The sequence below is a fragment of the Streptomyces sp. NPDC047028 genome (assembly GCF_040644095.1).
Classification (GTDB): domain Bacteria; phylum Actinomycetota; class Actinomycetes; order Streptomycetales; family Streptomycetaceae; genus Streptomyces.
Genome location: NZ_JBEYVS010000046.1, coordinates 1 through 52,115 on the forward strand (window position 1 = coordinate 1; position 52,115 = coordinate 52,115).

General features: G+C 71.8%; 45 protein-coding genes. 23 read left to right on the top strand and 22 right to left on the bottom strand.

The annotated features are described in order from the left end of the window. Positions 1-101 precede the first annotated feature (101 nt). Positions 102-2,990, bottom strand: coding sequence for a vitamin B12-dependent ribonucleotide reductase (locus tag ABZ854_RS30790; protein WP_361217318.1), 2,889 nt, complete (start codon positions 2,988-2,990; stop codon positions 102-104). A gap of 166 nt (positions 2,991-3,156) precedes the next feature. Next, positions 3,157-3,708 (bottom strand): transcriptional regulator NrdR, encoded by a 552-nt coding sequence (gene nrdR / locus ABZ854_RS30795; protein ID WP_361217321.1) that lies wholly within the window; start codon positions 3,706-3,708, stop codon positions 3,157-3,159. Positions 3,709-4,295: 587 nt separating this feature from the next. Between nrdR and lexA the strand changes: the two genes are divergently transcribed. Beyond that, a complete protein-coding gene (lexA, locus tag ABZ854_RS30800) occupies positions 4,296-5,075 on the top strand; it encodes a transcriptional repressor LexA (protein ID WP_129306173.1) in 780 nt (259 codons plus the stop codon). A gap of 174 nt (positions 5,076-5,249) precedes the next feature. On the opposite strand, the gene ABZ854_RS30805 is transcribed toward lexA, so the two are convergent. The 3 genes from ABZ854_RS30805 to ABZ854_RS30815 all read right to left on the bottom strand — a co-directional run bounded on the left by ABZ854_RS30805 (position 5,250) and on the right by ABZ854_RS30815 (position 10,165). Continuing rightward, positions 5,250-7,226, bottom strand: a complete 1,977-nt coding sequence (locus tag ABZ854_RS30805; protein WP_361217325.1) for an ATP-dependent DNA helicase — start codon at positions 7,224-7,226, stop codon at positions 5,250-5,252. A gap of 266 nt (positions 7,227-7,492) precedes the next feature. Continuing rightward, the gene (locus ABZ854_RS30810; protein WP_361217436.1) at positions 7,493-8,122 is read right to left on the bottom strand and encodes a GNAT family N-acetyltransferase; all 630 of its coding nucleotides are present in this window, start codon (positions 8,120-8,122) and stop codon (positions 7,493-7,495) included. A 186-nt stretch (positions 8,123-8,308) separates the two neighbouring features. After that, positions 8,309-10,165 carry an IucA/IucC family protein gene (locus ABZ854_RS30815; protein ID WP_361217439.1) on the bottom strand — a complete coding sequence of 619 codons (1,857 nt, stop codon included), beginning with the start codon at positions 10,163-10,165 and terminating at the stop codon, positions 8,309-8,311. 567 nt (positions 10,166-10,732) lie between these two features. On the opposite strand from ABZ854_RS30815, the gene ABZ854_RS30820 reads away from it, so the two are divergent. Together ABZ854_RS30820 and ABZ854_RS30825 are read left to right on the top strand one after the other, a co-directional pair. Further along, on the top strand, positions 10,733-11,968 hold the full coding sequence (locus ABZ854_RS30820; protein ID WP_361217328.1) for a hypothetical protein: 1,236 nt from the start codon (positions 10,733-10,735) through the stop codon (positions 11,966-11,968). Between the two features lie 138 nt (positions 11,969-12,106). Beyond that, positions 12,107-13,321: a hypothetical protein gene (locus tag ABZ854_RS30825; protein WP_361217331.1), complete on the top strand. Its 1,215-nt coding sequence runs from the start codon at positions 12,107-12,109 to the stop codon at positions 13,319-13,321. 162 nt (positions 13,322-13,483) lie between these two features. On the opposite strand, the gene hflX is transcribed toward ABZ854_RS30825, so the two are convergent. From hflX to miaA, 6 genes are all read right to left on the bottom strand, one after another. Then, the gene (gene hflX, locus ABZ854_RS30830; RefSeq protein WP_361217334.1) at positions 13,484-14,977 is read right to left on the bottom strand and encodes a GTPase HflX; all 1,494 of its coding nucleotides are present in this window, start codon (positions 14,975-14,977) and stop codon (positions 13,484-13,486) included. A 221-nt stretch (positions 14,978-15,198) separates the two neighbouring features. Further along, positions 15,199-16,716, bottom strand: a complete 1,518-nt coding sequence (locus ABZ854_RS30835) for a M1 family metallopeptidase (RefSeq protein WP_361217337.1) — start codon at positions 16,714-16,716, stop codon at positions 15,199-15,201. A 187-nt stretch (positions 16,717-16,903) separates the two neighbouring features. Next, positions 16,904-19,099, bottom strand: coding sequence for an HD domain-containing protein (locus ABZ854_RS30840; RefSeq protein ID WP_361217340.1), 2,196 nt, complete (start codon positions 19,097-19,099; stop codon positions 16,904-16,906). A gap of 218 nt (positions 19,100-19,317) precedes the next feature. Continuing rightward, complete coding sequence (gene dapF / locus ABZ854_RS30845) at positions 19,318-20,187, bottom strand: diaminopimelate epimerase (protein ID WP_361217343.1); 870 nt, start codon at positions 20,185-20,187, stop codon at positions 19,318-19,320. 185 nt (positions 20,188-20,372) lie between these two features. Then, the gene (locus ABZ854_RS30850) at positions 20,373-20,873 is read right to left on the bottom strand and encodes a hypothetical protein (protein WP_361217442.1); all 501 of its coding nucleotides are present in this window, start codon (positions 20,871-20,873) and stop codon (positions 20,373-20,375) included. A gap of 108 nt (positions 20,874-20,981) precedes the next feature. Then, positions 20,982-21,920 carry a tRNA (adenosine(37)-N6)-dimethylallyltransferase MiaA gene (miaA, locus tag ABZ854_RS30855; RefSeq protein ID WP_361217346.1) on the bottom strand — a complete coding sequence of 313 codons (939 nt, stop codon included), beginning with the start codon at positions 21,918-21,920 and terminating at the stop codon, positions 20,982-20,984. Between the two features lie 182 nt (positions 21,921-22,102). Here miaA and ABZ854_RS30860 point away from each other — a divergent pair, with 182 nt between their 5' ends. Then, a complete protein-coding gene (locus ABZ854_RS30860; RefSeq protein WP_361217349.1) occupies positions 22,103-22,387 on the top strand; it encodes a hypothetical protein in 285 nt (94 codons plus the stop codon). A 24-nt stretch (positions 22,388-22,411) separates the two neighbouring features. Next, positions 22,412-22,684: an antitoxin gene (locus ABZ854_RS30865; RefSeq protein ID WP_361217352.1), complete on the top strand. Its 273-nt coding sequence runs from the start codon at positions 22,412-22,414 to the stop codon at positions 22,682-22,684. 104 nt (positions 22,685-22,788) lie between these two features. Here ABZ854_RS30865 and ABZ854_RS30870 read toward each other — a convergent pair whose 3' ends face one another. Both ABZ854_RS30870 and miaB read right to left on the bottom strand, forming a co-directional pair. Then, a complete protein-coding gene (locus ABZ854_RS30870) occupies positions 22,789-23,502 on the bottom strand; it encodes a class III extradiol dioxygenase subunit B-like domain-containing protein (RefSeq protein WP_361217355.1) in 714 nt (237 codons plus the stop codon). Between the two features lie 134 nt (positions 23,503-23,636). Continuing rightward, positions 23,637-25,163: a tRNA (N6-isopentenyl adenosine(37)-C2)-methylthiotransferase MiaB gene (gene miaB / locus ABZ854_RS30875; RefSeq protein ID WP_361217358.1), complete on the bottom strand. Its 1,527-nt coding sequence runs from the start codon at positions 25,161-25,163 to the stop codon at positions 23,637-23,639. Between the two features lie 157 nt (positions 25,164-25,320). Between miaB and ABZ854_RS30880 the strand changes: the two genes are divergently transcribed. From ABZ854_RS30880 to ABZ854_RS30890, 3 genes are all read left to right on the top strand, one after another. Next, on the top strand, positions 25,321-25,680 hold the full coding sequence (locus ABZ854_RS30880; RefSeq protein WP_361217361.1) for a DUF6204 family protein: 360 nt from the start codon (positions 25,321-25,323) through the stop codon (positions 25,678-25,680). Between the two features lie 104 nt (positions 25,681-25,784). Then, positions 25,785-26,222: a MarR family transcriptional regulator gene (locus tag ABZ854_RS30885; RefSeq protein ID WP_361217364.1), complete on the top strand. Its 438-nt coding sequence runs from the start codon at positions 25,785-25,787 to the stop codon at positions 26,220-26,222. Between the two features lie 252 nt (positions 26,223-26,474). Then, the gene (locus ABZ854_RS30890; RefSeq protein WP_361217367.1) at positions 26,475-27,941 is read left to right on the top strand and encodes a hypothetical protein; all 1,467 of its coding nucleotides are present in this window, start codon (positions 26,475-26,477) and stop codon (positions 27,939-27,941) included. A gap of 137 nt (positions 27,942-28,078) precedes the next feature. Here ABZ854_RS30890 and ABZ854_RS30895 read toward each other — a convergent pair whose 3' ends face one another. After that, complete coding sequence (locus ABZ854_RS30895) at positions 28,079-28,486, bottom strand: MazG nucleotide pyrophosphohydrolase domain-containing protein (RefSeq protein WP_361217370.1); 408 nt, start codon at positions 28,484-28,486, stop codon at positions 28,079-28,081. Positions 28,487-28,629: 143 nt separating this feature from the next. On the opposite strand from ABZ854_RS30895, the gene ABZ854_RS30900 reads away from it, so the two are divergent. Then, positions 28,630-29,628 (top strand): TAXI family TRAP transporter solute-binding subunit, encoded by a 999-nt coding sequence (locus ABZ854_RS30900; protein ID WP_361217373.1) that lies wholly within the window; start codon positions 28,630-28,632, stop codon positions 29,626-29,628. A 39-nt stretch (positions 29,629-29,667) separates the two neighbouring features. Here the strand turns inward: ABZ854_RS30900 and ABZ854_RS30905 are convergent, their stop codons facing one another. Both ABZ854_RS30905 and ABZ854_RS30910 read right to left on the bottom strand, forming a co-directional pair. Beyond that, entirely contained in the window at positions 29,668-31,068 is a 1,401-nt protein-coding gene (locus ABZ854_RS30905; RefSeq protein ID WP_361217376.1) for a HAMP domain-containing sensor histidine kinase, read from the bottom strand. Between the two features lie 9 nt (positions 31,069-31,077). Beyond that, positions 31,078-31,767 carry a response regulator transcription factor gene (locus ABZ854_RS30910; RefSeq protein WP_361217379.1) on the bottom strand — a complete coding sequence of 230 codons (690 nt, stop codon included), beginning with the start codon at positions 31,765-31,767 and terminating at the stop codon, positions 31,078-31,080. A gap of 328 nt (positions 31,768-32,095) precedes the next feature. Between ABZ854_RS30910 and ABZ854_RS30915 the strand changes: the two genes are divergently transcribed. The 8 genes from ABZ854_RS30915 (at position 32,096) to ABZ854_RS30950 (ending at position 38,536) form a co-directional block, all read left to right on the top strand. Then, positions 32,096-32,872, top strand: coding sequence for an amino acid ABC transporter ATP-binding protein (locus ABZ854_RS30915; RefSeq protein ID WP_361217382.1), 777 nt, complete (start codon positions 32,096-32,098; stop codon positions 32,870-32,872). Positions 32,873-32,975: 103 nt separating this feature from the next. After that, positions 32,976-33,809, top strand: a complete 834-nt coding sequence (locus ABZ854_RS30920; protein ID WP_361217385.1) for a glutamate ABC transporter substrate-binding protein — start codon at positions 32,976-32,978, stop codon at positions 33,807-33,809. A gap of 125 nt (positions 33,810-33,934) precedes the next feature. Further along, a complete protein-coding gene (locus ABZ854_RS30925) occupies positions 33,935-34,600 on the top strand; it encodes an amino acid ABC transporter permease (RefSeq protein WP_361217388.1) in 666 nt (221 codons plus the stop codon). Beyond that, entirely contained in the window at positions 34,597-35,505 is a 909-nt protein-coding gene (locus ABZ854_RS30930; RefSeq protein WP_361217391.1) for an amino acid ABC transporter permease, read from the top strand. Before ABZ854_RS30925 ends, ABZ854_RS30930 begins: the two co-directional genes overlap by 4 nt. Before the next feature lie 178 nt (positions 35,506-35,683). Continuing rightward, positions 35,684-37,273 carry an FAD-dependent monooxygenase gene (locus tag ABZ854_RS30935; RefSeq protein WP_361217394.1) on the top strand — a complete coding sequence of 530 codons (1,590 nt, stop codon included), beginning with the start codon at positions 35,684-35,686 and terminating at the stop codon, positions 37,271-37,273. A 107-nt stretch (positions 37,274-37,380) separates the two neighbouring features. Beyond that, a complete protein-coding gene (locus ABZ854_RS30940) occupies positions 37,381-37,428 on the top strand; it encodes a hypothetical protein (RefSeq protein WP_309506048.1) in 48 nt (15 codons plus the stop codon). 89 nt (positions 37,429-37,517) lie between these two features. Next, positions 37,518-38,129 carry a cysteine dioxygenase gene (locus ABZ854_RS30945; protein WP_361217397.1) on the top strand — a complete coding sequence of 204 codons (612 nt, stop codon included), beginning with the start codon at positions 37,518-37,520 and terminating at the stop codon, positions 38,127-38,129. Further along, the gene (locus ABZ854_RS30950; RefSeq protein WP_361217400.1) at positions 38,126-38,536 is read left to right on the top strand and encodes a rhodanese-like domain-containing protein; all 411 of its coding nucleotides are present in this window, start codon (positions 38,126-38,128) and stop codon (positions 38,534-38,536) included. Before ABZ854_RS30945 ends, ABZ854_RS30950 begins: the two co-directional genes overlap by 4 nt. Positions 38,537-38,540: 4 nt before the next feature. Here ABZ854_RS30950 and recX read toward each other — a convergent pair whose 3' ends face one another. Further along, entirely contained in the window at positions 38,541-39,326 is a 786-nt protein-coding gene (recX, locus tag ABZ854_RS30955; RefSeq protein ID WP_361217403.1) for a recombination regulator RecX, read from the bottom strand. A gap of 2 nt (positions 39,327-39,328) precedes the next feature. Next, positions 39,329-40,453, bottom strand: a complete 1,125-nt coding sequence (gene recA / locus ABZ854_RS30960) for a recombinase RecA (RefSeq protein ID WP_361217406.1) — start codon at positions 40,451-40,453, stop codon at positions 39,329-39,331. 184 nt (positions 40,454-40,637) lie between these two features. Here recA and ABZ854_RS30965 point away from each other — a divergent pair, with 184 nt between their 5' ends. Next, a complete protein-coding gene (locus ABZ854_RS30965) occupies positions 40,638-40,778 on the top strand; it encodes a hypothetical protein (RefSeq protein ID WP_361217409.1) in 141 nt (46 codons plus the stop codon). 122 nt (positions 40,779-40,900) lie between these two features. Beyond that, positions 40,901-41,644, top strand: a complete 744-nt coding sequence (locus ABZ854_RS30970) for a hypothetical protein (RefSeq protein ID WP_361217412.1) — start codon at positions 40,901-40,903, stop codon at positions 41,642-41,644. A 22-nt stretch (positions 41,645-41,666) separates the two neighbouring features. On the opposite strand, the gene ABZ854_RS30975 is transcribed toward ABZ854_RS30970, so the two are convergent. Together ABZ854_RS30975 and ABZ854_RS30980 are read right to left on the bottom strand one after the other, a co-directional pair. Then, positions 41,667-42,911: an AI-2E family transporter gene (locus tag ABZ854_RS30975; protein WP_361217416.1), complete on the bottom strand. Its 1,245-nt coding sequence runs from the start codon at positions 42,909-42,911 to the stop codon at positions 41,667-41,669. 49 nt (positions 42,912-42,960) lie between these two features. Next, positions 42,961-43,155 carry a DUF3046 domain-containing protein gene (locus ABZ854_RS30980; RefSeq protein ID WP_129306204.1) on the bottom strand — a complete coding sequence of 65 codons (195 nt, stop codon included), beginning with the start codon at positions 43,153-43,155 and terminating at the stop codon, positions 42,961-42,963. A gap of 80 nt (positions 43,156-43,235) precedes the next feature. Here ABZ854_RS30980 and ABZ854_RS30985 point away from each other — a divergent pair, with 80 nt between their 5' ends. From ABZ854_RS30985 to ABZ854_RS31000, 4 genes are all read left to right on the top strand, one after another. Continuing rightward, on the top strand, positions 43,236-44,180 hold the full coding sequence (locus tag ABZ854_RS30985; RefSeq protein ID WP_361217419.1) for a hypothetical protein: 945 nt from the start codon (positions 43,236-43,238) through the stop codon (positions 44,178-44,180). A gap of 207 nt (positions 44,181-44,387) precedes the next feature. After that, positions 44,388-49,403 carry an ATP-dependent helicase gene (locus tag ABZ854_RS30990; protein ID WP_361217422.1) on the top strand — a complete coding sequence of 1,672 codons (5,016 nt, stop codon included), beginning with the start codon at positions 44,388-44,390 and terminating at the stop codon, positions 49,401-49,403. An 85-nt stretch (positions 49,404-49,488) separates the two neighbouring features. Continuing rightward, positions 49,489-50,334 (top strand): DNA-formamidopyrimidine glycosylase family protein, encoded by an 846-nt coding sequence (locus ABZ854_RS30995; RefSeq protein ID WP_361217425.1) that lies wholly within the window; start codon positions 49,489-49,491, stop codon positions 50,332-50,334. Positions 50,335-50,366: 32 nt separating this feature from the next. Then, positions 50,367-51,131, top strand: coding sequence for an SDR family NAD(P)-dependent oxidoreductase (locus ABZ854_RS31000; RefSeq protein ID WP_361217428.1), 765 nt, complete (start codon positions 50,367-50,369; stop codon positions 51,129-51,131). Here the strand turns inward: ABZ854_RS31000 and ABZ854_RS31005 are convergent. Next, positions 51,079-51,357, bottom strand: coding sequence for a hypothetical protein (locus ABZ854_RS31005; protein ID WP_361217431.1), 279 nt, complete (start codon positions 51,355-51,357; stop codon positions 51,079-51,081). The two genes, ABZ854_RS31000 and ABZ854_RS31005, sit on opposite strands and share 53 nt — an antisense overlap. 92 nt (positions 51,358-51,449) lie before the next feature. After that, on the bottom strand, positions 51,450-51,920 hold the full coding sequence (locus ABZ854_RS31010) for a DNA starvation/stationary phase protection protein (protein ID WP_361217433.1): 471 nt from the start codon (positions 51,918-51,920) through the stop codon (positions 51,450-51,452). Between the last annotated feature and the right edge of the window lie 195 nt (positions 51,921-52,115).

Genomic DNA, 52,115 nt, shown 5'->3' on the forward strand with positions numbered 1-52,115 from the left:
GCAGGGGCTTGTCGGTGAGGCCGTTCATCTTCTCGACCAGGTGCTCCAGACTGCCATAGGCCGGCGCCCCTCACTTCAACTACTTCAGCAGCGAAGTGTCATCAGCTGCAGCCGCTGGTCGAGCCGCAGCCCTCGCAGATGTAGCAGGAGCCGGCCCGCTGCATCTTCGTACCGCAGGAGAAGCACAGCGGGGCGTCGGCCTGGATCCCCAGCTGCATTTCCACCAGCTCGGCGCTGGTGTGGGCCTGCTGCGGCGCCGGCTTGGCCACCTCGGTCTCGGCCTTCGGCGCGGCGACCGCCTTCAGCTCCTGGGCGCGCGGCGCCGACTGGGCCAGACCCTCGACGTCGACCTCGTCCTCGGAGGGCTCGTAGGAACCGGTCTCCAGGTGGCGCTGACGCTCCTCGGCGGAGTGGATGCCGAGCGCGGAGCGCGTCTCGAAGGGCAGGAAGTCCAGCGCCAGGCGGCGGAAGATGTAGTCGACGATCGACTGCGCCATCCGCACGTCCGGGTCGTCCGTCATACCGGCCGGCTCGAAGCGCATGTTGGTGAACTTCGAGACGTACGTCTCGAGGGGGACGCCGTACTGGAGGCCCACCGAGACGGCGATGGAGAAGGCGTCCATCATGCCCGCGAGCGTGGAGCCCTGCTTGGACATCTTCAGGAAGACCTCGCCGAGGCCGTCGTCCGGGTAGGAGTTGGCCGTCATGTAGCCCTCGGCGCCGCCGACCGTGAAGGACGTGGTGATGCCGGGACGGCCCTTGGGCAGGCGCTTGCGGACCGGACGGTACTCGACGACCTTCTCCACCTTGCCCTCGACGGCGGCGGGCTGCTTGGCCTTCTCCTCCGCGGTGTCCTTCTTCTTGGCGGACAGCGGCTGGCCGACCTTGCAGTTGTCGCGGTAGATCGCGAGCGCCTTGACGCCGAGCTTCCAGGCCCCGTAGTAGATCTCCTCGACCTCCTCGACGGTCGCCGTCTCCGGCATGTTGACCGTCTTGGAGATGGCACCGGAGATCCAGGGCTGGATCGCGGCCATCATGCGGACGTGGCCCATCGGGGAGATGGCGCGCTCGCCCATGGCGCAGTCGAACACCTCGTAGTGCTCGTGCTTGAGACCGGGGGCGTCGATCACGTTGCCGTTCTCGGCGATGTGGGCGACGACCGCCTCGATCTGCTCCTCCTGGTAGCCCAGGCGGCGAAGGGCCTGCGGGACGGTGCCGTTGACGATCTGCATCGAGCCGCCGCCGACGAGCTTTTTGAACTTCACCAGGGCGAGGTCGGGCTCGACACCGGTGGTGTCGCAGGACATCGCCAGACCGATGGTGCCGGTCGGGGCGAGGACGGACGCCTGCGAGTTGCGGAAACCGTTCTTGTCGCCGAGGCGGACGACGTCCTGCCAGGCCTCCGTGGCAGCGGCCCACACCGGCGTGTCCAGGTCGTCCATGCGGACGGCCGTGCCGTTGGCGTCGGCGTGCTGCTTCATGACGCGGTTGTGGGCGTCGGCGTTGCGCGCGTAGCCGTCGTACGGGCCGACGACGGCGGCCAGTTCGGCGGAGCGGCGGTAGGCCGTACCCGTCATCAGGGAGGTGATGGCGCCGGCCAGGGCGCGTCCGCCGTCGGAGTCGTACGCGTGGCCCGTCGCCATCAGCAGGGCGCCGAGGTTGGCGTAGCCGATGCCGAGCTGGCGGAACGCGCGTGTGTTCTCGCCGATCTTCTGGGTCGGGAAGTCCGCGAAGCAGATGGAGATGTCCATCGCGGTGATGACGAGCTCGACGACCTTCTGGAAGCGCTCGGTCTCGAAGGACTGGTTGCCCTGACCGTCGTCCTTGAGGAACTTCATCAGGTTCAGCGAGGCCAGGTTGCAGGACGTGTTGTCCAGGTGCATGTACTCGCTGCACGGGTTCGACGCGGTGATCCGGCCGGACTCGGGGCAGGTGTGCCAGGTGTTGATCGTGTCGTCGTACTGGATGCCGGGGTCGGCGCAGGCCCAGGCGGCCTCGGCGATCTTGCGGAAGAGCGCCTTGGCGTCGACCTCCTCGATGACCTCGCCGGTCATGCGGGCGCGCAGGCCGAACCGGCCTCCGTCCTGGACCGCCGTCATGAACTCGTCGTTCACGCGGACCGAGTTGTTGGCGTTCTGGTACTGGACGGAGGCGATGTCGTCGCCGCCGAGGTCCATGTCGTAACCGGCGTCCCGCAGGACGCGGATCTTCTCCTCCTCCTTCACCTTGGTCTCGATGAAGTCCTCGATGTCGGGGTGGTCGACGTCGAGCACGACCATCTTGGCGGCGCGGCGGGTGGCACCACCGGACTTGATGGTGCCCGCGGAGGCGTCCGCCCCACGCATGAAGGAGACGGGACCGGAGGCGTTGCCGCCGGAGGAGAGCAGCTCCTTGGAGGAGCGGATGCGGGAGAGGTTCAGGCCGGCGCCGGAGCCGCCCTTGAAGATCATGCCCTCTTCCTTGTACCAGTCGAGGATCGACTCCATGGAGTCGTCGACGGACAGGATGAAGCAGGCGGAGACCTGCTGGGGCTGGGGCGTGCCGACGTTGAACCAGACGGGGCTGTTGAAGCTGAAGATCTGGTGCAGGAGGGCGTACGCCAGTTCGTGCTCGAAGATCTCGGCGTCGGCGGACGAGACGAAGTACTTGTGGTCCTCGCCGGCCTTCCGGTACGTCTTCACGATGCGGTCGATCAGCTGCTTGAGGCTGACCTCGCGCTGCGGGGTGCCGACGGCACCGCGGAAGTACTTGCTGGTGACGATGTTGACCGCGTTCACCGACCAGAAGTCGGGGAACTCGACGCCACGCTGCTCGAAGTTGACCGAGCCGTCGCGCCAGTTGGTCATGACGACGTCACGGCGCTCCCAGCTCACCTCGTCGTACGGGTGCACGCCCGGGGTGGTGTGGATGCGCTCGACCCGCAGCCCCTTGGTGGCCTTGGCGCCCTTGGCTCGGGAACCTCGTGCCGGACCGCTCGCCGTCTCTGTCATGCCGCCTCCCTGTACGGGCGAAAACGCCCTGAAGTGCCCCGTTGTTCCCGTGGCACGGTGTTTCTGTCTTGTGTCACGGGCATCCCACGCTGCCGCCCGCAACAGGTCTTCGGTCGCCGCCTCCGGCCGGAGCCCGGCCATGGAACGGCGGTCTCCGGGCCGCCGGTCAGTCGGCGGCGTGGGCGGGCGCGGGGACCTGCGTGGTCCCGCCGCGTCCGCGGTCGTCTTCCTGGCTTCCCGCTCCCGCGTCCTGGTCGTCCGCGGCGGGGTCCCGTGTCGCCCGCCTCAGCTCCGCGATGGCGGCCTCGAAGTCCTCGAGCGAGTCGAACGCCCGGTAGACCGAGGCGAATCGCAGATAGGCGACAAGGTCGAGTTCCTGCAACGGGCCGAGTATGGCCAGTCCCACGTCGTGGGTGGTCAGCTCGGCGCTCCCGGTGGCCCGCACCGCCTCCTCGACCCGCTGGCCGAGCTGGGCGAGTGCGTCCTCGGTGACAGGCCGCCCCTGGCATGCCTTGCGCACGCCGTTGATGACCTTGGTACGGCTGAACGGTTCGGTGACTCCGGACCGCTTCACCACCATGAGCGAGCACGTCTCCACGGTCGTGAAACGACGGGAGCAGTCGGGGCACTGGCGGCGCCTGCGGATCGACGTGCCGTCGTCGGTCGTACGGCTGTCGACCACGCGGCTGTCGGGGTGCCTGCAGAAGGGGCAGTGCATGATCTCCAACCCTCCTCACAGCAGACTCAACAGCCTCGCCAGACCTCAGGGGTCCCGCGAAGCAGGCCTAAGCATAGGCGATCGCGGCGGCCCGGGAGACCCGGGGGCACCTGAGAAAAACACAAGTTCTGGTGCGCGGTAGCCATCCAACCACTACATGTGGTGGATCGGGCCATAGGCGAAGGTGGGCTCGCGTGTCGCGGCCCGAGCACGGGCCCGGGCGGTGTCACGGGCCGCGCCCATGAGTACGTCCGAACACACGGACGCACGACCGTACCCCGGCGACACTTACGGAGATACCGTGGGCGCCGGACGGAGGACGCGTGCGACTCCGGCGCAGAAGGGACCCGGGGACCGGTTGACCGGATTCCGGATGGCAGACTGGGGCGGCGACCCACGAGGTCACCATCCTGGCGGTGAAGAGTACAACAATGGGCGCTTTCGTCCGCCAGGTGCCGCGTCAGCTATACACCCAGACACATCACCGCACCAGGCGAACCGCGGTTTTTCACTCGAACGTGTGTTTGGCGCAACCTTTCGAAAGCAACTACCGTTGTGCAGCAGGGAGACCATCGAGAGGGGCCGACGTGACCACCACCGCAGACAGTGCCACCATCACTGCCCAGGACCGCTCCCAGGGCCGGGTCGAGCCGGTGCATGCGATGAACGAAGCCACGAGTCCGGAGGGGCACAAGCGCTCCCTGCCGGGTCGACCTCCAGGCATCCGGGCGGACAGCTCCGGACTCACGGACCGGCAGCGCCGGGTGATCGAGGTCATCAGGGACTCCGTGCAGCGTCGGGGGTACCCGCCGTCGATGCGGGAGATCGGCCAGGCCGTCGGCTTGTCCAGCACGTCCTCCGTGGCGCACCAGCTGATGGCACTGGAGCGCAAGGGCTTCCTGCGCCGGGACCCGCACCGGCCGCGCGCATACGAGGTGCGCGGCTCCGACCAGAGCGTCTCCGTGCAGCCGACCGACACGGCCGGTAAGCCCGCCGCGTCCTATGTGCCGCTGGTCGGCCGGATCGCGGCCGGCGGCCCGATCCTGGCGGAGGAGTCGGTGGAGGACGTCTTCCCGCTCCCCCGTCAGCTCGTCGGTGACGGCGAACTCTTCGTCCTCAAGGTGGTCGGCGACTCGATGATCGAGGCCGCGATCTGCGACGGCGACTGGGTCACCGTCCGCCGTCAGCCCGTCGCCGAGAACGGCGACATCGTGGCGGCCATGCTGGAGGGCGAGGCCACCGTGAAGCGGTTCAAGCGCGAGGACGGCCACGTGTGGCTCCTCCCGCACAACGCGGCTTATGAGCCGATCCCTGGCGACGACGCGACCATCCTGGGCAAGGTCGTCGCCGTGCTGCGGCGCGTGTGACGGCTGCGGCGGGCGGGCCCCGAAGGCGGCCCGCCCCCTGACCGGGCCCCGGAACCCCTGCGCCGGTTCCGGGGTCCCGTGCTTTTCACCCCAGAGGATTTTCGCCCTGGAGACCGGCCACTTCTTCTCCTGGGCGGTCAGCCCGCCGCAGCGTGACCGCCCAGGAGTACCGCTCTATTCGGCTTCCGCCTGCTTCGCCAGCGCGTCGATCGCCGCCAGCGACTTGCGCACCTGGTTACGGTCCGTGGTGTACCAGAAGTCGGGCAGCGAGGCCTTCAGATAGGACCCGTACCGCGCCGTGGCCAGCCGCTGGTCCAGCACGGCTACGACACCGCGGTCACCCGAGGCGCGGACGAGCCGGCCGGCGCCCTGGGCCATGAGCAGCGCCGCGTGCGTGGCGGCCACAGCCATGAAGCCGTTGCCGCCCGCGTCCTCCACCGCCTTCTGCCGGGCGCTCATCAGCGGGTCGTCGGGCCGCGGGAACGGGATCTTGTCCATGACGACCAGCTGACAACTGGGGCCGGGGACGTCCACGCCCTGCCAGAGCGACAGCGTGCCGAAGAGACAGGTCCGGGGATCGGCGGCGAAGTTCTTGATCAGTTCACCGAGTGTCTCCTCGCCCTGGAGCAAAACGGGGAACTCCGGGATCCTCGTGCGCAACTCCTCGGCGGCGAGCTGAGCAGCCCGCATCGATGAGAACAGCCCGAGAGTACGGCCGCCTGCCGACTGGATCAGCTCGGTCAGCTCATCCAGCATGTCCGCTCGGTCGCCGTCCCGGGCGGGCCGCGCAAGATGCTTGGCGACGTACAGAATGCCCTGCTTCGGGTAGTCGAAGGGCGAACCGACGTCGACACCCGTCCACTGCGGCAAATCCTCGCCGGTCGCGCCTTCGGGACCGAGGCCGAGCGAGGCGCCCACGCCGTTGAAGTCGCCGCCCAGCTTGAGGGTCGCGGAGGTGAGGGCGACGGTCCGGTCCGCGAACAGTTTCTCCCTGAGCAGCCCGGAGACTGACATCGGGGCGACGCGCAGGGACGCCCCGAAGCGGTCGTGCCGCTCGTACCAGACGACGTCCCACTCCGAGCCGTTCAGGACCCGCTCGGCCACGTCGTGCACCGACTCGACCGAGGCCAGCGCCTGTTTGCGGACGGCGTCCTCGTCCTGGACCGATTTGTCGCGGGTCGCGCCGATCGCGGAGATGACCGTGCGAGCGGCGTCCCGCAGGGCCATCAGCGCGTAGCCGAGGTCCTCGGGGATCTCTTCCAGACGGCCCGGGAGGGCCAGTTCCATCACTCTCTCGAAGCCCTCGCTCGCGGTCTGCAGCTGATCCGCCGCCTTCTCGTTGACGAGCTTCGCCGCACGCCGCACCGCGCGGTTGACCTGGCCGGGCGTGAGTTCGCCGGTGGCGACGCCGGTGACGCGGGAGACCAGTTCGTGCGCCTCGTCCACGATCAGCACCTCGTGCTGCGGCAGCACCGGCGCGCCCTCGATGGCGTCGATGGCCAGCAGCGCGTGGTTGGTGACGACGACCTCGGCGAGCTTGGCCCGCTCCCGGGCCAGCTCGGCGAAGCACTCGGCGCCGTACGCGCACTTGGACGCGCCCAGGCACTCACGGGAGGACACCGACACCTGCGCCCAGGCGCGGTCGGAGACACCCGGCGTGAGGTCGTCCCGGTCGCCGGTCTCGGTGTCGTCCGACCAGTCACGCAGGCGGAGCAGGTCCTGGCCGAGCTTGCTGGTGGGAGCGGCGGCCTCGAACTGGTCGAAGAGGCCCTCCTCCTCGTCCTGCGGCATGCCCTCGTGCAGGCGGTGCAGGCACAGGTAGTTGGACCGGCCCTTGAGCATGGCGAACTCGGGGCGGCGGCGGAGCAGGGGGTGCAGGGCGTCGACCGTGCGCGGCAGGTCTCGCTCCACGAGCTGGCGCTGGAGGGCGAGGGTGGCGGTGGCGACGACCACCCGCTCTCCGTGCGCGAGCGCGGGCACGAGGTAGCCCAGCGACTTTCCGGTGCCGGTGCCGGCCTGGACCAGCAGGTGGGATCCGTCGTCGATGGCCTCGGCGACCGCTTCGGCCATGGTCACCTGGCCGGGGCGCTCCGTGCCGCCGACGGCTGCGACGGCGGCATGCAGGAGTTCGGAGAGGGAGGGCTTCGTCATAGCCCGACCACCCTACGGCCCTGGACTGACAAACGGATGGTCGAGCCGGCGTCGGGGGGTGGGATCACGGCCGGTGGCTCCTGCGGGTGGGAGGAGGGCGGACAGGGATGGACGGGGAGTGCGGGCGCCGGTGTGGGCGCCTGTGTGGGCGGACTCGAACCCGCGAGTCGGGGGGAATCCGAAGAATTTTCGTGCATCCGGGAACGGACGCCACCCGTCGCTCGTACTACATGTGACGACGCAATTGCGAAGCGTGACAATAAGTTTCACAGGGCATGGCGCAGGACGCGGTCTCTGACCATGAGGGCGGCCCGCTTGCCGGGCAGGTCGACCTCGGAGTCGAACCGGAATCCCGCGCTCAGGAACGCGGCCACGGAGGGGGTGTTGCGAAGATCGGGTTCCGCTACGACGCGTGCGCAGGCGGGGCGCCGGTCCAGGATCTGGTCGGCGACGGCTCGCAGAAGGGTGGATCCCAGTCGGCGGGCCCGGTGCTCGGCGTCCCCGATGAGGAGGTGGATGCCCGTGTCGTGCGGGCGGGCCGGGTAGTGGCGGGCGAGCGGATCCAGGTCGGCCCGGTAGATCTCCCAGTAGCTCAGGGGGGTGCCGTCCTGCACGCCGAGGCAGGGGACGCTGCGTCCGTCACCGTCGAGTTGCGCCCGCACATGCTTCTCCGTCTCGTTCGGGTGCCCGGCCAGCTCCCAGAACGCGGCGACGGCGGGGTCGTTCATCCAGCCATGGATGAGGGGCAGGTCGCGCTCGACGCGTACCGGCACGAGCTGGAAGGTGCCCATGGGCGTGGGGACGCTCCCCCAGGTGCCGATGTGGTCGAGCAGGTCATCGGTACGGGCGGGCCGGTCCGCTGAGAAGAGCGCGACGAACTCGTCGGGCAGACGCAGGTCCAGGGTGTCCTCGCTGTCCTGTCGGGGACCGAGGCGGTCGGCGTGGAGGGGGGCGACGGAGCCGGAACCGGTGCCGGCACTCGCGTCGGTGGGAAGCACGGTGCGCTCCTCTCGGGCGAAGGAGGAAGGTGAAGGCGAAACGGGCTGTGCGGTGTGGGCCTGTTCGGGTCGGCGGAGGTCGGTTCAGGAACGGAGGGGGTTGGTGAGGGTGACATAGACGGACTGGGTGTCGACCGGGCCGACGAGTTCGTCGAGGCCGTGCAGCCGGGTCAGCAGATTGGCCTTGCAGCGCAGGACAGGTGATTCGAGCAGGCGGCCGGGCAGGGTGGTCCGCAGAGCGGCGGGTCCCGTAGCGAGGTCAGTGAGGAAGCGGCGGAACGCGGCGAGGAGCAGTCGCTCGTCGGTGAGGTGCTGCGAGCCGAACGCGCCGATCAGACCGAACACGTTGTTGATGGCGAGGTAATAGGTGAACCGTTCGTCGGTGACCTCGTCGGAGACGAAGGTGTCGCTGCGGTCGCCGATGCCGGGAAGCCGGGCGTCGAGCGCGGCACGGTGGGACTCGCGGAAGTAATAGCCCTGGTTGTCGCGGTAGCGCCCACCTGCGGGCCAGCCGTCACGGTCCAGCAGGAGCAGCGTGTTCTGCTGGTGGGCCTCGAGGGCGATGCCGGCTTCGCTGTCCAGCCACAGCACGGGGCGGACGACGTTTTCGAGGTAGCGGAGGAACCACTCCGCGGCGACGGTTCCGACGGGACGGCCGGTGCGTGCGGCGAGCCGGGCGACAAGGCCGGCCATTCGGGACGCGTACGGCGAAGTGTGCCGGTGCGTGGACGGGTTGCCGTCCTCTCCAGCGAGGGGCCGGGGTGAGACGAGCCCGGCGACGCAGGTGACGTCGTCGGCTGCGGTGAACGGGTTGTGTCGGATCACTGTGTCGAGTCCGGATACGGGCCGGCCGTCCGGGTCGTCGACGGCGATCCAGGCGGGGTCGCGGACGATGTCGAAGCAGGGGTGGGCGGCCTGCCACTGCCGGCTGAGTCCGGCGCGGAGCAGGCGGTGCACCTCGACCCCGCGGTGGAGTTCCTTGCGCAGGTTCTCCCGGCGGGAGTTGGTGATCCGCAGGCCGAGCGACAGCTTCAGCATCGCGGGGGCGCCGGTTCGGTGGACGGTGCGTACGGAGGAGGTGGGGTGCCAGTGCGGGCCGAAGGGTCCGAGGTCGCGGAGCAGTCCCGAGTCGAGGAGGGAGGCGGTCACCTCCCGGTGCCGGACCTCGCGGGCCTGCCAGGGGTGCAGGGGCAGCGCGGCGCAGCCGTCCGGGAGGGGCAGTCCCGGTCCGGCGAGCCGCTGGGTGAGGTCGGCCGCGGTGACGGGTCGGCCGCGCTCGGTCCAGGCCGAGTCGGTCGCGAGCAGAGAGGGGGCGACAGCCATCCAGTGCAGGGGGAAGGAGCCGTGTGATTCCGGTGAGTAGAGCCGGGCCTCGGTCTCGGTCAGGCCTTCACGGCTCTTGGGGGCCGGGTGCAGCGGGTGACCGAGGAGGAGTGCCTGTTCGGCGCTGAGGAAGAGGTCGGGGCCGTCGGCAGGGTCGGCGCGCCGGTCGCGGATGAAGGTGGTGGTGCGGCGAACGGAGTCGGCCACAGCGGAGACGAGGTCGGCGGCGGGGGCTGACGGGAAGGAGGTGCTGCCTGGCGTCTCCCTACCTGGCGTTTCCCTGCCGAGCAGCGCGGCGAGGGTGACCGCGTCGACGGGCGGGGCCGACTCGGGCGTGCCGGCGAGACGCGGTGACCCGAAGCGGTGCCAGCCGGCGGGGGACCAGTGGTGCACCGGCACGGTCAGGGACGTGCCGGTGGCAGGCAGCGGAATGCGCAGGACGCCGGCGTCCGGCGCGGGGGTGCCGGTCTCCCGTGTCCAGCAGCGGAGGAGGTTCTCGACAGCGGCGGCCTGGGCGGCCCGGTGCGGATCGGGATCGTCGAGGGGGTCGGTGACGAGGCCGGCGGTGACGCCGGTGAGGTGGCCGGCGGTGAGGCGCCCCCGCTGCCCCCGCCCCATCGCTTCCGGCGACCCCTTCTTCTGCTGGGGGACCGACTCGGCGACCGGCGCAGGAGCGGCCTCGTCGGCGGTGATCACCCCTTCCGCGGAGGCGAGGGGATGGCCGTCGGGTGTCGGGGCGGCGGGCAAGACGGCTCCTCGGGGGCTCGGCTGGGGCGGTGTGCGGGGGCGGGTACGGGGGCGCGGTCGCCGCGTCGTGAGTCGGTGGCGGCACCGGACGCCGCGGAGGAGGTGTGGGGGAGGCAGGTAGGAACGGCCCGGCTGTCCCCCTCGCTTTCTCCCCGTCGTCCAGAGGCGAGTTGATGCCTGCTGATGCTTGGGGTCCGCGCGCACGGGCAGCAGGCTCCCCACCCCTACCAACCGCGCGCCGCCCGCCCGGTTACGGGTTGCCTCAAGATCCTTGCCGTGACGGAACCGTTGCCGTTCCGTCGGAAGTCCCCCACAGCGAGCGCATAGTGTGTGAGGCCGTTCCCAGATGGTCGTGGACCGGCGTGAACTCCTCATGAGTTCCCCGCCGATGTCATGACTTCAGCACCGAGTTCCTTTATTCCAGGGGGAGTCACCAGCATGCGATCCATACGTCCGCCGTTCACCGTTCGCCGGGAGAGGGGTGCTTCCCGCAGAACCTCCCCCGTGCTGGCGGCAGTCGCCCTCGCCTCGACCCTGGCGCTGACCGCCACCGCCTGCAACGGCGACGGTGGCAATGACAACGCCGGCGGCGAACCGACCGCCACCGCGACCGCGGCCGGCACCGGTGACGGAAAGATCAAGATCCCGGACGACATCCGGCAGAAGCTCAAAGAGCACGGGATCGACATCGACAAGTGGAAGCACGGGGCCTGGAAGAACTGGGACAAGGACGACTGGCTGCGTGAGGCCAACGACTTCATCAACCCGATCATCAAGGGGCTGTGGGACCCGGACCGGATGCGGCACGCCAACGACCCGGACAAGAAGGTCGACGACAACGACATCTCCGGCGACCAGGGCGTGACGGACCCGACGCCGGCTCCGGTGCAGGCCCAGGCGGTCCGGCCGCCATACCACACCAACGCGGCCGCGTCGGGCAAGGTGTTCTTCGACTCCCCCGAGGGCACGATGGTCTGCTCGGCGACGGTCGTGGAGGACCCGGCGCACCCGGGCAAGTCCAACCTCATCTGGACGGCGGGGCATTGCGTGCACGCGGGCAAGAAGGGCGGCTGGTACCGCAACATCGCCTTCGTGCCCTCCTACAACAACGCGGGCAAGTCGGCGGCGCAGCTGCAGGGTGCCACCAAGTCCGAGGTCGCGCCGTACGGCGTGTGGTGGGCGGACGGGGCGATGACGTCCCAGCAGTGGATCGACCAGGGCGGTGAGACCGGCGGCCAGGGTGCCCCGTACGACTTCGCCGTCATCCATGTGACGCCGGAGCAGGGCAGTGGCGGCAAGTCGCTGGAGGAGACGGTCGGCGGTGCGCTGCCGGTGAACTTCAACGCACCGGCGGTGCCGAAGGTGCGGAAGATGACGGCGTCGGGATACCCGGCGGCGCCGCCGTACGACGGGCAGCTGCTGTACCAGTGCCAGGACAAGCCGGGCCGGCTGTCGCTCAAGAAGTCCGACCCGACGATGTACCGCATCGGCTGCACGATGACCGGCGGCTCCTCCGGCGGCGGCTGGGTGGAGACGGGCCCGGACGGCAAGCCGGCGCTGGTGTCCAACACGTCGATCGGTCCGGTGACTTCGGGCTGGTTGGCGGGTCCCCGCCTGGGTGACGTGGCCAAGGGCGTGTACCAGACGGTCAGCAAGAAGTTCGCCGGGCGCTAGGGTCCGGCCGCGGATCAGCGGGGTCATGGGCGGCGGCGGGGCGTCTGACAGGAACCTTCACCGGCTCGCCGCCGTTCGTCCCCGATCCCACGGGCATAGTGGGGTCTCATCACACGCATCAACGGGGGTCATCGCACCATGCGTTCCACACGTATGTCCTCGGCACGCCGGTCCCGGCGCGGCCGCGCCGTCCTCACCGCGACCGGCCTGGTCGCCGCCCTGGCACTCACCGCGACCGCCTGCGGCGGCTCGGGCGGCGACAAGGCGAGCGACCAGGCGGGAGCCGGAGCGGGAGCCTCCCGGGCCGCCGACGCCGGCGGCAAGGCCCGGATTCCGGCGGGCATCACGGACAAGCTGAAGAAGCACGGCATCGACGTCGACCAGTGGCAGCACGGCGGCTGGAAGAACTGGGACAAGGACAAGTGGCTGAGCGCGGCCCAGGACTTCGTCAACCCGGTGATCGACGGGCTGTGGAAGCCGGAGCGGATGAAGTCCGCGCAGGAAGCGAACAAGACGGTCTCGGCGAAGGACGCCTCCGCCGATCAGGGCGTCAGTGATCCGGAACCACGGCCCGTGCCGGCCGCGGCGGAGAAGACGCCGTACCACCGGCACGCGGCTCCGGTGGGGAAGGTGTTCTTCGACTCCCCGAAGGGGCCGATGGTCTGTTCCGGGACCGTGATCAAGGACGTCAACCATCCGGGCAAGTCCAACCTGGTGTGGACGGCGGGGCACTGCGTGCACGCCGGTGGGAGCGGCGGGTGGTACCGCAACATCGCGTTCGTGCCGTCGTACAACGACCTCGGCGAGTCCGCCTCCCAGCTGGCCCATGCGACGGCCTCGCAGGTCGCCCCCTACGGCACCTGGTGGGCGGACTGGGCCTCCACCTCGAACCAGTGGATCCGGGGTGGCTCGGAATCGGGCGGCGCGGGTGCGGCGTACGACTACGCGGTACTGCACGTGAAGCCGGAGTCGGGTTCGAAGTCGCTGGAGGAGACGGTCGGCGCGGCCCTCGACGTCGACTTCTCGGCTCCGTCCGCGACCGAGGTCGGCAGCATGGGTGCCTGGGGCTACCCGGCGGCGCCGCCGTACAGCGGGCTGAAGATGTTCAAGTGCCTGGACCGGCCCGGCCGGCTCTCGCTGAGCCCGTCCCTGCCGACGATGTACCGGATCGGCTGCACGATGACCGGCGGCTCCTCCGGCGGCGGCTGGTTCCGGGTGCTGAACGGCAAGACGGTCCTGGTGTCGAACACGTCGATCGGCCCGCTGGACAACACCTGGCTGGCGGGCCCGCAGCTGGGCACGGAGGCCGAGGGGCTCTACCAGAACATGAGCAGGACGTACGGAGGCCGCTGAACAGCGGCGCCCACGCGCCCCGGGACCGGCGACCGGCGACCGGCGACCGGCGACCGGCGACCGGGGCAACGTGAGAGCGAAGGCCCGCCGTCCTCCAGGGGACAGCGGGCCTTCGCCCTGCGTTCGTTCGGCCGGGCCGTTCAGCCGCCGGCCGGGCCGGTGTCAGGCCGCGGGCGCCGGCGCGTACGGCGCCAGGTCCGAGGCGAGTTCCGCGTGCACCCGGACCTTGAGCAGGGTGCCCTCCGCGGTGTGCTCCTCGGAGATCACCTCGCCCTCGGCGTGGGCGCGCGCGACCAGCTTGCCCTGGGTGTACGGCACGAGCGCCTCGATCTCGACGGCCGGCCGGGGCAGCTCGTCGTCGATCAGCGCGCGCAGCTCGTCGAGGCCCCGGCCGGTGCGGGCCGAGACGGCGATGGAACGCTTCTCGATCCGCATCAGCCGCTGCAGGACCAGCGGGTCGGCGGCGTCCGCCTTGTTGATCACGACGATCTCGGGCACGTCGGTCGCGCCGACGTCCCGGATCACCTCGCGCACAGCGGCGAGCTGCTCCTCCGGGTTCGGGTGCGAACCGTCCACCACGTGCAGGATGAGGTCGGAGCCGCCGACCTCCTCCATGGTGGAGCGGAACGCCTCGACCAGGTGGTGCGGCAGGTGCCGGACGAAGCCGACGGTGTCGGCCAGTGTGTAGGCCCGGCCCGTCGGGGTCTCCGCCCGGCGGACGGTCGGGTCCAGGGTCGCGAACAGCGCGTTCTCGACGAGGACGCCGGCGCCCGTGAGCCGGTTCAGCAGGGAGGACTTGCCGGCGTTGGTGTAGCCCGCGATGGCGACGGACGGCACCTTGTTGCGCCGTCGCTCCTGGCGCTTGAGGTCACGGCCGGTCTTCATCTCCGCGATCTCCCGGCGCATCTTCGCCATCTTCTCGCGGATCCGCCGCCGGTCGGTCTCGATCTTGGTCTCACCGGGACCACGGGTGGCGAGGCCGCCGCCCTTGCCGCCGCCCATCTGCCGGGACAGCGACTGACCCCAGCCGCGCAGCCGCGGCAGCATGTACTGCATCTGCGCGAGCGCGACCTGCGCCTTGCCCTCTCGGGACTTGGCGTGCTGGGCGAAGATGTCGAGGATCAGAGCCGTACGGTCGATGACCTTGACCTTGACGACGTCTTCGAGGTGGATGAGCTGGCCGGGGCTCAGTTCACCGTCGCAGATGACGGTGTCCGCGCCCGTTTCGAGGACGACGCCGCGCAGTTCCTCGGCCTTGCCGGAGCCGATGTAGGTGGCCGCGTCGGGCTTGTCGCGGCGCTGGATGACGCCGTCGAGGACGAGCGCGCCCGCGGTCTCCGCGAGGGCGGCCAGCTCCGCGAGGGAGTTCTCGGCGTCCTGCGCGGTGCCGGTGGTCCACACGCCGACGAGCACGACCCGCTCCAGGCGGAGCTGCCGGTACTCGACCTCGGTGACGTCCTCCAGCTCGGTGGAGAGCCCCGCCACGCGGCGCAGGGCCGCGCGCTCGGAGCGGTCGAACTGGTCGCCGTCCCGCTCGCCGTCGATCTCGTAGCTCCAGGCGACGTCCTCTTCCATCAGGGCATCGGCCCGGAGACCCTCGGGGTGGCTGTGCGCGAGGCGCTTGGTGTCCTGGGAAGGGGAAGAAGAGGAGGTCATTGGATCCTTACGTCGATGGGAATACCGGTGCGCGTGGGGCCGTCGGCATACGTCGCGGCGCGTCACCGCGCCGGTCCTGAGAGCCCCCGCTCAGGAGGGACAACGCACGGGTACCCAGGAAGATTCCCGCATCCCGTGCCGCCCAACCCGACGATGGTCGCACGGCACGTCCCGTCCCGTCATCGTGTTATCGCGCTGTCCCACGGGCCCGCGTCACCGTGTTATCGCGCGGTCCGGCGCTTCGCCGCCTTGGTCGGCGGGTCCGACTTCCAGTCCGGGTGGCCGGGCATCGGCGGGGTCTTCGCTCCGTACAGCCAGGCCTGGAAGAAGCCGGTCAGGTCGCGGCCGGCGATGGCCGAGGCGAGGCGGACGTAGTCCGCGGTGCCTGCGGTGGAGTCCCGGTACTGCTGGACCCAGGCCCTCTCCAGGCGCTCGAAGGCGGGCCGGCCGATCTCCTGCCGCAGCGCGTAGAGGGCGAGCGCCGCGCCGTCGTAGACGTTCGACCGGAAGATGCCGATCTTCTGGCCGGGCGCGGGCGGCTTGGGCCGGGCGGGCGGACCGCCGGCGGCGCGCCAGCCGTCGGAGGCGCTGTAGGCGGCCTTCATACGGGCCTCCATCGGGTGGTGCGACTTCTCCTCGGCGTACAGGGCCTCGTACCAGGTCGCGTGCCCCTCGTTGAGCCACACGTCGGACCAGGTGCGGGGGCTGACGCTGTCGCCGAACCACTGGTGGGACAGCTCGTGCACCATGATCGACTCGACGTACCACTTGGGGTAGGCGGGGTCGGTGAACAGGTCCTTCTCGAACAGGGACAGCGTCTGCGTCTCCAGTTCGAACCCGGTGGACGCCTGGGCCATGATCAGGCCGTACGTCTCGAACGGGAAGGGGCCGACCTTGCTCTCCATCCAGGCGATCTGGTCGGGCGTCTTGGCCAGCCAGGGTTCCAGGGCCTTGCGGTCGGCGCTGGGGACGACGTCCCGTACGGGCAGCCCGTGGGGTCCCTCGCGGTGCGGTACGGCCGAGTGGCCGATGGACACCTGGGCCAGTTCGGTCGCCATGGGGTGCCGGCTGCGATAGGTCCAGGTGGTGGAGCCGCCGGCCCGGTCGGCGCCGGCCGGGAGTCCGTTCGCGACGACGGTGTAGCCGTTGGGGGCGGTGATGTGGAAGGTGAACATCGCCTTGTCGGACGGGTGGTCGTTGCACGGGAAGACCAGGTGGGCGGCGTCGGCCTGGTTGGCCATGGCGAGGCCGTCGGAGGTGCGCACCCAGCCGCCGTCCTCGCCCTTGGCGGGCCGGGGGTCGCTGGTGTGCTTCACGGTGATCGTGGTCCAGCTGCCGAGCGGCAGCGGGTCCTCCGGCGTGACGACGAGGTCCTCGCCCGCGCTGGTGAAGTCCGCCGGGTGTCCGTCGACGTCGACGGACTCGACGGTGCCGTGCGCGAAGTCGAGGTTGAGGCGGTCCAGCTCGGTGGTCGTCCGGGCGTTGATGGTGGTGACGGCCTGGAGCGGCTTGTCGTTGGTGCCGGGATAGGTGAAGGAGAGGTCGTACGACGCCACGTCGTATCCCGGGTTGCCCAGGTACGGGAAGAGCCGGTCGCCGATGCCGAGGGGCGCGGCGGGGGCGCCGGCGGCGAGGAGGCAGACGGAGACGGCGGAGGCGAGCAGGGCCGTCTTGCGGTGCCGGGTGGTCCGGTGCCGGAAGGACGCGAGGCTCGTGCGCAGGCGGGGGGTGAGCGGCATGGACCACCGCTACCAGCGCGCGCGGCCGCCACGTGGGCGACGCGCGCTCGTCCCACCCGAACGGGTAGCTCCGGGACGCCGTCTTCCGCAGGGCCCGTCGGCCGGCACCCCTCGGGCCGGTGCGGGGCGCTGACGTGCGGCGGGCCGGCCGTTGCTCAGGAGGCCGGTGCCCGGTGCCGGGCGCCGCTCAGGAGGCCGGTGCCTGGTGCTGGGCGCGGCTCACGTCGTACACGCCGGGGACGTCGCGCATCGCGCGCATGAGGGCGGGCAGGTGGGCCGCGTCGGGGAGCTGAAGCGTGTAGGTGTGGCGGACCCGCTGCTCGGTCGGCGGCTCGACCGTGGCGGAGACGATCTCAGCGCCTTCCAGGGCCATCGCCTCGGTGAGGTCGGCGAGCAGATGGGGGCGGCCGAACGATTCAGCGACGAGGGTGACCCGGCATGCGGCCGTCTCCCCCCAGCGCACGCCGACGTGTGCGCGCCCCCGGCTCGTCATGTGCTCCACTGCCGTGCACCGCAGGCGGTGCACGGTCACCACTCCCCCGCGGACGGCGAAGCCGGTGATCTCGTCGGGCGGTACGGGCGTACAGCACCCGGCGAGCCGTACGACGGCGCCGGGAGGGTCGACGAGGACATCGGCGCCGCGGGGGCGGCCCGCGGGAACACCGGCGGGTGGGCGTACCGACGGGGCGCTCGTACCGTCGTGGACCCCGGCGTGCGCGCCGGCGCGACGGGTCGCGGTCGCGGTGTCGGTGTCCGTGGGGGTCTCCGGTTCCTCCGCTCCCGCCGGATGCGCGGCGATCCAGCGCTGGATGGCGATGCGGGCGGCCGGGGTGTGGGCGTGCTCCAGCCACTCGCGGGAGGGTTCCGAGGCCGGGTCCTGGCCCATGATGAGCTGGACGGTGTCGCCGTCCCGCAGGACGGTGCTGAGGGTGGCAAGGCGGCCGTTGACGCCGGCTCCGATGCACGCGTGCGCGTCCTCGCCGTACTGCGCGTACGCGGCGTCCACGCAGGTGGCGCCCTCGGGCAGGCCGAGGGTGCCGCCGTCGGGCCGGAAGACGGTGATCTCGCGGTCCTGGGCCAGGTCCTCGCGCAGGGTGGACCAGAAGGTGTCGGGATCGGGCGCCGCCTGCTGCCAGTCGAGGAGGCGGGAGAGCCAGCCGGGGCGGGTGGGGTCGGCACGCTCGCCGTCGGTGGGGTCGTCGGCCCCGGGGGCGTACGGGTTGCCGAGGGCGACGACGCCCGCCTCGGCGACCTTGTGCATCTGGTGGGTGCGGATGAGGACTTCGGCGACCTGTCCGTCCGCGCGGGCGACGGCGGTGTGCAGCGACTGGTACAGGTTGAACTTGGGTACGGCGATGAAGTCCTTGAACTCCGAGACGACCGGCGTCATGCAGGTGTGCAGCTCGCCCAGCACGCCGTAGCAGTCGGCGTCCTCGTTCACGAGCACCAGCAGGCGGCCGAGGTCGGCGCCGCGCAACTGGCCCCGTTTGCGGGCCACGCGGTGGACGGAGACGAAGTGGCGGGGGCGGATGAGCACCTCGGCCTGGATGCCGGCGTCCCTGAGCACTCCGCGCACGTCGTCTGCGATCTCCGCGAGGGGGTCGTCGGGCCGGGCGGTGTTCTCGGCGATCAGTTCTCTCGTGTGCGCGTACTCCTCGGGGTGCAGGATGGCGAAGACCAGGTCTTCCAGTTCGGTCTTCAGGGCCTGCACGCCCAGGCGTTCGGCGAGCGGGATGAGGACGTCCCGGGTGACCTTGGCGATCCGCGCCTGCTTCTCCGGGCGCATCACGCCGAGGGTGCGCATGTTGTGGAGGCGGTCGGCGAGCTTGATCGACATCACGCGCACGTCGTTGCCGGTGGCGACGAGCATCTTGCGGAAGGTCTCCGGTTCGGCGGCGGCTCCGTAGTCGACCTTCTCGAGTTTCGTCACACCGTCGACTAGATAACGGACCTCCTCGCCGAATTGTTCCCGCACCTGATCCAGGGTCACGTCGGTGTCCTCGACGGTGTCGTGGAGCAGGGAGGCCGTCAAGGTGGTGGTCTCGGCGCCCAGTTCGGCGAGGATCAGGGTCACGGCGAGCGGGTGCGTGATGTACGGCTCACCGCTCTTGCGCATCTGGCCGCGGTGCGAGGACTCGGCCAGGACGTAGGCGCGGCGCAGGGGTTCGAGTTCGGCGTCGGGGTGGTGCGCGCGGTGGGCCTCGACGACATGGCTGATGGCGTCGGGCAGTCTGGTGCGGGCGGTGGGCCCGAGCAGCGCGGCCCGGCCGAGCCGGCGCAGGTCGATCCGGGGCCGGGACTTCCTGCGGGCCGCGGTAGGCACCGCGGACGGCGAGGGCGCCACCGGGCCGGGATTCGCAGGGTTCGTGGCCTCCGCACTCATGGGCACCTCCGGCTCGTGGACCGGCGGACGGGGCCCCGAGGGCGTGCGCGGCTCAGGGATGGCGACGTCTCCCCCGTCCGTGCCGGTGCTTGATGCTACCGAGCTCACCACGCCCGACCGACCGCCTCTCGCCGAGCGTGAAACGGATCACCCATTCGAGCGACGGTCAGGAGGTTTGGGATGTGCGCCATGTGCCCTGCGATCGGCAGGACTTTCGGTCAGCGCAGTACGCCCGCGAGCCACTCGGCGTCGATCTCGCCCTCGGCGACGATCACGGCGGGGCCGGTCATCTCGACCTCGCCGTCCGGGCGTTCGGTGATGACGAGCCGTCCGCCGGGCACGTCCACGGTGTACGTCGCCGGGGTGCCGGTCGTCGCGGGATCGGCGCCGTCACGCCGGGCCGCTGCCACGGCGACGGCGCACGCGCCCGTGCCGCACGAGCGGGTCTCGCCGGAACCGCGCTCGTGCACGCGCAGGGCGACGTGGCGGGGGCCGCGGTCCACGACGAACTCGACGTTCACCCCGTCCGGGTAGGCGTCGGCCGGGCTGAAGGGGGGCGGGGAGAGCAGGTCGCCGGCGTGCGCGAGATCCTCGACGAAGGCGACCGCGTGCGGGTTGCCCATGTTCACGTTGCGGGCGGGCCAGCTGCGCTCTCCGACACGCACCGTGACGCCCCCTTGGGGGAGGCGGGCGCGGCCCATGCCGACGGTGATGTCACCGTCCTTGGCGATGTGCACGGTCTTCACGCCCCCGCGCGTGGCGATCGCGAGGTCTCCCTCGGTGGCGTGCCCCGCGTGCTGGAGGTAGCGCGCGAACACGCGTACGCCGTTGCCGCACATCTCCGCGACCGAGCCGTCGCCGTTGCGGTAGTCCATGAACCACTCCGCCTCGGCCGCCATCCCCGCGGCCTCCGGGTGGGCGGCGGACCGCACGACGTGCAGCACCCCGTCGCCGCCGATACCGGCGCGGCGGTCGCACAGGGCGGCGACGGCGGCCGGGGTCAGGTCGAGGGCGTTCTCGGGGTCCGGAACGATCACGAAATCGTTCTCGGTGCCGTGCCCCTTCAGGAACGGGATGCGGGTGCTCATGCCTCGATCGTACGGGGTCGCTCCGCTCGGGTCGGCCGAGGGACGGGGACGCCGGAGGGGGTATTTGGGGGGGCTGAGGCCCGGAGGTTTCGGTGCGCGTCCGTCGTCGCTTGTCGCGCCCACGCGGCGGAGCCGCATATCAGACACAGCCCCGCGCCCCTTTGGGGCGCTTCGCGTGCGCTGGGTCAGCGGAGGCGGGCCACTCGCCAGACCGCGAGGGTGGCTGCGAGGGCCACGAGGAGGACGTAGGCGAGGATGACGCGCCAGTCGGGGCGACGGCCTGAGCCTCGGGCGGGCAGGCCGGGGAGGCTGTAGCCGACGCGGCGGGCCGCCATCATGCCCCAGCCCGCGGCGCAGGAGCAGATCAGCAGGCCCAGCATGGCGATCACCGCACCGCTGTCGCCGTCGAAGGCGAGCGGGAAGGCGAACATCAGGGAGCCGACCGCCGCCAGGCCCACGATCGGCGCGAGCTGCCAGATGCGCAGTCGGCGCTGGGGACGCAGCTCGACCTCGACCTCCGGTCCGCCCGCGTACATCTCCTCGGGCTCGGGACCGTCGTCGGTCACGCCGTCGGGCGTCTCCTCGGGCCCGTCGTCGACCAGACGGTCACCGCTGTGTTCCGGTTCGCCGTCGCCGGTGCCGATGTCTTCGGCACTTGGTGCGGTGTCACGAGGGCCGGCCTCCATCGCCACGCGCCCTCCCAACTAGGACTCCACTTGGTCGATCGAAGCTCGATGATGGCACGGCACCGAAGGCGGCGATGACCGGCGGCGCATCCCGATGCCATGACGTGATCAGGCTGTGACCGGTCGTTCGAGCAACGACAATGCCAGCCGCGGAAGTTCCCCTCGGTGGGCGGCCGCCCCACTCAGCCAGTGCACCCGGGGGTCGCGCCTGAACCATGAATCCTGACGGCGCGCGAAGCGCTTGGTGGCGCGTACGGTCTCGGCCCGCGCTTCCTCCTCGGTGCACTCCCCGGCGAGCGCCGCGAGCACCTGCTGGTAGCCCAGGGCGCGCGACGCCGTACGGCCCTCCCGCAGCCCGCGCGCCTCCAGGGCGCGCACCTCGTCCACGAGCCCCGCCTCCCACATCCGGTCGACCCGCAGCGCGATGCGCTCGTCGAGTTCCGGCCGGGCCACGTCGACGCCGATCTGGACGGTGTCGTACACGGAGTCGTGGCCGGGGAGGTTGGCGGTGAAGGGGCGGCCGGTGATCTCGATCACTTCGAGCGCCCGGACGATACGGCGGCCGTTGCTGGGCAGGATCGCGCGCGCGGCGTCGGGGTCGGCGGCGGCCAGCCGGGCGTGCAGCGCGCCGGAGCCGCGCAGCGCCAGCTCCTCCTCCAGGCGGGCCCTGACCTCGGGGTCGGTGCCGGGGAACTCCAGGTTGTCGACCGCGCCGCGGACGTACAGTCCGGAGCCGCCGACCAGGATCGGCCAGCGGCCCTCGGCGAGCAGTGCGTCGATCCTGGCGCGGGCGAGCCTCTGGTACTCGGCGACCGAGGCGGTGACCGTCACGTCCCAGATGTCCAGCAGGTGGTGCGGGATGCCTCCGCGTTCCTGCGGCGTCAGCTTGGCGGTGCCGATGTCCATCTCCCGGTAGAGCTGCATGGAGTCGGCGTTGACGACCTCGCCGCCGAGCCGCTGGGCCAGGAAAACGCCCAGATCGGACTTTCCGGCCGCGGTGGGTCCGACGACGGCGATGACGCGGGGGGCGGGGGGTGCACTGCTCACCGCACCAGTCTCGCAAACCTCCCGACCCCACCTCGAACGAGTTACGTGACGTGACGCGTTCCTGGTCGTTGCCCGTGGCGAGGTGCCGTCTGCGGGTTTCGCCAGGCGGTGACCCGGGCGGCGCAACCGGACGCACCGCGTAACGCGGGATTTCGCCCGCACGAGTACCGTATGGAGTTGATATGGGCGTTTTTGCACGGCTCTTCGGCAGGTCGAAGGCACCGGAGGAGGGACCGGAGGAGGCCCCGGCCGCCGAGGCGGAGACCGTCGCGGAGTCGGCGGCCGCCGGGGCGGAGGACGTGGTTCAGGCGGCGGAGACGGAGAAACCGGCCGAGGACGCGCGTGAGGACGGGGCGGCGAGGACGGAGGCCGTCGAGCCCGGCGCGGCCGATGCCGCCGAGATCCCCAAGCAGCAGTCCGCCGAGGAGGCCGCCGACAACGAGACCGGCGAGGGCGCCCGCACGTAACTGTCCCGCGAGGGAAGGTGGACCATGGGTCTCTTGGACAACATGAAGGCCAGGCTCGTCCCGGCCAAGGACAAGGTGTCGGACCTCGCGCGCCAGCACGGCGACAAGGTCCAGCACGGGCTCGACAAGGCCGCCAAGGCGGTCGACGAGCGGACCAAGGGCAAGTACAGCGACAGGATCCAGGCCGGCACGGGCAAGGCCAAGGACGCGATGGACCGGCTCGCCCACAAGGACGAAACCGGGCCGGGCGACCCCATGACCCCCACCCCGCCGGAGGGCCCGCCGCCCACCTCCTGAGCAGCGCGCGGCATGCGGAACGGCGGACGGCCACGGAGCAGTAGAGCTCCGCGGCCGTCCGCCGTTCCGTGCCTCCCGCGCGTGGGGCCTGCGGGGCCGGACCGTCAGGACCAGCCGGCGACCAGGTATCCCACTCCGTAGGGCGCGTCGTCGTACAGCAGCGCGCCGCCGAGGCCCGCGCCCTCGGCCGCTCCGGCCAGGACCTGCCAGGGCGCGCGTCCGGAGGCCTTCAGCTCGTACGCCAGCTCCGCGTCCAGTGCCCGTACGGCCGCCAGGTCCGCCGCCCCCAGCGCCCGCGCGGCGTCGGCGTCGAAGGGGGCCGCCCGCTCGTCGAGGTAGCCCGGCGCCTTCACGGTGCGGCACGCGCTGCCGTCGCCCATCACCAGCAGCGCGACCCGTGCGGCCCTGGTGGCGAGAGACCGGCCGGCCTCGACGCACCGCTCCGGCGCGAGCGGTTCCCCCACGCCGAGTCCCTCGATCGGGGCGTCCGCCCAGCCGGTCCGCTCCAGCAGCCATGCGGCGACGGCCAGCGAGGGCGGCAGCTCACGCTCCGGAACGACGTCCGTGGCCGCGCCAAGCCGTACGTCGAGGTCGACGCCGAAGCCCCGGAAGGAGCCCGGCGTGCCCTGCGGATGGGGCCCGCGCGCGGGCTGCTCCGCCGGGCCGACGACCACGAGCAGGTCGGGACGGGCCGCGGCGAGCACGCCGAGCGCGTCCGAGCACGCCGCGCGCGCGGCGTCCAGTTCGGGTGCGGCGCCCGCGGCGACCTCGGGCACGAGCAGCGGCGGGCAGGGGCAGACAGCGGCGGCGACAAGCATGATCCGCAGGGTAGCTCCGGTCTACGACGGAGTGTTACTCCCTGTGGGCAACTCCGGACGGGCAACTCCGGACGCGACGGAGTGTCACCCCCCTGGAGCGAGCCCGGGTGCGGACCTCGCCGGAAGCCCAAGGCTCAGTCGCAGCCGCAGCCGGTCGTCACGGCCGGCAGGGGCACGGGGACGCCGATCTTCGGCAGGCCGAGCAGGACGCCCGCGGGCTTGGCCGCCGCTTCGGCGGTGCGCTTCTCCCACGCGTCCCCCGCGCGCGTGCGGCGCACGTCGAGGACGGCGCCCTCGGCGAGGAGGTGGTGCGGGGCGGCGTACGTCACCTCGACCGTGACCACGTCGCCGGGGCGCACCTCCCGCTCCGGCTTGGTGAAGTGGACGAGCCGGTTGTCCGCCGCGCGGCCGGACAGCCGGTGGGTGGCTCCGTCCTTGCGCCCCTCGCCCTCCGCGACCATCAGTTCCAGGGTGCGGCCGACCTGCTTCTTGTTCTCCTCCCAGGAGATCTCCTCCTGGAGGGCGACGAGACGCTCGTACCGCGCCTGGACGACCTCCTTGGGGATCTGGTTCTCCATGGTCGCGGCCGGAGTGCCGGGCCGCTTGGAGTACTGGAACGTGAACGCCTGGGCGAACCGTGCCTCACGCACCACATGAAGCGTCTGTTCGAAGTCCTCCTCGGTCTCACCGGGGAAGCCGACGATGATGTCGGTGGTGATCGCGGCGTGCGGGATGGCGGCCCGCACCTTTTCGATGATCCCGAGGTAACGGTCCTGCCGGTAGGAGCGGCGCATCGCCTTCAGGACGGTGTCGGAGCCGGACTGCAGCGGCATGTGCAGCTGGGGCATCACGTTCGGGGTCTCGGCCATGGCGGCGATGACGTCGTCCGTGAAGTCGCGCGGGTGCGGGGAGGTGAAGCGGACGCGCTCCAGGCCGTCGATCTGCCCGCAGGCGCGCAGCAGCTTGCTGAAGGCCTCGCGGTCGCCCATGTCGGAGCCGTAGGCGTTCACGTTCTGGCCGAGCAGGGTGATCTCCGAGACCCCCTCGGCGACCAGGGCCTCGACCTCGGCGAGGATGTCGCCGGGCCGCCGGTCCTTCTCCTTGCCGCGCAGTGCGGGCACGATGCAGAAGGTGCAGGTGTTGTTGCAGCCGACGGAGATCGACACCCAGGCCGCGTAGGCGCTCTCGCGCCGGGTCGGGAGGGTGGACGGGAAGGCCTCCAGCGACTCGGCGATCTCGACCTGCGCCTCCTCCTGCACGCGCGCGCGTTCCAGCAGGACGGGGAGCTTGCCGATGTTGTGCGTGCCGAAGACGACGTCCACCCAGGGCGCCTTCTTCACGATGGTGTCCCGGTCCTTCTGCGCGAGGCAGCCACCGACCGCGATCTGCATCCCGGGCCGCGAGGCCTTCTTCGGCGCGAGTCGGCCGAGGTTGCCGTAGAGCCGGTTGTCGGCGTTCTCACGCACGGCGCAGGTGTTGAAGACGACGACGTCGGCGTCCCCGTCCGAGCCCTCCGGGGCGCGCACGTATCCGGCGTCTTCGAGCAGCCCGGCCAACCGCTCCGAGTCGTGGACGTTCATCTGGCACCCGTAGGTGCGCACTTCGTACGTCTTGGATGAGGAAACGTCCACCGCGGGGCTCCGGTCGCTGCTGCTGGTCATGCGTTCCAGGGTAGGCGGTCCGCGGAGGGCCCCGGTCCCGCGCTGTCCGCGGGAGACCGGACCTCCTCCGCCTCGTCCTCCGCGTCGCCCCGTGGGTCCCGGCGCCCGCCGGAAACCCGGTGGAGTGGCGGGCGCACGCTGTGGTTGGGTTCGCGGAATGAGTACCCGAACCTTTCGTATCACCGTCCGCGGCGTCTTCGACGGGCTCAGCGACGCGCAGCGGGCCGAGCTGCTGGCCGGTGCCGCCGAGCACGACGTGCTGCGCGCCGCCTACACGCCCGAGGGGCACCTGAGCTACGACATCGCCGCCCGGCCGGCCTTCACCTTCCGCTTCTCGGACTCGGGAGAGGAAGAGGAGGACATCCTGGAGGCGGCCGAGCGGGCCGAGGAGGCTGCGCGAGCCTGGCTGACCGGGCGCGGCTACGGCTTCAAGAACCTGCGGTCCAGTGCGGAGGACCTGTCCCAGGCGCCGCTGGGCAAGCGGCAGCGCCGGGCCGCACGCTCCTCGGGCCGATGAAGCCGGTCTGCGCACGTCATAAACTTGACTACTCAAGGACTACTCCAGCGACTACTCCAGGAGAACGCGATGAGTGTCGTCCGCGAGGGCGGTAGGGGTTGGCGATGAGTGACGGCGCCTTGGACGCCGCACTGCGGCTCATGCGCGCGCAGGCGGCTCTGGTGCGGCGGTTCGACGCGCGGCTCGGTGGTCTGCACGGGGTGAGCCTGTCGGACTTCACGCTGCTGCTCCGGCTCGGTCAGGCGCCCGGTGGGCGGATGCGCCGGGTCGACCTCGCGGAGGCGCTGGGCCTGACCGCCTCGGGAGTGACGCGCGGGCTCGTGCCGCTGGAGCGCATCGGGCTGGTGAGCCGGGAGACGGACGCGCGGGACGCGCGCGTGGCGTACGCGGCGCTGACCGGCACCGGGCGGGAGCGGTTGCGGGAGATGCGGGCCACCGCGGAGGAGACGGCCGCCGAGGTATTCGGCGCCGCCGCGTGGACCGAGTCCGACCTCGGGACGCTCGCCGGGCTGCTGGGCCGGCTGGGCGGGACGGGGTTGTGAGCCGCTGACACCACGGGCCGGCGCCTGCACGGCGGAAGGGGCGGGATCGCGCCGCCCGTGACCTGAACAAGCCGTGTTTCAGGTCACGTTGGGATGTGGCCGGAATGTGCGGGAGCTGTAAGCGCGGGCGTGGCATGCTCATGGTTCACCACTGAGTTACCGGCTGGTTCTACTGACAAGTAGGGCCGGTCCCCGGTGTGTCATTCCTCTTTGCCACCCCCCATTCCCACAGGACCGACCTTGCGCAGACGCATGAGGCACGGGCGCGCCCTCCTGCCCGCCTTCGCCGTGACCGCCCTCCTCCTCGCCGCCGGCTGTTCCTCGTCCGCCCCGCACGCCGAGGGGCCTACCACCGGCCGGGGCGGGCGGGCCGACGTGACCGCGGACCCCGCCGCCGCCCCGGACCAGACGCTCACGGTGGCGCCGGCCGGCACCAACGCTCCGACCGCCACCGCCGGACCGGCCGGCTCGGCCAGGCGCGCGCGCAGGACCACGCTCGCCGTCAGCTCGTACGACAGCCGGACCCGACGGGCCGTCATATCCGGGCGCCCGCACGTAAGCACCCCCGCGCCCGGCGGTCACACCCTGCGGCCCACTCCCGCCCCGGCCTCCCCGACCGCCTCACCATCCGTCTCTCCTCCCCCCGCCTCTTCCTCGGGTGTGCCGCACCGGGCCGCCGTCGGGGACGTCATCGCCAGCGCGCCCGCTCCGGGAGCACCACACGGGCTCCTGGCCCGGGTCACCAAGGTGCTCCGCGACACCGGCCGGGGCACCGAGGTGCAGACCGGGCCGGCGACGCTCAACGCCGTGCTCGGTGACGACAGCGCCAAGGGCACCGTGCCGGTCGCCCCGTCCGCCTTCACCGTCGACAAGTTGCTGCCCGACGTGAAGGTGTCCTGGTCCACGTCCGGGGAGGTGCACATCGGTCCCGAGGGGGCGAAGGTGCCGCTGGGCAGCCTCCGGCTCGACGTCGGCGCCAAGGTACCGGCGGGCAAGGGCGCACCGGTCTCGGCCGGGGCCTCGGTGTCCGGGTTCGTGCAGGTCGCCCCCGAGGTCGACTTCTCCTACGGCGGGTCGGGGACCTCGGCGTCCCCCGGTTCGGCCTATCTGGGCGTCTCCGGTGACTGGGCTTCCGGTTGGCACGTCGAGGGCCGCGCCGCCGCGGCCACCGGCACGCCACTGCGGATCCCGTTCGCCAGGCTGCACGCCGACCCGGTCCTCCAGGTCGGCCCCGTCCCCGTCGTGGTCAACCTCGACCTCACCTGCTATCTGCAGATCAGCGGCGACGGCCACATCAGCGTCGACGTCGCGCAGCACCTCAAGGGCGACTTCACGGCGGGCGGCACCTTCAGCCCGGCCAAGGGCTGGACGCCGGTCAGCTCCTCGCACATGACGGGCACGCCGGTACAGGCCTCGGTCACCACCGCCGGGCACCTGAAGAGCGCCCTGGGCGCCGAGGCCTCGGTCGGCCTCTACGGCGCCGTCGGAGTCACCGCCGACCTGGCGCCGTACCTGCGCGGCGAGGCCTCCGGAACGGTCACCGCTTCCTCGGACCGGCCCGGCGCCGGGACGGACGGCGCCTGGGGCGTGTACGGCGGGGTGGACCTGTCCGGGACGCTGCGGATCCAGTTGTCGGTCTTCGGCACACCGGTCTTCCAGCGGAGCCTCCCCCTGGGCACCCTGCACCGGGAGTGGAAGCTGGCGGGCGGCACCCTCTAGGCGCCGCCGGGCCGGACACCCGGACGGGAGCCGGACGGGGCGGCCCGCACGGCCCCTGGACCGGACGCCCGGACAGGCCGCCCGGAGTGCCCCCCGAAGGGGCCGCTGGGACAGGCCGTCGTACGGGCCGCAGCCCGTCAGCCCGCGCCGCCGGGTACCCAGCCCTGGCGGCGCAGGACGGCGGCCACGTCCGGCGCCTCGTAGTGCTCACCCTTGAGGACCTTGCCGTCGGCCCTGCGAGCGACCTGGCCGTGGGGCCCCAGCTTGCTCATGTTGGCGCGGTGGATCTCGGCGATCACCTCGTCCAGGTCGATCCCGTGGACCAGGGCGGTGCCGTACGCCACGTAGACCACGTCGGCCAGCTCGTGCGCCAGCCGGTCGAGCGGGCCGTCGACCGGGACCTCGGCGACCTCCGCGGCCTCCTCGGCGAGCAGCTCTCCCCGGTGCGCGGCCAGCTCCGGGGACACCTCGGCGGGCCGGGTACGGGCGTCGAGGCCGAAGGCATGGTGGAAGGCGCGGACGAGACGGGCGGGCGACGAGCTCATGCGACGACTGTATCCACGCCCACTGACAACGCCCCGGGATTCACGCCGTCGGGCCGCCCCCGGAGCCGGGCAGCGCCGGTTCCGCGTGGGCCACGGCGGCCTCCCCTGGTCAGAGCCGGGGGCGGGCTGGCAGGATCGCCCGCATGTCCACCGTGTTCTCCCGTCTCGGCAGGCGCCGGGTGCTGCAGGGCGCCGTCGCCGGCGCCGTGGCGCTCGGCCTGCTGCTGTGGTGGCTGCTGCCGCTCGGTGAGAAGCCGCCGAGCGGGACGATCGTCTTCAGCACCGGGACGCCCCGTGGGGTCTACCAGGAGTACGCCGAGCGGCTGCGCACCGAGCTGGGCAAGGACATGCCGAACCTGAAGGTGAAGCTGGTAAGCAGCGCCGGCTCGCAGGAGAACGTCCAGCGGGTGGCGACCGGGAAGGCCGACTTCACCATCGCGGCGGCGGACGCGGTGGAGACGTACATGCTGCGGCACGGCACCGGCGCGGGCAGGCTGCGCGGGGTGGCCCGGCTCTACGACGACTACGTCCAGCTGATCGTGCCGCGCGACTCGGACGTCCACAGCGTGGCGGACCTGCGGGGCAAGCGGGTCGCCACCGGGCTGCCCGACTCGGGGGTACGGCTGATAGCGAACCGCGTGCTCGCGGCCGCGGGCATCGACCCGCAGAAGGACATCACGCCGCTGTCCGACGGCATCGACACCGGTCCCGGCAGGCTGGCCCAGGGCAAGATCGACGCTTTCTTCTGGTCGGGCGGGCTGCCCACGCGCGGGCTGGTCGGGCAGGCCGAGAAGGACACCTTCAAGTTCGTGCCCATCGACGGCGCCCTCATCGGCAAGCTGCACACCAAGGGCGACGCCGCGCGGTACTACCGGGCGACCAACATGCCCGAGTCGGCGTACCCGACCGTCCAGCGGGGCGACACGGTGCCGACGATCGCGGTGTCCAACGTGCTGATCACCCGCGCCGACATGGATCCGCGGCTGACCGAATGGGTGACCCGCACCGTGATCAAGAGCCGGGACGGCATCGGTGCCCACGTCCACTCCGCCCAGCTGGTCGACCTGCGCACCGCCATCTACACGGACCCGCTGACGCTGCACGAGGGCGCACGCCGGTACTACCGCTCCGTGAAACCCTGATTCACGAGAGCCCCGAGAGTCACGAGATTCACGCGCCTCTCACGGGTGGTGTCTCGGCACCCTCACCGTGACCCGCAACCCGCGCGGCTCGTGGTGGGCGTAGTCGATCGTGCCGCCGGCCGCGGTGAGCAGGGCCCGGGTGATGGACAGGCCCAGGCCGGAGCCCTTGACGTTCTGGTGACGGCCGCTGCGCCAGAAACGGTCGCCCACGCGCACGAGTTCCTCGTCGGTGAGACCGGGTCCGGTGTCGGTGACCACGACCGTGGCGGTGTCGCCGTCACAGGCGACGGTGACCTCGACGGTGCCGCCCTCGGGGGTGAACTTCACCGCGTTGTCGATCACCGCGTCCAGGGCGCTGGACAGGGCGATCGGGTCGGCCCAGCCGGTGGTGGGCGGGCATTCGCCGGCCAGCCGGACCTTCTGGGCGTCGGCGGCGGGTGACCAGGCGGCCACCCGTTCCTCCGTCAGCGCGCCGATGTCGGTCAGGGCGAGGTCCGCCTCGGCGTGCTCGGCCAGCGCCAGGTCGAGCAGGTCGTCCAGGACCTGCGCGAGGCGCTTGCCCTCGGTTCGGACCGAGGCGATCTCCTCGTTGCCCTCGGGGAGTTCCAGAGCGAGCAGTTCGATGCGCAGCAGCAGCGCCGAGAGCGGGTTGCGCAACTGGTGCGAGGCGTCGGCGACGAAGGCGCGCTGCTGCTCCAGCACGTCCTCGACGTTGTCCGCCATCTCGTTGAACGACCGGGCGAGCCGTCTGAGTTCCGGGGGGCCGCCGGCCGCCGCGACGCGGGACTTCAGGCGGCCGGTGGCGATGTCGTGGGTGGTGGCGTCCAGGACGCGTACCGGCCTGAGCACCCAGCCGGTGAGCCGCAGCGCGGCGCCCACGGCCAGCAGCATCGCCGCGATCTCGCCGGCACCGATGAGCAGCCAGCCCCGCAGGATGCGCGAGCGCAGCGCGCCGGTGGGCGAGTCGGTGACCACGACGGCGACGACGTCCCCGTCCCGGATCACCGGCGAGGCGACGACCAGGCGCCTCTCGTCCCAGGGCCAGGCCTGCCGGGGGTCGTGGCTGCGGCGGCTGAGCAGCGCCTCGTCGAACGCCTCCCGGACCTCTCCGGTGCGCGGCACGGACCAGTCGGCCGGGGCGTTGGCCATCGCGGAGCCGTTGCGGAAGAAGACGCCCGCGCGGATGCCGTAGACGCCGTAGTAGCTGACCAGCTCGCGGCGTAGGGTCTCCCTGCGCTCGCCCGGGACGGTGGGGCGGGTGCCGCCGGGTCCGTCGGCGACGAACTGGGCGAGGGCCGCGAAGCGCGCGGTGTCGTCGATGCGGTCGACGACGACCTTCTGCTGCTGGGCGGCGGCCACGCTGACGGCCAGCGGGACGCCGAGGGCCAGGAGTACGGCCGCCAGCAGGACGATGAGCAGCGGCAGCAGGCGTGCGCGCACGCGGCCCCGCTAGGCGGCCGGGGCGACGAGCCGGTACCCGACGCCGCGTACGGTCTCGATCAGCGCGGGCATGCGCAGTTTTGCGCGCAGGGAGGCCACGTGCACCTCCAGGGTGCGTCCGGTGCCCTCCCAGCTGGTGCGCCACACCTCGCTGATGATCTGTTCCCGCCGGAAGACCACGCCGGGACGCTGGGCGAGCAGCGCGAGGAGGTCGAACTCCTTGCGGGTCAGCTGGATGACGGACCCGTCCACGCTGACCTGCCGGGTGGGCAGTTCGATGCGTACGGGGCCCAGGTGCAGGGCGCTGTCGCCGCCGCCCGCCGGGTCCTCCTCGTGGACGGTGCGCCGGCTGACGGCATGGATCCGGGCCAGCAGCTCGCCGGTGTCGTACGGCTTCACCACGTAGTCGTCGGCGCCCAGGTTGAGCCCGTGGATGCGGGAGCGGACGTCGGAGCGGGCGGTGACCATGATCACCGGAATGCTGGTGCGCTTGCGGATCTTGCCGCACACCTCGTAGCCGTCCTGGTCGGGCAGGCCGAGGTCGAGCAGGACCACGCCGAATCCGGCGCCCTCGGGGACGAGCGCCTGCAGGGCCTCCTCGCCGCTGCGCGCGTGGGTGACGTCGAAGCCGTGCCGCGCGAGCACCGCGGAGAGGGCGGCGGCGACGTGGTTGTCGTCCTCGACGAGCAGCAGTCTCATCCTGGCCCCCTCCGGTTCAGTGGTCGTACGGTCGTGGTTCCGGTCCGCCGTGCGGCGCGCCCGTGCGCGTGGGCGGCACGCCCGCCGAGACAGTCTGCACGCGCGCGTGCATCATGGCAGTCACGCCGATGGACAAGGACGGCGTCAAGTGGGTTCGGGTTGCGTCCCGCTACCGTTACCCGCCCGATACGCACACCTGTCGCAATTGCTACGGCACGTGTCCGATTGCTATCGGATCGTGATGCTCAGATCTCCCTCAGATGTAATGACGCTGGTCAATCCGCTCGTTACTGTCCTGCGAAACCGAGGAGGACGGAGCCCGATAGCGATGACCGACGTATCGGTGGCCAAGGACGACATGGCCACGACCGGTGAACTGGTCGTCCTGAAGAGTGTCAACAAGCACTTCGGCGCGTTGCACGTTCTCCAGGACATCGACCTGACGATCGCCCGCGGCGAGGTCGTCGTGGTCATCGGGCCCTCCGGGTCCGGGAAGTCGACGCTGTGCCGCACCATCAACCGCCTGGAGACCATCGACTCCGGCACCATCGCCATCGACGGCAAGCCGCTGCCCCAGGAGGGCAAGGCGCTGGCCCGGCTGCGCGCCGACGTCGGGATGGTCTTCCAGTCCTTCAACCTCTTCGCGCACAAGACCGTGCTCGAGAACGTGATGCTGGGGCAGCTCAAGGTCCGCAGGACGGACAAGAAGCAGGCCGAGGAGAAGGCCCGTGCCCTGCTCGACCGGGTGGGCGTGGGCACGCAGGCCGACAAGTACCCCGCGCAGCTGTCCGGCGGCCAGCAGCAGCGTGTCGCCATCGCCCGGGCGCTGGCCATGGGCCCGAAGGTCATGCTCTTCGACGAGCCGACCTCGGCCCTCGACCCCGAGATGATCAACGAGGTCCTGGAGGTCATGCAGCAGCTCGCCCGCGAGGGCATGACGATGATCGTCGTCACCCATGAGATGGGTTTCGCGCGTTCGGCTGCAAACCGCGTGGTCTTCATGGCGGACGGCCGCATCGTCGAAGAGGCTGCGCCCGACCAGTTCTTCAGCAATCCGCGCAGCGACCGGGCGAAGGACTTCCTGTCGAAGATCCTGCACCACTGAGGCGGGCCGTTCCCGCACCGCCGGGGCGCGCCGGGCGCCTCTGCAGGACCGGTTCCACGGTCCCCACAGCCTTCGTTTCTTCACCACGCAAAGGAATGTTCAGATGAAGCTCCGCAAGGTCACCGCCGCCTCGGCCGCCGTGCTCGCCCTCACCGTCGGCGCCACCGCGTGCGGTGGCGGCAACTCGGACAGCGGTTCGAGCGGCGGCAAGAAGATCAAGATCGGCATCAAGTTCGACCAGCCCGGTCTCGGCCTGAAGCAGCCCAACGGGTCCTACGCCGGCTTCGACGTGGACGTGGCCACGTACGTCGCCAAGCAGCTCGGCTACACGCCGGACCAGATCCAGTTCGTGGAGACCCAGAGCGCCGACCGTGAGAACGCGCTCCAGCGGGGCGACGTGAAGTTCATCGCGGCCACCTACTCGATCACGCCCGAGCGCCAGCAGAAGGTGGACTTCGCCGGCCCGTACCTCCTGGCCCACCAGGACCTGCTGGTCAAGAAGGACTCGAAGATCAGCAAGGGCACGGACCTCAACGGCAAGAACCTCTGCTCCGTGACCGGTTCGACCTCGGCGCAGAACGTCCAGAAGACGATCGCCCCGAAGGCCAACCTGAAGCAGAACAGCACCTACTCCGAGTGCATCGCCAGCCTTCAGAGTGGCGCTGTGGACGCGGTCACCACCGACGACTCGATCCTCGCGGGCTACGCGTCGCAGTCCCAGTACAAGGGCCAGTTCAAGCTCCTCGGCCTGAAGCTCAGCAACGAGAACTACGGCATCGGCGTCAAGAAGGGCGACAAGGCGCTGGCCGACAAGATCAACAAGGCGCTGCAGAAGATGGAGAGCGACGGCTCTTGGCAGAAGGCGGTCGACAAGAACTTCGGCCCGGCCGACTACAAGAACGAGAAGGCGCCGCAGATCGGCAACATCGTCAAGTAACGCGGAACTCCGCCGGCGCTCACTCCGGCGGGTGACGCAGGGTCACCGAGGCGCGCCGCCAGCCGCTTTCCCGGCGGCGCGCCCTGCCCTCCACGTACGCCACACACCCGGAAGCGCGGGAGATCGTGTTCGACTTTCTTCAAGGTTATGACGTCCTGGGGGCGTTCTGGATGACGGTGAAGCTCACCGTCTTCTCCGCGGTCGGCTCCCTGGTCTGGGGCACCCTGCTGGCCGGGATGCGGGTCAGCCCGGTCCCGCTCATGCGCTGGTTCGGCACCGTCTACGTGAACATCGTCCGGAACATCCCGCTGACGGTCATCATCGTGTTCGCTTCGCTCGGTCTGGCCGACATCTTCGGGGTGACGCTGGGCGCCTCCGACTTCAAGATCCAGGGCTTCCGGCTGGCCGTCCTGGGCCTGACCGGCTACACGGCCGCCTTCGTGTGCGAGTCGATCCGGGCCGGCATCAACACCGTTCCGGTCGGGCAGGCCGAGGCCGCCCGGGCGATCGGGCTGAACTTCGCCCAGACCTTGCGTCTGATCGTGCTGCCCCAGGCGTTCCGCGCGGTCATCAGCCCGCTGGCCAACGTGCTGATCGCCCTGACGAAGAACACCACCGTCGCGGCCGCCATCGGTGTCGCCGAGGCCGCGGCCCTGATGAAGACCATGATCGAGAACGAGGCCCAGACGCTGGCCATCGGCGCCGTCTTCGCCTTCGGATTCGTGGTCCTGACCCTGCCCACCGGCCTCCTGCTGGGCTGGCTGAGCAAGCGCATGGCGGTGAAGCGATGACGTCCGTCCTCTACGACACTCCGGGCCCCCGCGCCAAGCGGCGCAATGTGCTCCTGTCCGTCGTCTTCCTGGTCCTGCTCGCCGCCCTGGCGTGGTGGATCTGGTCGGTGCTGGACGACAAGAACCAGCTGCAGTGGTCCCTGTGGCAGCCGTTCACGACGTCCCAGGCCTGGACGACCTACCTGCTGCCCGGCCTCGCCAACACTCTGAAGGCGGCCGCGCTGGCGATGGTCATCGCGCTGCCGCTCGGCGCCGTCTTCGGCATCGCACGCCTGTCCGACCACCGCTCGGTGCGCATGGTGGCCGGTGTGGTCGTCGAGTTCTTCCGGTCCATCCCCGTGCTGCTGCTGATGCTCTTCGCCAACGAGCTGTACAGCCGCTACACACAGGTCACCAGCGACGACCGGCCCATGTACGCGGTGATCACCGGCCTCGTGCTCTACAACGCCTCGGTGCTCGCCGAGGTCGTCCGGGCGGGCATCCTGGCCCTGCCGAAGGGGCAGAGCGAGGCGGCGTACGCGATCGGTCTGCGCAAGGGCCAGACGATGTCGAGCATCCTGCTCCCGCAGGCGGTGACCGCCATGCTGCCGGCGATCGTCAGCCAGCTCGTCGTCATCGTGAAGGACACCGCGCTGGGTGGTGTGATGATCGGCTACGCCGAACTGCTGAGCGAGCGCGGCACGCTGGCCGCCAACTACGCCAACGTCTTCGCCAGCTTCGTCGTGGTGGCAGCGATCTACGTCGTCCTCAACTTCGCCCTGACGTCCTTCGCCGGCTGGCTGGAGGGCCGGCTGCGGCGCAGCAAGCGCAGCACGGGTGCGGTGCTGGGCGCGGAGGACATGGAGGAGATGAACCCGGCGGGAATCGGCGGCACCGCCGGTACTGGAGCAGGCGGCACGATCTGACAAACGGTCAATTCGATCGCACGGTGACCCGGGGCAGTGGCATGATCGCCACTGCCTCGGGTCACTTGACGCAAACTCCGCCAATGGGTTGCATACGTTCTGTGATCGTGCACCCCGCTTCACCTTCCTGTTCATCTGCGTCCGTCAGGGCACCGCTGCGGGCAGGGGGCGCCGCGCCGTGGATCCGGTGATCATCGTCGGAGCGGGGCCCGTCGGGCTCACGCTCGCCCTGGCCCTGGCCCGCCAGGAGGTGCCTTCGGTCGTCCTCGACGAGGGGTCAGGCAAAGACGAGCCGCGCCCCGCCCGCACCGCCGTCCTGCGCGAGGAGACCGCCGCCCTGCTGGAGCGGCTGACCGGGGCGGCGCTGGGCGAGCAGGGCGCGCGTTGGGCCGGATGGCGGTCGTTGCGGCGCAGACAGGTGATGAACGAGGTCACTTTCGACGCCGCCGATCCCGCCCCGCTGCACATCGCCCAGCATTTCCTCACCGACGCCCTGCGCGCGGCCGTCGTCGGCGAGCCGCTGGTCGAGGTCGCCGTGGACAGCCGGCTGGACGCGATCGAGCAGGAACGGTCCGGCGTCAGCGCCCACAGCAAGGGCCCGAAGGGCACCTGGTGGCGCGGGAGTTACCTGGTGGGCTGCGACGGCCCCCGCTCCACCGTGCGCAAACTCCAGGACATCCGCTTCCCGGGCCGTACGGCGGTGGAGCGGCACGCGGTCGCCACGCTCCGCGCGGAACTTCCGTGGGAGGGTCGCGCGTTGCTCCATCGGATGCCGCCGTGGCGGTCGTCCGGTGAGGTGACCGCCCGCCCGCTCCCGGACGGCGCCTGGCGCCTGGACTGGCTGCTGCCGCCGGGCAAGGACCTCGTCACGCCCGAGACGCTGGTGGCCCGGATCCGCGAGACCCTCGCGGGCTGGACGGACGGCCCGACACCGGCGTACGACCTTCTCGACACAGGTGTCCACACGGTGCACCACCGGCTGGCCCGCCGGTGGCGCGTGGGCCGGGTGTTCCTCGCCGGGGACGCCGCCCACCTGCTGGGCGCGCTCGGCACGCAGGGGCTCGACGAAGGCCTGCGCGACGCCGACAACCTGGCCTGGAAGCTGGCCCCGGCCTGGCACCACGGCCCGCACGAGGCGCTGCTCGACAGCTACCAGGCCGAGCGGCGTGGGGTGGTCGCGGCCCGGTTGCGCGCCGCCGACCAGGTGCTGCCGCTGCTGCGCGGCGGTGGGGGGCTGCGCCACTACGTTCCGGGCGCGGCGCGCGGCCACGACGCGCTGCTCACGGACGGCCACTTGGGGCGCGGCGCGCTCGGTGCGTCGGGGGCGTACGCCGGCTCTCCGCTCGCGCCCCGGCAGCTGGAAGGGGAGATCGCCGTCGAGACGCCGCCCGGTTCCCAGGTCGACGATGTGCGGGTGACGGCGGAGGACGGCACCTTCGTACGGCTGCGCGACCGTCTCGGACGCGGCGCCCTGCTGGTCGTACTGATCGCGCCGGGCACCGGCGTGTGGGCGCGCAAGCACTGGGTGTCCGCGGGGGTCATGCCCCGTCTCGCGGCGGCGGTGACCGCGCTGCCGCACCCCGCCGAACTGCTGGTGGCCGAGGAGTATCCGGGGGCGCCGGCGCACAGCGTGCTGCTCGTACGGCCCGACGGTCACCTGGTCACCGCGTTCGGCGGCGTCCGCCCCGCCGATCTCTACGCGGCGGCGGAGGCAACGCTGGGCGGCACGGTGAAGGAACAGGCACGGGCGGGCGCCGGGGCACGCTGAGCGCCGGCCGCCGTCCACCGGGTGGCGGTGAGTTGACCGGGGTGCGGCGGCATGCTGTACTCCGGGCCATGACCGACACCCGCGCAGGCCTGTGGCGACGGGTCCACATGGACCTCGTCCGCTACGCGGGCTGCGTGTGTCGCCCGTCCTGCTGAACTCGCATCCCCTTTTTCTCCGGGCTCTCTCCGGGTCTTCCCGGGCTCCCTCGAGCGCCCGTTCGGCGAACGTTCTCAGGGCGGTACACGTGTCTGTCTCTCCTTCCGCATCCCCTTCTTCCGCCGTTCCGGTTTCCGCCGGTCCGGCTTTCTGCGCTTCCGTTTCCGGCGCTTCGGTCTCCGACGCTTCGGCTTCTGCGACCGGCCCGGCGCCGACCCAGGCGGACCTTCTCGACTTCGTGCGGCGTACGGCCGCCGACACGGAGCTGATCGCCTCCCTCCCGCTCGATCCCGAGGGCCGTACCTGGGTGCGGCTCGCGGGGCCCGGTGGGAGCGAGGCGTGGCTGATCGGCTGGCCTCCCGGCACGGGCACCGGCTGGCACGACCATGCCGAGTCCGTCGGGGCCTTCCTCACCGCGTCGGGCGAACTCACGGAGAACGCGCTGGCCGCACGGCTGCCCACGGACGGCTGGACCACCCTCGAACTCGCCGAGGACGTGGACCGCGCACGTCGGCTGACCGCCGGGCAGGGCCGCTCCTTCGGCCGCCACCATGTGCACGAGGTGCTCAACGGGTCCCCGGACCGACACGCGATCTCCGTGCACGCCTACTACCCGCCTCTGCCGCGGATCCGCCGTTACAGTCGCAGCGGCCAGCTGCTGCGCCTGGAGCAGGTCGAACGCCCGGAGGACTGGCAGTGAGCGGCACGGACGAACAGCCGGTCGGCATCGACCAGTTGCTGGCGCGCGTCCGCGAGGGCTACCGGCGCGTCGAAGCACGACAGGCGCATGAGGCGGCGCGCACCGGTGAGGCGCTGCTGGTCGACATCCGGTACGCGGCCCTGCGCGAGCGGGACGGGCTGATCCCGGGCGCCCTCGTCATCGAACGCAACGAACTGGAGTGGCGGCTCGATCCGTGGGGCAGCCACCGACTGCCGGAGGCCACCGGACACGACCTGCGCATCGTGATCATCTGCAACGAGGGCTACGCCTCCAGCCTGGCGGCGGCTTCCCTCCACCAGCTGGGCCTGCGCCGGGCCACGGACCTGGTGGGTGGCTTCCAGGCGTGGCGCGCCGAGGGACTGCCGGTCACGCCGGCACGCCCCTGAGTCCTCAGACGCCCTCGCCCTCCAGGAACTCCGTGTCCTCACCCTCCTCTTCCAGGGCCCGGCGGACCACGCGGAGGGCCATGCCCTCGGGGTAGCCCTTGCGGGCCAGCATGCCGGCGAGGCGGCGGATCCGCTTGTCGCGGTCGAGGCCGCGGGTGGCGCGTAGCTTACGGGCGACCAGGTCGCGGGCGGTCTCCTCCTCCTGCTCGGAGTCGAGCTGTCCGACGGCCTCGTCGATCAGTGCCGAGTCGACGCCCTTGGTGCGCAGTTCCCGGGCGAGGGCGCGCCGGGCCAGGCCCCGGCCGTGGTGCCGGGACTCCACCCAGGCGTCCGCGAAGGCGCTGTCGTTGATCAGCCCGACCTCCTCGAACCGGGACAGCACCTCCTCGGCCACGTCCTCGGGGATCTCCCGCTTGCTCAGGGCGTCCGCGAGCTGCTTGCGGGTGCGAGGGGTCCCGGTGAGCAGGCGCAGGCAGATGGCCCGCGCCCGCTCAGCCGGGTCCCCCGAAGACTCCCCCCGCTCGGCCCTCGACGAGGAGGGGGCGCCTTCGTCCTCTGTGGCCGGCTCTCCGAAGCCGCGCCGCCGGCGGCCGCGCCTGCGGCCGCCCGGGTACTCGCCGTTCCTGTGCCCGTGTCCGGACTCGCTGTTCCCGTACTCGCCCTCGTCGGCCTTGGCGGGACCCGCGAAGCCCGCCGTGTCACCGCCCCCGGTGTCCCTCACCCGTGGCCCCCGTGGTGGGATGCCCGGGGCGGCGTGCTCGTCCTCGGCCCAGCCGGTTCGTCGCGTCACGGTCAGCTCTTGGCTGCGGCGGCCTTGGGCTTGCCGGCCTTGGTGGCCGCGGGGGCGGGCGTCGCCTTGGCGTCGTCGGCCGGGGTGGTGACCGCGGCGTCCGCGCCGGGCTCGGCGGCGGGCTCCTCCGGACGGACGCCCACGCCCAGCTTCTCCTTGATCTTCTTCTCGATCTCGTTGGCCAGGTCGGGGTTGTCCTTGAGGAAGTTGCGCGCGTTCTCCTTGCCCTGGCCGAGCTGGTCGCCCTCGTACGTGTACCAGGCGCCGGCCTTGCGGACGAACCCGTGCTCCACGCCCATGTCGATCAGACCGCCCTCGCGGCTGATGCCCTGGCCGTAGAGGATGTCGAACTCGGCCTGCTTGAAGGGCGGGGCGACCTTGTTCTTGACGACCTTGCAGCGGGTGCGGTTGCCGACCGCCTCCGTGCCGTCCTTCAGGGTCTCGATGCGGCGGATGTCGATGCGCACCGAGGCGTAGAACTTCAGCGCGCGGCCACCGGTCGTGGTCTCCGGGGAGCCGAACATCACGCCGATCTTCTCGCGGAGCTGGTTGATGAAGATCGCGGTGGTCTTGGACTGGTTGAGCGCGCTGGTGATCTTCCGCAGGGCCTGGCTCATCAGACGGGCCTGCAGACCGACGTGGCTGTCACCCATCTCGCCCTCGATCTCCGCGCGCGGGACGAGCGCCGCGACGGAGTCGATCACGATGAGGTCGAGGGCGCCGGAGCGGACCAGCATGTCCACGATCTCCAGGGCCTGCTCGCCGTTGTCCGGCTGGGAGAGGATCAGGTTGTCGATGTCGACGCCGAGCTTCTTCGCGTACTCGGGGTCGAGGGCGTGCTCCGCGTCCACGAAGGCGACCTGGCCGCCGGCCTTCTGCGCGTTCGCCACCGCGTGCAGGGTCAGCGTCGTCTTACCGGACGACTCCGGGCCGTACACCTCCACCACACGGCCACGCGGCAGGCCGCCGACACCGAGAGCGACGTCGAGCGCGGTGGACCCGGTGGGGATGACCTCGATGGGCTCGTTCGGCCGCTCGCCCATGCGCATGACCGCGCCCTTGCCGAATTGTCGTTCAATCTGTGCGAGTGCGGCGTCGAGCGCCTTCTCGCGGTCGGTTCCTGCCATGGGTTCCACCCGATTTGCTTGAGTCGATCGCTTCACGTCAAAGACGCTAACGCCTGCCACTGACAATGCGCCCCGACGTCGGTCCGGCCTGTGGACAACCGGGGTACTTATCGCCACGAACCATGTCGAAATGCCCTGCCACGGGCCTGGCCTGAGCTTCCATGAGAATGGATGTTCGATTTTTGTGTCAAGCGCGCCACGGGGTCCTGCGACCCAGCGCACCACACTGATCACGGGCGCCACCCAGGGCATGGGCCGGGCTCTCGCCCTCGACCTGGCCCCGCGCGGCGGCACCCTCCTCCTGCTCGACCGGACCGGCGGCTGATCCACGCGCGGGGGAGCACGATCGGGTGCCGCCGGTACGCGTTCCCGCTACTTCCGGCGGGGTACGGCAGGTGCCTCCGGGCGTACGACGACCGCCCGGCACCTTCTCGGAAGCCTGGGCCCATGAAGATTCCGCGCCCCGCCGAACGGTTCTGCTACGCGACCGGCCTGCTCCTCGTCCTGTCCGGGCTCACGCACCTCGTGGTGTACGCCGTCGACGGCGGCCCCTGGGACGGTCCGGTGTCCTGGCGCAAGCCCGTCACGTTCGGGCTCTCCTTCGGGGCGACGCTGATCGCGCTCACCTGGGTCACGTCCTACCTGCGCGTCGGCCCGCGGCTGCGCACCGTCCTGCTCGCCGTCTTCGCCGCCGACTGCGTGGTGGAGGTGGGCGGCATCACCCTGCAGGCATGGCGCCGGGTGCCCTCGCACCTGAACATGCAGGCCCCGTTCGACACGGCGGTGTCCATGACGCTCGCGGTGGGCGGCGGTGTCCTGGTGGCGCTGCTCACCACCTTCGCCGTCGTGTCGTTCCGGCACCGGCCGACGGGCCCCGCGGGGATGGCTCTCGCCGTGCGCTCCGGGTTCGCGATCCTCCTCGTGGCACTGGCCTCGGGCGCCGCGATGATCGCCCGCGGGGTCGCGCTCACCCGGACCGGTCACCAGGTAGCCGCCTACCACTCGACCGCTCCGCTGAAGCCGCTGCACGCGGTGAGCCTTCACGCCGTCCTGGTCCTGCCCCTGCTGGCATGGCTGCTGACCCGCACCTCGTGGAGCGAGCGGGCGCGCCGGCGGATCGTGGCCGCGGCGGCGGGGTGCTACGCGGTCGCCGTGGCCGGGGCCGGCGTGTGGGCGGGCGTCGCCCACTGAGGGACGGCGCGTCCGGAGGGGGTCAGGAGGACTCCTCCGGGGCCGGCCTCTGTCGCCACAGCCGGCGCACGCGGGTGAGCGGCCCGGAGCCGCCCGAGCCGGACCGCGGGTGCCCGTGCACGCGCGGGTCGTCCGTGACGTCGTACCGCTTCACGTAGGCACCGAGGAACGCCTGGAGCGTGGCGACCGCGGGAATGGCGATCAGGGTGCCGACCGCGCCGAGCAGCGCGGTGCCCACGATGACCGAGCCGAAGGCGACCGCCGGGTGGATGTCGACCGTCTTCGAGGTCAGCTTGGGCTGCAGCATGTAGTTCTCGAACTGCTGGTAGATCACTACGAAGACCAGCACCCACACCGCGTACCAGGGGTTGACGGTGAACGCGATCAACATGGGCAGCGCGCCCGCGAGGTAGGTGCCGATGGTCGGGATGAACTGGGAGACCAGGCCCACCCAGACCCCGAGCACGGGCGCGTACGGCACGCCCAGGGCCTCCAGGAGGACGTAGTGCGCCGCACCGGAGATGAGCGCCATAAGACCGCGGGAGTACAGGTAGCCGCCCGTCTTGTCGACCGCGATCTCCCAGGCCCGCAGTACCTCGGCCTGCCGCGCGGGCGGCAGGACGGAGCAGAGGGCGCGGCGCAGCCGGGGCCCGTCCGCGGCGAAGTAGAACGAGAACAGCCCGACCGTCAGCAGCTGGAACAGACCGCCGAGCACCTGGGCGGACACGTCCAGGACTCCGGCCGCGCTGTTCTGCGCGTACTTGCGCAGCCAGTCGGAGTGGAGCAGCCCCTCCTGGACGTCCACCCGTCTGAGGTCCGTGTGGAACGTGTGGTTGACCCAGTTGATCAGCGAGTCAAGGTAGTCCGGGAAGCCCTCGATCATCTTGATGATCTGGCCCGCAAGCATGGACCCGAGCAAGGTGATGAACCCCGCGACGGCGACGGTGAGGCCGAGGAAGACCAGGAAGGTGGCGAACCCCCGGCGCATGCCCCTGGCGGACATCCGGCTCACCGCGGGCTCGATGGCGAGGGCCAGGAAGAACGCGATCAAAATGTTGATCAACAGACCGGTCAGCTGGTGGAAGGCCCAGCTGCCGAGCTGGAACGCGGCGACCAGCGCGAGCGCGAGCACCATGGCGCGCGGCAGCCAGCGCGGCATGCGCGTCCCCCAACCGGCGGCGCCGGTGGCCGGGAACCGGGCGGGCGTCGAGGGCTCCGGGGATGCCGCGTGCCGGTCGACCGGCTCGGTGTCGTCAGTGGGTGCCACGGGCCCAGTGTCACCCACGTGGCGGACGGCCCGTCGACCGCCTCCTGGTTCAGCGCCTCTCCCCCGGCACGTCCATCACCGAGCAGACCACGCGCCACACGTCCTTGGCCTCCCAGCCCGCGTCCAGCGCCTCGTTCACCGTGCGCCCGCCCAGCTCGGACATGACGTGGTCGCGCGCGAAGTTCTCGGCGTACCCCGAACCGAAGTGTTCGTCCATCCGCTGCCAGAAGACCGTCAACCGCATGACCCCAGTATCCCGCCCCTGAGGGTGGGGCCCGCCCGGGACCGTTTGCCGAGACCGCTTTCCGCCCTACGGTCTCATCCATGGCTGACACAGGAGCTTCCCCCCTGCCCTCCACGCCCCCGGCGCGTTCCCCGCTCTTCCGCGCCGAACAGTTCGTCTGGCTCACCGCACGCGTGCTGGAGCAGCGCCTCTTCGCGTACCACTTCCTGAACGGCGCCCCCGAACCTGTGGAGGCCGCGCTGGACGCCTACCGCGAAGAGGACGACGGATACGGTCACGCGCTGGAGCCCGATCTGCGCGGTCCGGTGAGCCAGCCCCTGCACGTCGCCCGCGCGCTGCGCGTCCTGGACGCCATCGGGCGCTGCGGCGGGCAGCGGGTGGACCGGGTGTGCCGTTACCTGACCGCCGTCTCCACGGCGGACGGCGCGCTCCCGGCGGTCCTCGCCGGCCAGCGCGGCTACCCCGCGGCCCCGTTCGTCCCGGTCGTGGACGACCCGCCGGGCGAGCTGCTCGCCACCGGCCCGGTGGTGGGTCTGCTGCACCGCAACGAGGTGTGGCACGCCTGGCTGTTCCGGGCCACCGACTTCTGCTGGCAGGCCGTGGAGTCGCTGGAGAAGTCCCATCCCTACGAGGTGGAGGCCGCCGTCGCCTTCCTGGACTCGGCTCCGGACCGCCCGCGCGCGGAGGCCGCCGCCGACCGCCTCGGCCGTCTGGTCCGCGAGCAGCGGCTGGCCGCGCTCGATCCTGACCGGCTCGACGCGTACCCGGTCGCGCCCGGCTACGCCCCCGGCGAGCACCACTTCCCGCACGACTTCGCGCCCGGCCCGGACTCGCTCGCGCGGGCGTGGTTCACGGACGAGGAGATGACCCGTTCGCTGGACCACCTCGCCGCCGAGCAGCAGGAGGACGGCGGCTGGCCGATCCGCTGGCGCCAGTGGGCACCGGTCGTCGCGCTGGAGTCGCGTCCCGCGGTGACCATCGAGGCGCTGCGCACCCTCAGGGCGTACGGCCGCTTCGTCGGCTGAGCCGCGTCGGCAGCGGAGCCGCGCCGGCAGCGGAGCCGCGCCGACCGGCCCGGCGGCGCTCGTCTCCCCGCCGGAGCCCCGACGCTGAAGCCGACCCCAGCCCCGGCCCCAGCCCTGGCCCCAAGCCCCAGCCCCGGCGGCTCCGGCCCCGGCGCCCCGTTTGCGCAGGTCAGGCCGATTGTCAGTGGCCGGGTGCAGGATGGACGCATGGTCAGCTCCGCACACCGAGCCCTCGAAGGCTTCTCGCCCGCGACCCGCGGCTGGTTCACGGGGGCGTTCTCCGCGCCCACCGCGGCCCAGGCGGGCGCGTGGCGGGCCATCGGCGAGGGCTCGGACGTGCTCGTGGTCGCCCCGACCGGCTCCGGCAAGACCCTGGCCGCCTTCCTCGCCGCCCTGGACCAGCTGGCGTCCGCCCCGCCGCCGGCCGACCCCAGGAAGCGCTGCCGGGTGCTGTACGTGTCGCCGCTGAAGGCCCTCGCGGTCGACGTCGAGCGGAATCTGCGCAGCCCGCTGACCGGCATCCGCCACGAGTCCGTGCGCCTGGGCCTGCCCGAGCCCGAGGTCAGGGTGGGCATCCGCTCGGGCGACACGCCGGCCGCCGAGCGCCGCGCGCTGTCCACCCGCCCGCCGGACATCCTGATCACCACCCCCGAGTCGCTGTTCCTGATGCTGACGTCGGCCACGCGCGACGCGCTGACGGGGGTGGAGACGGTGATCCTGGACGAGGTGCACGCGGTGGCGGGCACCAAGCGCGGCGCGCACCTCGCGCTGTCCCTGGAGCGGCTGGACGAGTTGCTGCCGCGACCCGCCCGCAGGATCGGCCTGTCGGCGACCGTGCGCCCGGTGGACGAGGTGGCCCGGTACCTCTCGCCGCGCCGCAAGGTGGAGATCGTCCAGCCCGAGTCCGGCAAGGAGTTCGACCTGTCCGTGGTCGTCCCGGTCGAGGACATGGGCGAGCTGGGCGGCTCGCCGGCGGCCGACGCGAACGAGGGGGCGGAGCGGCCGTCGATCTGGCCGCACGTGGAGGAGCGCATCGCCGACCTGGTGCAGGCGCACCGGTCCACCATCGTGTTCGCCAACTCGCGGCGCCTGGCGGAGCGGCTGTGCAACCGGCTCAACGAGATCGCGTACGAGCGGGCGACCGGCGAGCCGCTGGACGAACACCACTCGCCGGCCGAACTGATGGGCGGTTCCGGCGCGGCCCAGGGGGCACCCGCGGTGATCGCCCGCGCGCACCACGGCTCGGTCTCCAAGGAGCAGCGCGCCCTGGTGGAGGAGGACCTGAAGGCGGGCCGGCTGCCCGCCGTGGTCGCCACGTCCAGCCTGGAGCTGGGCATCGACATGGGCGCGGTCGACCTCGTCGTCCAGGTCGAGTCTCCGCCCTCGGTGGCCTCCGGACTGCAGCGGGTGGGCCGCGCGGGACACCAGGTGGGTGCCGTCTCCACCGGTGTGGTCTTCCCCAAGTACCGGGGTGACCTGGTCCAGGCGGCGGTGGTCACCGAGCGGATGCGCTCGGGCTCCATCGAGTCCCTCAGGGTGCCCGCGAATCCGCTGGACGTGCTCGCCCAGCAACTGGTCGCCATGACCGCGCTGGACACCTGGCAGTTCGACGACCTGCTCGCGGTCGTCCGCCGTGCCGCCCCCTTCGCCTCGCTGCCCGAGTCGGCTTTCACGGCCACCCTGGACATGCTGGCCGGCCGCTATCCCTCGGACGCGTTCGCGGAGCTGCGCCCGCGCGTGGTGTGGGACCGCGTGGCCGGCACGGTCACCGGCCGCCCGGGCGCCCAGCGGCTCGCCGTCACCTCCGGCGGCACGATCCCCGACCGCGGGCTGTTCGGGGTGTTCCTCGCCGGTTCCGACCCCAAGAAGGGCGGCGGCCGGGTCGGCGAGCTGGACGAGGAGATGGTGTACGAGTCCCGGGTGGGGGACGTCTTCACGCTGGGGACGAGTTCCTGGCGCATCGAGGACATCACGCGCGATCGCGTCCTGGTCTCGCCCGCTCCGGGGGTCCCGGGCAGGCTGCCGTTCTGGAAGGGCGACCAGCTGGGCCGGCCGCTGGAGCTGGGCCGCGCGGTCGGCGCGTTCCTGCGTGAGGTCGGCTCCCTGGCCAAGGACGACGCCCGGCTGCGGCTGCTCGCGGCGGGCCTGGACGCCTGGGCCGTGGACAACGTTCTGTCCTACCTGGACGAGCAGCGCGAGGCCTGCGGCCACATCCCGGACGACCGCACGATCGTCGTCGAGCGCTTCCGTGACGAGCTGGGCGACTGGCGGGTCGTCGTCCACTCCCCCTTCGGCGCGCAGGTCCACGCGCCCTGGGCGCTCGCCCTCGGCGCTCGTCTCTCCGAGCGGTACGGCATGGACGCGCAGGTCATGCACGCCGACGACGGCATCGTGCTGCGCCTGCCGGACGCTGATCTGATGGGCCTGGACCTGCTCGACCAGGAACCCGTGAAGGCGGGCGCCGAGTACGACAGCGAGCAGGCGCCGGTCGGCGCGGCGGACGTCGCCTTCGACAAGGGCGAGGTCGACCAGGTGGTCACGGACCAGGTCGGCGGCTCCGCCCTGTTCGCCTCCCGCTTCCGCGAGTGCGCGGCCCGCGCGCTGCTGTTGCCGCGCCGCAACCCGGGCAAGCGCACCCCGCTGTGGCAGCAGCGCCAGCGGGCGGCGCAACTGCTGCAGGTGGCGAGCGAGTTCGGGTCGTTCCCGATCGTGCTGGAGGCGGTCCGCGAGTGCCTCCAGGACGTCTTCGACGTCCCCGGGCTCGTCGAGCTGATGGGTGACATCGAGTCCCGCAAGGTCCGGCTCGTGGAGGTCACCACCCCCGAGCCCTCCCCGTTCGCGCGCTCCCTGCTGTTCGGATACGTGGCCCAGTTCCTGTACGAGGGGGACTCCCCGCTTGCCGAGCGCCGCGCCGCCGCCCTGTCCCTGGACTCGCGGCTGCTGGCCGAGCTGCTGGGCCAGGCGGAGCTGCGCGAGCTGCTGGACGCGGAGGTGCTGACCGAACTGGAGCGGGAGATCCAGTGGCTGACCGAGGACCGCCGGGTCAAGGACATGGAAGGCGTCGCGGACGTGCTGCGGGTGCTCGGCCCCCTGACGGACGCCGAACTGGCCGAGCGGGGCGCCGAACCCGCGTGGGCGCGCGAGCTGGCCGCCGCCCGCCGCGCCATCCGGGTCCGGATCGCCGGCGCGGACCACTGGGCGGCGGTCGAGGACGCGGGCCGGCTGCGTGACGCTCTCGGCACGGCGCTGCCGGTCGGTGTCCCCGAGGCGTTCACGGAACCGGTCAAGGACCCCTTGGGCGACCTCCTCGCGCGCTACGCCCGCACCCACGGGCCGTTCACCTCGGCCACCGCGGCGGCCCGGTTCGGTCTGGGCGTGGCGGTCACCGAGGGCGCCCTGCAGCGGCTCGCGGCGGGCGGCCGTGTCGTCCAGGGTGAGTTCCATCCTGCGGGCATCGGTCAGGAGTGGTGCGACGCGGCCGTGCTGCGCCGGTTGCGGCGCCGTTCGCTGGCCGCGCTGCGGCACGAGCTGGAGCCGGTGCCGCCGGCGGCGCTGGCGCAGTTCCTGCCGCAGTGGCAGCACATCGGCACGGGACACGGGCTGCGGGGCATCGACGGGCTGGTGCGCGCCATCGAACAGGTACAGGGGGCGTCCGTCCCCGCCTCGGCGCTGGAGAAGCTGGTGCTCCCCTCTCGCGTGGCCGGCTACACGCCGTCCATGCTCGACGAACTCACCGCCGCCGGGGAGGTGGTGTGGGCCGGGGCGGGCGCCCTGCCCGGCAAGGACGGCTGGGTCTCGCTGTATCTGGCGGACGCGGCGCCCCTACTCCTTCCGCCACCGCATCCGCTGGAGCTGACCGCGCTGCACCAGTCCGTCCTGGACGCCCTGTCCGGCGGCTACGGACTGTTCTTCCGCCAGATCGCCGACCAGATCCGCGCGACGACCCACCCCGACGTCACCGATCCCCAACTGGCGGACGCCGTCTGGGACCTGGCCTGGTCGGGCCGGCTGACCAATGACACACTCGCGCCGATGCGCTCCGTGCTGGGCTCGGGTCGTACGGCCGGATCGACGGCCCACCGCGCCAAGCGCGCGGTCCCGCGCGGGCGCTACGGCTCGCTGACGGCCGCCGCCCGTACCGCCTCCCGGACCGGACCGCCGACCGTGGCCGGCCGCTGGTCCCTGCTGCCCGCGTCCGAACCGGACGCCACCGTGCGGGCGCACGCGCTGGCCTGCACCCTCCTCGACCGGCACGGCGTGGTCACCCGGGGAGCCGTCGCGGCGGAGGGCGTCGAGGGTGGTTTTTCCGCGGTGTACCGGGTCCTGTCCGCGTTCGAGGAGAGCGGCCAGGCGCGGCGCGGCTATGTGGTGGAAGGGCTGGGCGCCGCCCAGTTCGCGATGGACGGCGCGGTCGACCGCCTGCGCGCGGTGTCCAACGCCCGCGACCGGAACGAGGGCCTGTCCGCCCCCGGCCGTACGGACGGCGCCTCGCCCGCCTTCGGCTCCGCCGCGTTTCCGGGCGCCGGCACCGACCCGCTCGGCCCCCTGCCCTTCCCGGACGGCGGCCACACGGCTTTCGGCGGAGCGGACCGGTCGGGCCCCGGGTACGGGCACCCAGGTATGGAAGGCGATTTCACCTGGCCGCCGGACGGTCACACCATCGTCCCCGGCGACCACGTCTCTCCCCGCGACCTCGCCCCGGCGGATCCCTTCGCGTCGCCCGGCTACGGCGGCCCCAGAGGCGGCGGCTTCGGGCAGGGACCGGGTCCGGGCCGAGGCCCGGACCGGAACTTCGGCAACCGGCGTACCGGTACTCGAACCCCCGGCGGAGACCCGCGCGCCGTCGTCCTGGCCGCGGCCGACCCCGCGAACGCTTACGGCGCGGCACTGCCCTGGCCGGAGTCACCGACCGGGGCCGGGCACAAGGCGGGCCGCAAGGCGGGCTCGCTCGTCGTGCTGGTGGAGGGCGAGCTGACGCTGTACATGGAGCGCGGCGGCAAGACGCTGCTGGCCTGGCCGTGCGCGCCGGACACCGCCGCCACCGACGACCCCCGGCTCCGTACGGCTGCGGAGGCGCTCGCCGGGGCCGCCCGCGCGGGCTCTCTCGGCACGGTCACGGTGGAACGGATCAACGGGGCCTCCGCCCTGACCTCCCCCCTGGGCGCCCTCCTGGAAGGAGCGGGCTTCATCGCGATCCCGCGCGGCCTGCGCCTCAGAGCTTGACCAAAAGCCGCACCTGCCCCGGACCGCGCAACCCGCATGCCGGGCCCCGGCCCCGCCTCCCGCACCCCCATGGCACGCTTGAACCATGCCCGAAGGTGACACGGTCTGGCAGGCAGCCCGGCGGCTGCACAGCGCCCTCGCCGGCGAAGTGCTCACCCGCAGCGACTTCCGGGTGCCGAAGTACGCCACGGTCGACCTCACCGGGCGGAAGGTCCTGGACGCCGTGGCGCGCGGCAAGCATCTGCTGACCCGGTTCGAGGGCGGCCTCACCCTGCACACCCACCTCCGCATGGAGGGTGCCTGGAAGGTCTACGGCGAGGGTGAGCGCTGGCGCGGCGGCCCGGGGCACCAGATCCGGGCGATCCTCGCCGCGGCCGGCCGCACCGCGGTGGGCTACCGCCTCCCCGTCCTGGAGTTCCTGCGCACCGCCGAGGAGGAGCGGGCCGTCGGTCACCTCGGCCCCGACCTGCTGGGCCCCGACTGGGACGCCGGACGCGCCCTGTCCAACCTGCTCGCCGAGCCCTCCCGCCCCCTCGGCGAGGCACTGCTCGACCAGCGCAATCTCGCGGGTATCGGCAACGTCTACAAGAGCGAACTGTGCTTCCTGCTCGGCGTGACCCCCTGGCTGCCCGTAGGCGCGCTGCCCGAGGATTACGCCGCCCGATTGCCCGCGCTCGCCAAGAAGCTGCTGGAGGCCAACCGCGACCGCCCGGTCCGGCAGACCACGGGCGTCCGCCACCACGACCTGTTCGTCTACGGCCGCGCGCCCCGCCCCTGTCTGCGCTGCGGCACGCCCGTCCGCGTGGCCGACCAGGGTGACGGCTCCCAGGAACGCCCCACCTACTGGTGCCCGTCCTGCCAGCAGGGCCCCGCCCCCGCACCGGGATCACCGCAGAAGTGGCGGGACCGCTATCCCCGCCGAGACAATTGACGGGTCGTCAGAAGTCCTCGTACCGTCGGGGAATGGCCCTCACGGCGTACGACCTCACCGGGCGCACCGCGTTCGTCACCGGCGCAGCCGGCGGCATCGGACGGGCCTCGGCCGTCCTGCTCGCCGAGGCGGGCGCCACGGTGCACTGTGCCGACCGGGACGTGGACGGCTTGCGGGGCACGGGCAAGCTGATCGAGGAGCGCGGCGGCACGGCCCGTACGCACGTCCTGGACGTCACCGACCGGGCGCGGCTCGGCCAGGCCGTCCGTTCCTGCCGCCGGCTGGACGTGATGGCGGCGATCGCCGGAATCATGCACAGCAGCCCCGTGCTGGAGACGCTGGACGAGGATCTCGACCGGGTGATGAGCGTCAACTTCAAGGGCGTGCTCCACGCGTGCCAGGAGGCGGCGCGGCTGATGCTCGCCCACGGGACCCGGGGCAGCATCGTGACCATGGCGTCCGGCGCGGTCGACACCGGCGGGCCGGGCCTGCTCTGCTACGGCGCGGCGAAGGCGGCCGTGGTCCAGCTGACGAAGACGCTGGCCACCGAGGTCGGCCGGCACGGCATCCGGGTCAACGCGGTCGCGCCGGGCTGGATCCGCACGCCCATGACCGACCGTCATGACGGCGAGGCGCAGGCGCACACCGAGTCGGTGATGGCGCGGATGTCACCGCTGGGCCGGGTGGGCGAGCCGGAGGACGTCGCGCACTCGGTGCTGTATCTGGCGTCCGACGCCTCGGCGTTCACGACGGGTCAGATCCTGCGTCCCAATGGCGGAGTGGCGATGCCCTGGTAGCGTCCCTCACCCGCCAGGCGTCGGACCATCGTCCCGCCCGCACGGCCCCCTCCGCCTGTCCCTTGGGCACACAGCGCACCGGCAGCAGGCTGATCCCCCAGCCACCGGCCAGGACGGCCCCTTCGAGCACGCCCGCGCCTTCCCCGAGGGCGATCCGCACCGCGGCCCACCACCACACGGCCCCGCACCCGAGAGCGGCCGCCCACCGCAGTGCCCGCCGCATCATGTGCCCGCCTCCTCCGCCCGGACCCTAGAACGCCGCCTCACCGGCGTGACAGGCGCACCAAGGGGCTCACCGATGCACCGCGGAACAGACCGCTAGGCGTTCTCCGCCTGGAACATCCAGTGGTGCTTCTCCAGGTCCGCCGTGATGCCGATGAAGATGTCCTGCGTGACCGGGTCGGGTTCGCCGGTGGACTCCACCCGCTCGCGCATACGGGTGATCACCGCGCCCAGGGCGTCCACCATCGCGCCGACCCCGTCCCCGTCCTTGATCCAGCCCGCCGGAGTGTCTCCGATGCCGCTGCCGGAGGAGATCGTGGCGGCGCGTCCGTCCGGCGACACGCCCAGCGCCGACGCCCGCTCGGCCACGGTGTCGGCGTGGGTGCGGGCGGTGGTCACGACCTCGTCGAGCTGCAGGTGGACGGACCGGAAGCGGGGCCCCACGACGTTCCAGTGGATCTGCTTCGCGACCAGGGAGAGGTCCAGCAGATCCACGAGGGCGCCCTGCAGCGCCTCGCCCACGGTCTTCAGGGCGTCGTCAGGCAACGGACTCTTCACGACGTACATGCGCTCGCTCCGGTGGTAGGCCCCCGCGTCCCTCCACCATGACCGCACCGGCCCGCACCGGCAAACGGACGCACGAGGGCCCAGCCGCACGGCTGCGGACACGGCGAGGCCCCGGCCGGGGCCGCTCCGGAGTTCCGGCGTCGATGTCGCCGAGCCTGGCCTGGACGTCGTCCCGTGCCTTCTTCTGCTTGCCGG

Coding starts and splice junctions, on each gene's coding strand:
- ABZ854_RS31010 (WP_361217433.1), bottom strand. CDS start 51,920: ATGTACGTCGTGAAGAGTCCGTTGCCTGACGACGCCCTGAAGACCGTG.
- ABZ854_RS30970 (WP_361217412.1), top strand. CDS start 40,901: ATGAAGATTCCGCGCCCCGCCGAACGGTTCTGCTACGCGACCGGCCTG.
- ABZ854_RS30895 (WP_361217370.1), bottom strand. CDS start 28,486: ATGAGCTCGTCGCCCGCCCGTCTCGTCCGCGCCTTCCACCATGCCTTC.
- ABZ854_RS30920 (WP_361217385.1), top strand. CDS start 32,976: ATGAAGCTCCGCAAGGTCACCGCCGCCTCGGCCGCCGTGCTCGCCCTC.
- ABZ854_RS30900 (WP_361217373.1), top strand. CDS start 28,630: ATGTCCACCGTGTTCTCCCGTCTCGGCAGGCGCCGGGTGCTGCAGGGC.
- ABZ854_RS30805 (WP_361217325.1), bottom strand. CDS start 7,226: ATGACGAAGCCCTCCCTCTCCGAACTCCTGCATGCCGCCGTCGCAGCC.
- ABZ854_RS30990 (WP_361217422.1), top strand. CDS start 44,388: ATGGTCAGCTCCGCACACCGAGCCCTCGAAGGCTTCTCGCCCGCGACC.
- ABZ854_RS30880 (WP_361217361.1), top strand. CDS start 25,321: ATGAGTACCCGAACCTTTCGTATCACCGTCCGCGGCGTCTTCGACGGG.
- ABZ854_RS30985 (WP_361217419.1), top strand. CDS start 43,236: ATGGCTGACACAGGAGCTTCCCCCCTGCCCTCCACGCCCCCGGCGCGT.
- ABZ854_RS30840 (WP_361217340.1), bottom strand. CDS start 19,099: ATGAGTGCGGAGGCCACGAACCCTGCGAATCCCGGCCCGGTGGCGCCC.
- ABZ854_RS30915 (WP_361217382.1), top strand. CDS start 32,096: ATGACCGACGTATCGGTGGCCAAGGACGACATGGCCACGACCGGTGAA.
- ABZ854_RS30790 (WP_361217318.1), bottom strand. CDS start 2,990: ATGACAGAGACGGCGAGCGGTCCGGCACGAGGTTCCCGAGCCAAGGGC.
- nrdR (WP_361217321.1), bottom strand. CDS start 3,708: ATGCACTGCCCCTTCTGCAGGCACCCCGACAGCCGCGTGGTCGACAGC.
- hflX (WP_361217334.1), bottom strand. CDS start 14,977: ATGACCTCCTCTTCTTCCCCTTCCCAGGACACCAAGCGCCTCGCGCAC.
- ABZ854_RS30980 (WP_129306204.1), bottom strand. CDS start 43,155: ATGCGGTTGACGGTCTTCTGGCAGCGGATGGACGAACACTTCGGTTCG.
- ABZ854_RS30825 (WP_361217331.1), top strand. CDS start 12,107: ATGCGTTCCACACGTATGTCCTCGGCACGCCGGTCCCGGCGCGGCCGC.
- ABZ854_RS30930 (WP_361217391.1), top strand. CDS start 34,597: ATGACGTCCGTCCTCTACGACACTCCGGGCCCCCGCGCCAAGCGGCGC.
- ABZ854_RS30910 (WP_361217379.1), bottom strand. CDS start 31,767: ATGAGACTGCTGCTCGTCGAGGACGACAACCACGTCGCCGCCGCCCTC.
- ABZ854_RS30815 (WP_361217439.1), bottom strand. CDS start 10,165: ATGGGGCGGGGGCAGCGGGGGCGCCTCACCGCCGGCCACCTCACCGGC.
- dapF (WP_361217343.1), bottom strand. CDS start 20,187: ATGAGCACCCGCATCCCGTTCCTGAAGGGGCACGGCACCGAGAACGAT.
- ABZ854_RS30850 (WP_361217442.1), bottom strand. CDS start 20,873: ATGGAGGCCGGCCCTCGTGACACCGCACCAAGTGCCGAAGACATCGGC.
- miaB (WP_361217358.1), bottom strand. CDS start 25,163: ATGACCAGCAGCAGCGACCGGAGCCCCGCGGTGGACGTTTCCTCATCC.
- ABZ854_RS30820 (WP_361217328.1), top strand. CDS start 10,733: ATGCGATCCATACGTCCGCCGTTCACCGTTCGCCGGGAGAGGGGTGCT.
- recA (WP_361217406.1), bottom strand. CDS start 40,453: ATGGCAGGAACCGACCGCGAGAAGGCGCTCGACGCCGCACTCGCACAG.
- ABZ854_RS30890 (WP_361217367.1), top strand. CDS start 26,475: ATGAGGCACGGGCGCGCCCTCCTGCCCGCCTTCGCCGTGACCGCCCTC.
- ABZ854_RS30835 (WP_361217337.1), bottom strand. CDS start 16,716: ATGCCGCTCACCCCCCGCCTGCGCACGAGCCTCGCGTCCTTCCGGCAC.
- ABZ854_RS30860 (WP_361217349.1), top strand. CDS start 22,103: ATGGGCGTTTTTGCACGGCTCTTCGGCAGGTCGAAGGCACCGGAGGAG.
- ABZ854_RS30870 (WP_361217355.1), bottom strand. CDS start 23,502: ATGCTTGTCGCCGCCGCTGTCTGCCCCTGCCCGCCGCTGCTCGTGCCC.
- ABZ854_RS31005 (WP_361217431.1), bottom strand. CDS start 51,357: ATGATGCGGCGGGCACTGCGGTGGGCGGCCGCTCTCGGGTGCGGGGCC.
- ABZ854_RS31000 (WP_361217428.1), top strand. CDS start 50,367: ATGGCCCTCACGGCGTACGACCTCACCGGGCGCACCGCGTTCGTCACC.
- ABZ854_RS30885 (WP_361217364.1), top strand. CDS start 25,785: ATGAGTGACGGCGCCTTGGACGCCGCACTGCGGCTCATGCGCGCGCAG.
- ABZ854_RS30995 (WP_361217425.1), top strand. CDS start 49,489: ATGCCCGAAGGTGACACGGTCTGGCAGGCAGCCCGGCGGCTGCACAGC.
- ABZ854_RS30865 (WP_361217352.1), top strand. CDS start 22,412: ATGGGTCTCTTGGACAACATGAAGGCCAGGCTCGTCCCGGCCAAGGAC.